Raw genomic sequence first — 57,671 nt, 5'->3', positions numbered from 1 at the left:
TCCCGAGCAGGAATACGGAAAACATATAACACAGTGTATTGCTGAGGAAAGAGACTTTATAAGACAATTAATTCGCACCGCATCAGCCGATGCTGGAACAGTATTAACAGAAAAACAGATTGAAGAAATGGTGCAGCAGAAAAGAGAAGAAATCAACCAGCTTACCGGATCTGTAATTGAGGATTATATAGAAAAGATTTCAGTTACCTATATTGATCCTGTTTCAAAATGTGATCAGAGATTTCTTTTCCAGAGATGGCTGTGCAGATTAAATAAGAATATAAAATCTTTATTTACCGAATAAAAAAGCAATCTGTTGCTGTAAAACTTTATGCTGATGCTAATCATCATCAACTTTATTTAGGCTTGGATCAATTTCAATTTGTGAATCTAACCGACATACTTGATTATACTAAAAAAGAAGAAATATAAAATAACATCATAATACAAACAAGAGAGTTTTATAATTATACATTAATATAAATTTTAACAAAATAAACTATGAATGATTCAGTAGATAATTACGCAATAAAACAAGCATTGGAAAATGAAGTTTGTCCAGTACATCAAAAGCAAGCTGCAATTGAGGTAACAACAACAGGATTTCAGTTCTCCTCTTGCTGTGCAGAGTTTAATAAGGAATTGACATCGAAAGCGACAAAGATGACAACAGACCAAATTACTGCGTCAATAAATAATATTTTTAAAAAAGGGTTTAAATTTTAAGAATGGATGACATTTCAATTGAACTAGCAAAAAATGTAGTCGTGAATTATAAAGATGTCACTTCTTGGATTTTGTTAGCAGTAATTATAATAATTGGTATAGTTCGATATTTTCAAAGCGTTAAACTGTCTGAGACAATTGAAACGTTTAAGGCAGAACTGTCTAAAAAAGAAATCAAGTTTACAAGACACACCGAACTACAAATTGAGTGCTTAAAAAAGATGTATGACATGATTGTGGCGTATCATTACAGTTTTACGCATTTCACTAAGCCCTCATACTTAAGCCATAACCTGCTGAAATCAAATCTAACCCGATTTCAGGAAACCTACGCTTTGACATTCCAATATTGCCACCGAAATAGAATTCTATTAACGGATGAAATTATTGCACACGCTAAAATACTGCAGGAAAAAAGTGAAAAAATAGAGAAAGTGTGTATAGTGGAATATAATCTATTAATCGAACGAGAAGACAAAAGCGGAAGTCCGAGTGATATGCAGCGTATATATGGTACAACTGAAAATGAGATTAAAGCAGTTAACCATGCTGTTATTCGGATTAATGCTAATAGTGATGTTAAAAATTTTGAAGCCGAAATAATAAAACTGAGAGAACTGATTGAAAATTACTTTAAACAACTAGTTGGTTAATTTTAAAAAAGACGTTTACGATTGTAAATGGTTCTGTCGCATACGTCAGAATCAAATATAAGAATTTAAGTAATTGAAAATAAGATCTGAAAAAAATTAGAAAACGATCATAAAAAAATAAAACAACCGAGAGTCATTTTATTTTTTTAGTTTAAATAAACAATTATAAAAGAATGAATGGCGCAAAATACTCACCTAATAAATCAGATTAAAATACCACTGTACAACACCACCAACTATTTGCGGCGCTTGTATTGTATTAGAGTTCTTTCGCGTAGTTCATTTTTCTCAATATTATTTAATAATGAGTTTATTTCCCATTTATTTGCAATATAGCAATCTACAACTGCGTTAATTAATTTTTTGCATTTATCCCAATTTTTAAAAATTCCCAACGATTTGGTATGAGATTCGATATGATGCCATGAAACAAAATTTAAATTATCTTGAGCTAATTTATCATACACTTCTTCAAATGAAACTTCAAATAGAATTTTGGATTGAATACCATTATTATTAAACGCTAATGCAAGTAGGAAAGATTTCACATCAATTGAAATTGATTTTTGCTTTTGCATCTGTGCACGTTCAATATATTTTAGCCAATGTACAAATCCAACATTTACTAACTCCCTTAAATTAGGATTAAACACGTAAATAAGTATTTCTATAACAGAATCATTTACATCTTTTTGTGCTTTAAACCATTTAATAGAGCCTTTTACTGTTAGGAGTTCTAACCAATTTCTTCCTAGTTTAACCTGCTTGCTACTATTTAATGCATTAAGAATTAGATCTTCTATTTCAAAATTACTACTAAAAATCCGTGGATCAACGGGTGAATTTATTTCAATTAAATTATTTATAATTATTTGCCAGTCAATATTTGTATCCACGTTTAATTTTTGAAGACTTGCTACAATTTCAGCATGAGTTTTATTTTGTCCAATCCAAAAGTCTATTCCATATGCAAAATTGGGATTCAAATTAAGGAAAAGATAGGAAAGATTATCATTTGCCCAGATTCCTGTCAAATTCTCATTGTGATCCAACTTGTGAGCCAAATCATTTATGGCAGATTCTCCATGCTGGTTTAAATCTTGTAATATTAATTTTTGTAATAGCTGTATTGCTTTTTCATTTAAACTTAAACAATAGCTACAAAATCGATTATTAAAATCTAACTTCATATAATCAAAAGTCTCGTAATAATCCGAAATCGAAAAGTAATACAAAAATGCCTCCTCAGTATAATGAGGTAAAAAATTACTGAACGATGACATATTTGCACCAAAAATGGCACTTTTCAAACTTCTACCTTCTTTAATCGATGGGAAGTTTTTTGAAAAATATTCTATACTATCTGTTATAGAAGGCTTAAGTTTTATAAAGAACAAATAAGTTTCTGTTAAAAGCTTAAATGTGCTACGACTTGCACTGAGATCAGATCCGAAAAAATTAAAGTAACTGATTAAGTTACTTGAGGTATTAAGCAAATTTTCAAAAGCAAAATCTACCCAATCTGGTCTTAATCTAATCTCCAGACTTCTGGAATCAATTACCACAATATTTTTACTTCCAGAATGAGTGATATCTATTTTTGATGAAACAGCCTGTAAATTAAGTAGCTCTCCTTGAAAATTTCTAGGAGAAATTGCCCCAGTACAGAAACTGAAATTTCTTCTCAATCTTGGCCACTGCTGTCTCCATATTAGCAAAAATATTACTTCATAATCAGAATGCATCTTATCACCTTTTATAAATATAGAATTTTTAGGATCACTATATAGCTCTAGTAAAACTGACTTTATAAGATTTTCAGATCTTAAAATAACACTTTTATCAATAAATACTTCATTAGGCAAATAATTTAATATCTTCTCATATTTAGAAAGTTGTACCTTTTCCAAACTTGGCCGTTTAAAAAATGACATTATTTGAAATATATCATTTATTTTAGGCAAGTCTGTAAAATCAATCAATAATGTATGTGTATAAACACATCCAGGTCTTTTCATTTCAGGTGCATACCAGGTTCTGGCAATGGCATACAAATTACTATCCTTTAACGGATAACCGGTAATGTAGCTTTCAAAACCAATAACCATGCTGCTTCCAGACATATCACTTATTGGAAGCATAATTCTTTTTAAATCTGAATCCAGTTCTACTGATGATGCCAGCAATGTATGCCCATTTTTGTAACCATGTAAGGTTTGTTGAATTTTTATCGCCCCCACTTTATCCATTAATAATCCATTTTAGTGGCATCGTAATATCATTTGATTGCGAATCTCCATTTTGCACAATTATCCTTTCAGATTGTTTATTTTTCAACAACAGTTGTTCTACTATTGTGTCTTTTCCCTCTGCTTTGTAACTTCCGCCTTGTGCACTAACACCAAATGTTTCATATAAGAAAGATGACTTATTTGCTTCTAAATATTGTTTTAAGAGGGGCATCCGATTACCTAACCATTTCACAGGCGTTTGAGCACCATCATCCCCTGGCAGTGTTTTAATTAAATCCCAAGCTGAAATAATTAAGCAGATTTTGATAGGCTTATTGATGTGACGCACTATCATCTGAAGCACGTCAACTATAACCACCTGCGTTTGAGTCATTTCAATTTCCCATGGTACATGCTCAGAGGTCATTGTTTCTTCTGTAACTGCTTTATCTTCACCGAGGAGAAATGAAATATCACTGATTAAGTTTGGACTTTTAATATAATCGGGATTAACAAATAACATTAGACCATTACATTCTTTGATTTGATCTACGTATTCCTTTGTCATTTTTCGATAAGAAAATTGACTAGAATAGGTTTCTCCTGAAAGATCTGGAAAAATAAAATCGCTTACCACACCGCTATTTTTTTCAACTATTGACAATTTAATATTCTTAACAAATCCAGTCTTAGTCCTTTCCGGTGCAATACAATCCAAAAAAGATTGTCTTAACATATTTAGATGTTCTCTGTCTTCAGGCTGGATTTTGACTGTGTAATTTGCTTCAATTTCACTAGTTTCCATTACATGCCAAAGAGCTCCAATAAACGAAGACTTACCAGAATTTGGCAAGCCTAAGAACATACATTTGTTTGATATCTCTGTCATACTAATTATTAAATTTAAATTTCATAAATTGACGCAACTCACTATCTTCTTCTATTTCAAACTCTCGAATAACATTGCTGTCTAACTGTGATTTGTTAACCCATTCTAAGAATATATTATCTAGTCCATGGCCAAAATTAAAATTGTTGCCTTTAGGTCTGCATGCACTTTCATGAAAAGTAATATTAAAAATTAGTCCATATTTATTTTTAATTTCTTGCTTAAGCAAATTTAAAAATTCTTCATGTATCTCCGGTGAAGAACCGTCATCGAATAGATCCCACCTAGAAAACACAATTTGTATATTAGTATGTGGCAAGAGACTTTCTGCCTCAATTAAACTACGAAGAATTCCAAGACCAGCACTTTTGGAACTAGCTCGCTCTTTATACGATGTAAGTTTTTTAGTATCAAAAAATAACACAAAATGGTCAGCTCTACGACAAAGGTCAAATTTTCTGCACTCTTCGGTGGAATCTTTCAAAGCTTTAAATGTTTCACCAGATATGTCTGTAAATATAAGGTCAACTTTATTCCCTTCTTGCATTTGATCGGTAACCTTAAGATGCATAAAAGTAGGTTCACCAAAGGGGGTCCTACCTGTTAATGGAATTTCAATTTCTGAATCAATTTTTGAAAGATGGCTTTTTTCTTCAAAATCTAAAAGCGTATCTGAACCTGCAAATATATAACCTTCATACGAGGGCTTAGTGGAAAACATATGTATCAAACTAAGAAGTAAAGTAGTTTTTCCAGCTTCTGGCATACCAGCTAAAACTACCAGTCTTGTTAAAGACAATTTAGCAAGTTTATCTACATCTTCAATCGTCATTGCTTTACCGGAGTGAACATCAATTAAATCTTCACTATTTGCCCAAGTATTATTATCGTCGTCTTCAATATTTTCATCTTCATTTTCGTCATCTTCAATCAAATCATCTTGATCATCACTTTCATTACTTTCACTAGAATAATGAGGACAAATATCTATTTCTAAACCATTAACACATTTTCCAGTTGTCAGTACCGAACATCCTTCTTCTTTACATATTGCCATAAGACTCTAATTATTGATTTAATAAAGTCTGCTCGATTAAAAACTGCTCTGCCAAATCAATCGAACTAAAGTGTGCATCTGTCTTTAAACTAGTCTTTTTTTCAAAAATCGAACTCCAAGAAACTTCATTATCTATTGCTTCAGAAAATGCCAAAAATAAAGGACATATATTATCATAGATATTAAAGTCATATTCAAATATATGCTTTTGAAAGTCAGCAGCCAGAACTTCTATACAGTCCTTTATTGAATATTCTTTTGTCAGTCCATCTTGCGTAATGGCAATAGTTATTTTTAAAAATTCTTTAAAATTAGATGGTGGCGGCATTATATTTATTAGTTCGAATAATTCCTGCGCGATTGCAAAAGGACCAACTGCGCCCACTAATTCTTTGAAAGGTTTTCCTAAAAGACTACTATAAGATCTAAAAATCCACCAATGAATTTGTGATTCTTCCTTTAATATATCTAAATTGTATTCTAATATTTTTTTTTGATTTTCAGCATTTTTTTCAACAATCTTGAAATTCGCGGTTAAATTTTTCACATGTGAAATTAGCGTTTCAACTGTCGCTCCTTCTTCTTTTAAAGGCGTGTTTTTTGTAGGCGTCAATTCGACTGTCTTTGTTTCTCTTGCCGTAATTGAACTATTACTCACGTAATCTATAGCAAATTGGACTACATCAATATTTATGATGGAAGAATCCAACATTCCAAATTTTGCTGATATCAATGATAATGCAGTTTTGATACTATCCTTTGTATTACTTTCAATTTTTTGTGCAATTATCGCACCTGCTAAAACCCTTTTTTCAAGTCCAAATTCTACTTCAATAAGCATTGCATCGTCGTTAAAAAAAGCTGCAAAAAATTCACTTTCAAAATTTCTGTTAAGTAATGGTTTTCCTAAATATAATCTAATACATTCTAAAATCCACTCATAATTCTTTTCCTTAAGTACTGCTGCAATTGTTAGACTTCTTTTCTCTAAAGTTTCTTCTTTGAATGAGCCAACTGTTACTACTCTATACCAATTTGGTAAATTTTTAATCATAGTTATTTTTTAAACGGGTTAGGTAATGGTGAATTTAAAACTTGAACTACCTCATCCCATAGTTTACCTAATAGATCACGCTCAGTAGCTCTTTCAAAATACTTTTGTGCTTTTCTTATCTCCTCAAGATTTCTATCGCTATCGTCTATCAAAGATAATTTAACTGCTATATTTAATTTAACATGATAGGGCAGCCCAAGAAACATAAAGGCTAATTTTCTTTTTGGATCAGGTGATCGTGGATCAATTACTTCTTGCGTCATAATAAAATCTTTTGATTCGCTTTCATTTACTTCTTCTTCATTAACTTCTTCTTCATTAACTTTTTCTTCATTAACTTTTTCCTTAATTTTATCCTCTACAACATTATTTTTTAACAACTCATGATCTGATAAAGGCAAATTATGTTCCTCATAAATTATTCCACCTTTTGAAAATTCAGCAATAAAACATTGGTCAGTTTTATCCCATTTTCTCTTGTATAGTTTAATACATAATTGCTTAGGTGCATTTTCCTCATCAATGGAAACATCAATTAAGTTATACCTAGGTTCCCATTCCGTTTCATTTCTGGCAGGCTGCATGGCTCCCGCAGATAATACGAGAGTATCATTGACACGATCAGAGCCGAATGAATGTTTATGACCAAAAAGATGAACTTTAGCTCTAGCATTAAAATCCCTTCTTACTTCATCACCATCATATAACCACTGTGGAGGATGATGACAAACTACAAAAGTAATTACTCCTGCATTCCGAACGATTTTACTTTGATGAGATCCTAATACCAATTTGGAGGTATGTTCATCATCATGTTTGTTAGAAATTAATGCTGAATTAACCCCTCGTATCCGCAAAATTCTACGATCCAAAATGAAATCTTTTTCCCAATATAGATTATTGGACGTTTCTGGAACTGATCCATATTTCTGCGCAAAAGTTCTGTAATTCTGCAAAGGACTTAATAAAATTGAGGCAGATTCAGCATCTGCCATGTAATCTGCAATATTGCGATCAATATCTCCTCTCCCTCTTAAACCTTTAAATAGAGATTGAATTGATTTAACTGCTGCATTAATTTTAGATCGATCAACATCATGATTACCTGGCACTGTTAATACATTTTCTAGTTTACATCCAGTAATTGTACAAATAAGATTAATCCATGCATCTGCAATATCAAATTCCTCTTCAGTTCCTGAAAAAGCAATATCACCTCCAATTAATATTATGTCAATTTGACCGTAGGTTGGCCTCAAAAAGCCCAAATCAATCTCAATCTCTCTTTGAATATCCTTATCAAGATCAAGATACTGTAAATCTTTATAATTCTTAAAATGTATATCAGATAAATGTAAAATTTTCAATCCCATTTACTTCTTTTTGCAGATTACTGTTAATTAACTTTCTAAAATTTCTTTAGCGTATTGCTTGATAACATTGACAATTTGAGTCTTAAATATAAGAAAAGCAAATGGAATACTACTAACGATAACTATTGAATCATTCTTTAAAGCTAAAGTACCATTAATTTTAACATTTCCAATTCGGAAACTAAAATTATTAACATTTTCACGCCAAGTAAATTTTAATTCGTCTACTTCTCCTGCAAATCTTTTTGGTGCAGAAGTACAAAATAATTTTAATCTTTTCTCAGCCTCCAGCAAGCTTAATTTATGACCTATTGTAATATTTAATTTTGACAAATTTTATTAGTTAAGTGTTATATATTATAAAGTTAAAATTATATTTAGATAAGTAGATATAAAATCACACTATTTAAAATAGAATTCTTCCTATTCTTTAGGTTATTAATTTTACACATTACATTATTAAGATTAATACGAAATAGAAACTTAGCATAAACGAAAATTAAACCTGTAAAGTTCAAATAACACTAACATCTTACCAATACAAATTCCCTCTTTCAAATTTATAATACTATGAAGAATTTGATTTCAAAGTTTAATTTAACAGAGACTTAAAGATCAAGCCTTAAAATTAGTTAAATACATTCGTGTAACCGTTAGATTAATACATTCTTTTAAATAAGTAAAAAAGATCAAACAAATAAGAACCCTTATTTCGATAATTTTTGTTTGCTGTTGCCTTGTCATCTTAGCTAAATAAGTGTACGTTACGGTCTATATCCTATTGTAAATAAAGGAATTACGGTCTATATCCTATTGTAAATAAAGGAATGTTACTTTCGACATCGGGGATTAAAATTCTAATAAAAATTAATTTTTCACTTGTTTTTCCCAAATAGAACTTATAAGAATTACACCTAAGTTTAATGTTTTTGTTTTTGTGGCAGAATCGTGGCACACTGTGTTTCTAAAAACAAGCAATTCAGATTCGAATCTTTTATACATATTTATGATATATATATAAGCGAATCAATAATAATGTAAAATTGGGTGCAGAATCGGTGCATCTATTTTCAAGAAACAGTTTAAACTATTTTAAAACAACTACTTGAAAATTTAAGTTCAAAACATTACTACATCCTGAAAAGTTATAATAATTAACAATCAAAGATTTAGGACTAAATCCAGATACTTGATATATTTAAAAATCAGATGCCTAATGAAATCATACCTTCTAAAGTTAAGGTTCTAAACTTTTAGATACGTTGTTTTTTTAGTTTTTTTTTATAAAGGGTTCAAGTCCCGTTCTCACTGCCATAGATGACCAGAACCACTGTTCAGTTGAGCTTAAAAATTTATTAATGACCGTAATAAAACTGCCAATTTTATACCCACGTTTCTATAAATAGCATTCGACAAATCAAAAGTCTTTCTGATGATTTGTAAGTTTAATATCATATATTTGACAATAGATAAACCTTAACCTTTGTCAGATACCTACCCTGCTTGGCTGTGATAAGTGTGATGTTGTCAATAGTATATACTAGTTAACAAATATTTTTAAGAAGACTTCCTGTAAATGATTATTCAATCCAACTTCACATTTTTATTGCATATTTCCAAAAGTTTATCTGATAAAACCGTTTAAGATGCTGGTAGCTATAAACAAATACATACAGAAAAATGAAAATACAATTTCAGTGGTTTTGACCATTGTATCATTAATCTTGATAGCAATTTTTGGCAAATTGTACTTTATTGGATTTTTCATGTTTATATTTTTAGGTTTCAAAATTATCTTACCAATTTTTCAAATATTGCTTTTAAGCGTGATAAACCAAGAGCAAGAAAAAGCATATGAAGAGAAATCAAAACAACGTTCAAAAGAAAAAGATTATAGAGAAGCAAGAGTTGGATTAAATATTTCTAAAAGAGATTGGAATAATTATTCAACTGAAAGAAAAAATAAGCTAAACACATTATATACGGGGCAAAAGAGAGTGATTTGGTATAATTTTCGTAATAAAAATCCGCACGAAAATATTGCATATAAATCTAGCAAGTATTTTAGAGTCATTTCTGAAGCTAGCAAAAGTTTAGAATGGCAAAATCTATCTGAAGAAGAAAGAGTGTTTTTAATAGAAAAATATGACCGACTTGAACATAAAAGACGAAAAGTAGCACAAGAGACAGAAGCAATACTCAAGGAGGAGAAAAAAAGAGAACAAATTTTAAGAGAACAAAAAACTAGATTAAAAAATTTAGAAAGCAACGAAAATGATTTTTCTTTTAAGTTTTTTAAATATACAGGTCTCTTATTGATATTTCTTATATTTTTCACCTGTGGCTCGAGGAAAAGAGTTGGAGCAACATGTAACGATGGGACTCCATCTTACTCTATAGGCAGTGGAACTTGCTCACATCACAATGGAGTAAGACATTGGAGATATGAATATTGGTGGGATTAAAAAACATTTGCGAGCACCTGTATTAAGAAATGCTGAAGCACGGGTGAACTTGATGTCCTGTATGAAAAAAAAGCTAAGGCGCATTCCGCATATATTTCACCTTAAATGTTTTGCGGAAGACTAGCTGCAAATGCGAGTATTGAATAATACAAATCCAGCAAAATAAAGCTATAACAAAGATAGGTTCTAAATTACTTGTATTTACACAGTTTTAATACTGTTTTACGTAGCTCAAAAATTGATTTATTTCTAATTTAAATCAATATAATATTGTCTCAAATTTTTACGTATTGCGTCTCCAGTATATGATAGTTCAAATTCAAGCTCATTTTTATTGAGTTTATATTCATTCCCTCCTTCGTAACTATAATTTGTAATCTCCTCCAAATCGAAAAAAAATTCTTTAAATCGTAATAATCCCCAGCTTAGTAAATCCGAATTATGTTCAATTGAATACACCTGATTGTCTTCTAGTACAAATTCTCTCAATTCAACTAAAATACATTTTTCTATAACACTGCAGCAACTTATGAAATAACCGTAACTAATTTTTTCCAGAAGAAAAGCTCTAAATAAAACACCGACGATTTCTGCTTTTTCGTGGTCATCGCATTTATCAACAATGTAAAGTAGCTTTTCGCCAACTTTTACTCTGTAATCATTAGAATCGTCTATTTTAGAAATAATTTTCTCTCTTTCTTCAGCCTCCACATCACCAAGTTGTGTTAAAAAGTATAGAATCTTTTTTGCAAACATCATATCTTTGACAGTTCCACTTGTTTTAAAAACTGCCAAAAGTGTATTAAGAACAGGAATGCTTTTTGCCACTCCTTCATCTAAAAACGAATCTAGAAATATTTCCCCATACTCCGCTGTTAAACCTTTTAAATCTGATGTTTTTAAAGTATCAGTTATTGACTTGGTAATATTCTTAATGCTTGACATAAAATAATTAGTTAAATTGAGAGATACTAATTTAGCATAATTATATTAAAGAGATAATGGAGTTTTCTTCAAAACTATCAAAAAAGTTAAGAGAAATACAGGTTCGATTCCTGTTCCCGCTACAAAACAGTAATTGAAATATGTTGAAAACGTTCATTTTAAGTTTTGTGGCAAAATCGTGGCACATTGATATTTGAAAAATTAAAAATCCAGTAAAATCAATTGCTGACAAACTTAGGTTCGAAACTGTTATTCAAAATAATCTATAGCATTCAGTAAATAATGAAAAGTCGACTAAGATTTAGACTTAGTATTTCATAATATATTTCAAGCAATATCATTCAAGAACTTGTTTTTTCTTAAACAATTAAAAACTTTCAACGAAACATCCTTTAAATATAAAATTCGTCATTCAGAGTTCCAATTTCAAGTCACATTTTTTTTAAAGACTTTTCAGGTAAAATTATCTTTTGCAGTAATTCAAAAAGCTTTAGAAAGTTACCATGCTTTTTCAAAAACTGCACTTTTTTGAATTTGGCAATTGCCTCGAGCATCATGACTTCTGGATGTCGGGAATAAAGCACTACCGGGATTTTTTTTAGACCTTTAATATCTCGAAGTAATTTAAGAAATTCAGTGCCATCAAGATATGGCATATGATAATCCAGAAAAATTATATCTGGCGTTAATTTTGAATCCTGAAGTTTTTTTAAAGCTTCAAGTGCACTGCTTTCTACAGAAGATCTAATTTTTTGATTGATTGCCTTCAAAAGTGATACAAAAATCTCTGCATCATCAGTATCATCATGGACTAGTAATATATTTTTGTATTTCATAATTCAACTGCATTTTTTAAGTAAAAAAATCTTGAATAATCAGTGGTTATCTTTTTATCCAATACAATTTTAAAACAAAATCAAACTGTATCAAATAGTGCCTATGCTAATTTGTAATAAGCCCGAAAAACTTTGTAATAACTTAAAATTTACTTTTTAAATAGATAAAAACAGGCACAATTGCGGAAATTGAAATGTGCGCAAACAAATTCTCCCAAGGAAATAGTACATGGCCCTTTAATATTTAAAATCAAATCCTACAAATACAATGTTCCCTTCATCAGAATTGAAATAAGCTGCCTGAAGACTTAATGAACTAAGCCCGCCAAGCCATATTCCTCCGCCCTGCGAGGTATGCCATTTTCGGGAAGGATCATTCTCTATCCACACACGTCCGCAGTCAAATCCTCCATAAAGCCCAAAATCTACTGGCAGTAAACCTGTTTTAAAACTCGCAACCTTAAGCTTGAGATTTGAACTGTCATACAAACTGTTTTTTCCGCTGAAGCGTTCATTTCGATACCCTCTGAGCCCGTGGTTTCCTCCAAGGGAAGAAGCGTGATAGAAATAATAGTTATCCCCAAAAATGACGCGTCCTTCAACTACAGTCTGAAATACCAGCCTGCCCGATTTGACCAGTTTGTCTTCCAGTCCGATTTTGCCCATGGCATAACCAAAATTATTATCTCCATTATTGGCGTTGAACTTCCAGCCTGCCCTGGTTTCGGCATATAATCCCTGAGTCGGGAAATCTTCGGCGTCCCTGTTTTTGTATAGAAGAGATGCCTCTGCTCCCAGATAATTCTGATGCTGGAAAACAGCCGGATCAAGATTGGTGCTGTTGAAATAACGATCATCCATCTCTTCTATCTCATAATTTTCATAAAGGGCCTTAATTTTAAGCTTATGATATTCCAGCCCTAAATTTAAATTGGTCTGACGCGTTCTGCCGCGATTGTAGTCCTTTCCAAGTGTCTTGTCATCATTTACCGTTTCATTGCCGTAGCCAAAGAAATTGTTTGAGAATTTAGCTCCTGAAAAATAGGCCTCAGCCAGCAGATTCACATGGGGAAAAATATTAAAAAAAGTACCGCTGTATCCCGCCTCGGCAGATTGATACGTGAAGTAATAATTGGCAAAAACCTGATGGATCTGTTTATGAGGGTTTCCATTAAAATCATTGTAAATATATTTATCTTTTATTCCCAGAAAAAAGCCATCATCAGTGGCAAATCCTAAAGCAGGAAGAAGCACATTATTGCTGGGAAGAAAATATCTGAAATGCAGGTTATTGGTTTCATATAATGAAGACAGCTGCTTTTTGGACGGTTTCTCTGCATCGACAATACTTTTTTCATAATCGTAATCATAAATTCTGGTCTTCTGGCTGTTCTGGATTGTATAACGGTCTGTTCCATAACCGCCGATCATCCGAATAAGCGAATGATGGTCTGCATCTCCTTGCACAATAAAATCATCGTCGCCATTGAGCCCGTAAATCCATATTTCGCAGGACTGTCCGGAATTGATTTTAGCGCTGTAATAAGGTGCGGCGCTGTTTTGCTCCGTAAATATTTCTACAGCAGTATTGCCATCAGCTCCTCTTGTAATATGAAAGATATCTTTTTTGTCGCTGCCGTAAATGATTACTTTTTTATTTATAATACCGGCATATTCTTCGGCTATCTTATCAATATTTTTAAGCCTGTCTTTAAATTTATTTTTGATATTCTCTAACGACTGATCCTGCATTTCCAAAGGCAGTTTTAAAAATGCCTTATCGATAACAGCATCACTGATGCTTTTTTGGATCGACTGCGCCTCTTCTCTCCAGATTGATTCATCGAACTGCGATACAAAAATTTTATCAAGATTATAGGCTTCTGAATTGAACCATTTTACATTCTCAAGATCCGCATCATAGGTCTGCCAGAATCGGGTTTCGGGAACGATTTGTTTTACAACAGCCAGGCCTGCCCCGTCAAATTTGGAAAAGGCGGCATCCCGGTCACGGGGGATCGGAACATACATCCCGCTTTTGTTTCCTGTTTCTCTTAAAGCCCATCTCCATTGGTCTTCATGACGGTCCCAATCCCCTAAAAGCATATCGAAAATCCGCGAGCGAATATACTGGCGCTTGTCAATACTGTATTTTTCATTGCTGCGCAGTTTTTCCAGAACTTCTGTCGTTCCCACAAAATCAATTATAGGCCCTTTATTATCCGTGGATGAATACTGAAACCCTTTAAAGTCTTTCTGCCCCTTCGAAGGTCTTTCCTCAATAAAATAAAGACCATCGCCGTATTTGTCATTTAAATCCCCAAACTGCGCCTGCTTGGGAAAATAATATAATTTTGTATCCGAATGATTGATCAGCGCCGCATCCGCGATATCACTGACCGCCAGCTGGGCATAAGGATGGGCAGTGGTAAAAAAATCAGCTACCATTCCCTCCGCATACGTATCATCGTAAGCATTCTGGTCAAAGGCAATCCCTTTGAGCTTGAAGCGCAGAAATTTAAGAGCATCTTTCCTAAGGGAACGCATAACATACTGCCGGCCTTGTTTATTCTCCAATCTTAAGGACTGCGACTGGTGACCGCCGCCTTCTTTCATAATAGTAAGCCCTCCATTCAGTGTATCGAGTAAAGCCGTATTTGCATTTATCGGAGTGGAATAATATTCTCTGTAGTGATCACCCCAAAGCACTCTGTACAATCCTGATTTCGAGGTCTCTTCATTAGTCAGGATCTGCGCTTTTGTTGTAGCAGCAGAAGAAGCTGCAGCAAAGTCCTGCGGTTTCTTTTTTTCAATCACCGGCAGCGGCCCGCTAAGGGCGTGGCGATATAATAATTGATCATTTTCAAAAGAATGGAATTCAACATCGCAGGAGCCGTCCTGGTAATAATTAATTTTGGCATATCCATGCTCACTTGAACTGTAAATGCCTTTATAGCTTAATTTTCCTCCCGGAGCAGTAATGATTCCTTTTGAGAGTTTAGTGGCTTCGCTTTTTGAAAGCGTACCGCTTATAATTTGATGGATTCCTCCGCCCTCAAGATACTGCAGGCTGGCTTCGTGCCCTGATACAATAGTAACATTGCCGGATAATTTGGCAAGAGTCGCGACAAAACTTGTCAGTTCCCTGTACCTGCTGTAAGCAATATCCTGCGGACTGCTGCCCCCCAGCTTCCTCACAGCCTTGTCTGCAAAACCAATTACAGGAAGCGGTTGAAGGTAATCATTGAAACTGTATTTTCCTCCATGTTTTCCATTGCTGAAAACAGGATGGTGCATGGCTATAATCACATTTTTAAATGCGGCATCACGGATCATGCTTTCCAGTTCCTCCAAAAAGCGTCTTCTGGTTTTTATATCCGGTGAATCTTCATTTATGTATATCACATCATCCCAATTGGAAATATACCATTGCGAGTCAATGAAAATAATTTCAAGGTCTTCATTGGCCGATACCCTGGCTAAGGGACCTGCATCTTGGGGCAGAAAACGGACTGATTTATCTGCTTTGTTTTTTATTAAATCCTGAAGCTTTTTTTCCTTTCTGCTGTCTTTATATTTCCATTCGAAATCACCCGGAATAAAATAAGTGCCTCCTTTAAAATTCCCGACGGCCCCTAATTGTTCTTCCAGCATTTTTGGATCCGATAGGCTGTCTCCTGTCTTTGATGAAACAGCATCTCCCAAAAATAAAACCGTAGCGTTCCGATCGGATTTTTCTATTATTTTTTGGAATTGTTTCAGGTAATGATCGCCCTGGCCTTTCTGCCCATAACCTGATGTAAGATAAACAGAGTGGGTTATTTTTTTCTCTGGCTCCCCGGCAGTTTCATCAAGGGACTGCTGCTTGAAAACAGCGCACGCTCCAAATAATGATAAAATAAATACAGATAAAATAAATACAGATAAAATCACAGCCTTTTTCATAGTGTATCTAATTTGGTCTTCTTAAAATAAAAATATAGTCTTCCCGCGGAAATCCCAATATAACTTTAGTACTTTAAAATTTAGGATTTCAGGATTTAATAAAAGCAAGTATATCCGAATTGATTTCATCCGCGTTGGTTGTCGGCATCCCATGGCAGAATCCCGGATAGGTAATCAATTTTCCATTTTTTACCAGTTCGATCGCTCTGAGCGCAGTAACGTTGTACGGCACTATCTGGTCGTCCTCGCCATGTAAGATCAACACTGGAAAATCAACGCTTTTAAGATCCTGGGTAAAATCAGTCTCAGAAAATGCCTTGATACAGTCAAAATGCGCCTTTATGCCGCCGGACATTCCCTGACGCCACCAATTATCCTGGATCCCTTTTTTGACATCCGCTCCCGCTCTGTTGTATCCGTAAAAGGGAAAAGTCAGATCATGATAAAACTGCTGCCTGTTATTGGCCGTATTATACCGGATATCATCAAAGACATCTATCGGCACCCCATGTGGATTGTTCACATCTTCAATCATGTAGGGCGTCACCGCGCTGATCAGGATTACTTTTGAAACCCTGTCCCTGCCATAGTGTGCCGCATATCGGATTGCCTCGCCGCCTCCTGTGGAATGCCCAATATGAACAGCATCTTTCAAGTCCAGAAATGAAGTCAGTTCAGCTACATCTGCCGCGTAAGTATCCATTTCGTTGCCCGTATAGGTTTGCGAGGATCTTCCATGCCCTCTTCTGTCGTGCGCAATTACCCTGAATCCCTGATCCAGGAAGAAAAGCATCTGCGCATCCCAGTCATCAGCTGACAGCGGCCACCCATGATGAAAAAAAATTGGTTTTCCCGTTCCCCAGTCTTTGTAATAAATCTCTGTTCCGTCTTTTAGTGTAATATTTGCCATTTTATTTTCTTTTAGTGTTTAACAATGACTTTAAAATTGAAGCTGTCTTATCAGATATTCAAAATGAATACCAATACATATCATGATCTGCTCTGTCAATGCAAGGTCAGTTCCAGAGGCAACAACTATGCTAAAGCAGAAAATCACTGAATATCAGCCCTGTAAAAGCTCAAAACTTTTTTCTTGTTAACTGTATTTCGCTAATTCTTGCGGGGTGTTGTGAAATATAAAAACTGCATCCCAGCATAGAAACTTCCGCCCTGATCGTGGTTTAAAATAATGCCTGCCAAAAAAAATCTCCTTTTCTTCCTTTTAAATCAGGATTCTAAAGCTTAAGGATTTGAACCAATTGACTTCCAGATAATTCCCAACTGCTCGCTGTTGTGTTTTCTTATCGCATTGGCCAGAGCAGGGTCATCGGAAAGCTTCAGCCCGTAAGAAGGGATCATCTGCTTGATTTTTAACTGCCATGCCGGCGTTTGAAGTTCCTTTTTATAGCACTTCTCAATTACTTTGAGCATAATGGACACCGAGGTGGAAGCTCCGGGTGATGCCCCCAGTAGAGCAGCAACACTGCCGTCTGATGCCGTTACGACCTCTGTTCCAAACTGCAGGATTCCCCCTTTTGTTTTTTCATCAATTTTTATGACCTGCACCCTCTGTCCTGCAACCCTTAAGTCCCAGTCCTGCATCCTGGCCTTGGGAAAATATTCGCGAAGTGCCGCCAATCGCTCTTCCGGGGTCAGCACCACCTGCTCCACCAGATATTTGGTCAGCGGAACATTGTCAAGACCGGCTTCCAGCATCGGCCTGATATTATAAAAATTAAAGGACTCGGGAAGATCCCCCCACGTGCCGTTTTTAAGGAATTTAGAAGAGAAGCCGGCAAAAGGGCCGAACAAAAGCTCTTTTTTTCCATTGATGATCCTCGTATCAAGATGAGGGACGGACATCGGAGGCGAGCCTACAGAAGCCTTGCCGTAAACTTTTGCCTGATGCTGGGCTATGATCTGAGCATTATTGCATACCAGCCACTCGCCGCTTACCGGAAATCCCCCATATCCCTTTGCCTCTGGAATATGCGTTTTTTCAAGCAGGGGAAGTGTGGCCCCGCCCGCACCTATGAAAACGAATTTTGCACGAATGGTTTTCGTTTTATTATTTTTTAAATCTTTAACAAAAACGCTCCATGTCCCATCATCATTTCTTTTAAAATCATTAACCTCATGACTGAGTTCAAGTTTCATTTTTCCTGACCCGACCAGATTTGAAGCCAGTTTTTGGGTAAGGATTCCATAGTTCACATCGGTTCCTATGTCAATTTTAGTGGCTGCCACCTTATGCGAAGCGTCGCGCCCATCCATGACAAGAGGAATCCATGAACGGATCTGCTTTTGGTCCTCAGAGTATTCCATCCCGGTGAACAACGGCTCTTTCTGCAGTGCCAGGTATCTTTTTTTAAGGTATTTTACGTTGGCCTCACCTGTGACAAAACTCATATGGGGTGTCGGATTTATAAAAGAGGAAGCCGGACCTATTTTTTTGGCAGCTACCAGGTAAGACCAAAATTCCTTTGAGACCTCAAAAGATTCATTGATCTCAACTGCCTTGTGGGTATCTATTGTCCCGTCAGCAAGTTCAGGGGTATAATTTAGCTCACACAGCGCAGAATGCCCCGTACCGGCATTATTCCATGCAGCGGAACTTTCTTTTCCTACTGCATCGAGCCTTTCATAGGCAGCTATCGACAATTCCGGATCAAGCTCATGAAGCATGTTTCCCAGAGTAACACTCATAATTCCGCCGCCTACCAAAACGACATCCACCGTTTCACTCTGGTCACTTTTCTGATCCCTGCACGAATAAAGCACCATTGATGCCATCAGACAAAGGGTTATCTTTTTCATCTGCTGCTGATTTCAATTAATATGGATAAGATCTTCGAAAAGGAGAATAAAAACAAAAACAGTACAAGCCCTGACGAAAATGTAAAAAATGGCAGGATCCATCCTCCGATTCCATGAGGGGTCAAGAGCAGGTACAATGTACCGGCTATAGTACCAAGGGCGATGATAAGGGCTAAAAGCAAAAAAACTGCCGCCAGGAATTTTAGCGTTTTCTGCTGCTTGGAAATCTCTGAAGAAGTAAATGTCATCATAGTGTTGATTTTAAATTGTTAATACTGATAGTTTAAAAAATATAATCTGTACTCAAAAAATTAGAATCGTGGTCCCTTACAATACTGTTGAATAAATTTTTGTTGGCATCGGTGGCCTTTGTGGCAACCAAAGAGCGGATCGAAAACGATCGCAGTGCATCTGATATGGACAAAGTCCCCTCCGCGCTGTCTTTTCTTCCTGTAAATGGAAATACATCGGGTCCCCTTTGTGACTGGCAGTTTATGTTTACCCTGCTAACCAGATTAACAAACGGATCTATAAGACTTGCCACTTCTTTGGCATCTTCGCTGAAAATACTTACCTGCATACCGTGCGAAGCATTGATCTGATACTGGATCGGTTCATCAATGGAATCAAAAACAACAACCGGAATAATAGGACCGAACTGCTCCTCATGATATAATTTCATTTTATCGTTTACAGGGTATACTACCGATGGAAAAACAAATGAATTGTTGGTATATCCTCCATTTTCGTTGATGATTTTAGCGCCATTGGCCTGGGCATCCTCCAGACAGGCCTTAAGGTACTCGGGTTTATCCAGTTCAGGCAGCGGTGTTATTTTCACATCCTTATCCCATGGAAGACCGGGCTTTAACTGCGATACGGCGCGGCTGAGCTTCTCGACAAATTCATCGGCCGCTTCTCTCTGGACAAAAATCAGTTTGAGCGCCGTGCATCGCTGCCCATTGAAAGAAAGCGAACCCAGCAGACATTCATTGACAGCAACATCCAGATCGGCATGTTTGGTCACAATGGCTGCATTTTTAGCATCAAGGCTTAAAATAGAGCGAAGCCTGTTTGCTTTGGGGTGCAGTTTCTTAAGTCCATTGGCAACCTTGCTCGAGCCTATAAAAGCCAATACGTTGACTTTGCCGCTTTCCATGAGCGGGGAAATAATCTCTGCCCCTCTGCCGTAAAGTGTATTGACAGTTCCAGGCGGAAAAGCCTCCCTGAAGGCATTAAGCAGCGGATAATGAGCCAGCACACCATGTTTTGGCAGCTTGAATAAAATAGTATTGCCCATAATAAGGGCAGGTATGAGAGTTGTAAAAATTTCATTCAAAGGATAGTTGAATGGTCCCATACTCAGCACCACACCCAGGGAAGACCTTCTGACCTGCGCCAGAATCCCCTCTGCCTCCTCAAATCTTGAAGACTGCCTGTCCAGATCTTTTAACGCATCAATTGTAGCATTGATATAATCTACCGTACGGTCAAATTCCTTAGTGGAATCAGGCAGGCTCTTGCCAATCTCCCACATCAGCAGTTTTATAACCGCCTCACGCTGCTGGATCATCAGGTACACGAATTTCTGCATGCATCCAATGCGGTCCTCCACACTCATTGTGGGCCATTCGCCCTGTCCGTCATTGTAGGCGGCAACCGCGGCATCCAGGGATTCCATTGCTTCCCTTGAAGAAGTATGCGGTATGCTTCCCAATAATTTTCGCTCCAGACCACCGGGTCCCGGAATAAAAACAGGAGAGAAAATTTCTGTTACATCACCCTCCCATTTAACCAGCTGACCGTTGAGCAGATACTCACGCTGGTGGATAGGCGTAATCTTATATTGATCCGGGATCTGGCTTTCTTCCACAAACAGATTATCAATAGCTTTTGTAGATTCATTTGAATTTTCCATAGGAGAGATTTTAAAAGGTTTCTGATTCCAATTCTGACATCGAAAAGTGAATTGCTCTCTCAAATATAAATCCAAAAATTCATTACACGGCAATACGGAACCCAGAAATTAACACCCTTTAAAAGATTAAATATCAATATTTTAAAGATTTTAAAATGATATTATTTAGAAAAAAACCATATATCACAACTCAGATAGTATAAATGTGATATATCAATTCTTTTTAAAATGCGGCAAAGAAATAATTTATTGATTTTCAAATATTTATGATTTTCAATACCGTATTGCCCTTCAAAAATAAGCCCTTCTTTATTTTTTTTTCAATTTCAGCTGTTGCTCTCAATTTTATAATAAGTAAAATACTACTTTTAAATAAAAGGGCTGCATATTCAGATTATCAACACAAGAATTTTTATGCTCAGAAAGCGGCTTTTGCATGCTTGCTTGGCTTTATTAACAAATGAGAATGTTTTTCAAAAACAGATCAAGGAAATTTGTACCATCAAATAGCAGTACAGTACAAGCCAAATATCGCATCAAAAACGGGTAAAAAGCGATATTACAAATATTCTGAAAATCAAAAAAACACATAAAACACACATTGTCAGTGTTTTAAATTATTGGTATCACTATTGCCTTGTTTGCACGAAGATCAGAATATGCTTCGGACAGCGGCTAGTCTTTGAAAATTAAAAAACAAAAAAGTAATAAAATATGCTGACCATAAAACAACTGTATGAAGAAGACAGCCAGGCTGTACGGGCCTTTGTCCTAAACATAGAAAACGATGAATTCAAACTGGACTTCGAGCCCCACGAGCAGCCGGACCTATATAACCTTGACACCTTCTACGAGGAAGGAGGATTCTGGATTGCCAGATACGATGATGTCATCAGCGGAACTATAGGGCTGCAGCCACTAAGCAGTGAAACTGCAGTGATCAGGCATCTCTTTGTCGAGAAAGAACACCGTGGAAAAGAAACACGCATCGCACAGCAGCTTTTTCGCCAGCTTTTAATGTATGCCAAGGTTTCGGGATATCGCAATATTTACCTGCATACCCCCGAGATAGCCGTAGCATCACAGCATTTCTTTTTAAGAAACGGATTTCAGCAGATTAACGATCCTCTAGAATTCCCCACTGAATATAAATTTGCCGACAGGAATTCGAAACTTTATCACTTGCGAATCCTGTTCTAATCAATGTAAAATAAATACAATCTAAAAGTTAACTTATGGAAACTAATTTTGACATTATCGTAATAGGATCAGGCCCCGGCGGGTACGTGGCTGCAATCAGATCAGCGCAATTGGGCTATAAAACTGCTATCGTAGAGAAATACAGCGTTCTTGGGGGAACATGTACAAACGTAGGATGCATCCCTACTAAAGCGCTTCTGGACAGTACCGAGCATTTTCACACCGCAGCCACCAAATTTAAGACCCATGGCATAGGTACCGGGGAACTGACCCTGGACTTCCAGCAGATGATCAACCGCAAAAAAGAAGTTGTGGGACAAAATACGGACGGTTTGAACTACCTGATGGCCAAGAACAAAATCCAGGTCATTCAGGGAACTGCCTGTTTTAAAAACAATAAGGAAATAAGAGTCACAAAAGACGATAACTCTTATGTAGATTACACGGCCGCACATTTTGTGGTTGCAACGGGGTCAAAACCTTCTACAATTCCGGGGGTCGTAATTGACAAAACGCGCATCATCACCTCAACGGAAGCGCTCTCACTGTCAGAGAAGCCAAAAACCATGGTCATTATCGGCGGCGGGGTCATAGGGGTTGAAATGGCTTCCATATTTGCAAGGATCGGAGTGAAAGTCACCATCCTTGAATATGCCCCAAGCCTGATCCCTACTATGGACAAGGACCTGGGCAAGGAACTTAAAAAAATATTGCAGCGATCCGATGTGGAAATCTTTCTGAGCCAGAAAGTGCAGTCAGCTGTAAATAATGGAGACTCGGTAAGTGTAAAATACAGCAACGAGAAAGAAGAGGTTTTGGAAATCACTGCTGATTACTGCTTGGTAGCAGTGGGCAGAAAACCCTATACCGAAGGGCTTGGCCTTGAGAATACCAAAATTGAACTTGACAAGCAGGGCCGCATCATAACCGATGAAAGACTTAGGACAGCAGAAGATAATATCTATGCCATTGGAGATGTCATCGCCGGAGCCATGCTTGCCCATAAGGCAGAAGATGAAGGGGTATTTGTTGCCGAGACCATCAACGGACAAAAGCCCCACATCAACTACAGGCTTATCCCCTCTGTTGTCTATACATGGCCGGAGGTTGCCTCGGTCGGTTATACAGAAGACGAGCTTAAAGCAAAAAACATGGCCTACCAGAGCGGTAAATTTCCTTTCTCAGCCAGTGCCAGAGCGCGCGCCGCTATGGAAAAAGAAGGATTTGCAAAAGTGCTTTCTGACCCAAAATACGGTGAAATACTTGGAATGCATATCATCGGTCCACGTGCTGCTGATCTCATTGCACAAGGTGTCATCGGAATGGAATATGAGGTAACCAATGAAGATATGTACCGTATCTCCTATGCGCACCCTACTTACTCCGAGGCCCTTAAAGAAGCATACCTTATCTCATCGGGACAGGGCTCAATCAATATTTAAGTCACAATTCCCTTAATCTGCATTACTTACCGCTAAAAAAATGAAAATGAAAATATCCCATGAACTGGACACGCTCAGTAAAATACTGCTGCCTTTTATATTATTTGTACACATTATGTTTTTTATCCTTGAGGCAGTTTTATGGAACTGGCCCGAAGTGCATACTCCGCTGATTGCGCTTTTGAACAATCCGGTAAGCTCCGAGACCTGGGTACAAGCCCTTACACTCAAGAATCTTTTTATCAACCAGGGATTTTATAACTTCTTTCTGGTAGTTACAGGGGTCTGGGGTTATTTTCTGATTTTGAGACGCCAGTATGTCGCAGGGTATGCACTGCTGATCGTTCTTTGTTTCTCGGCTGCAGGGGCAGGCATTACCTTGGCGCTTTCAACAAAAGCCTATCTGCTTGCCTTCTTTCAGGCCGTACCCGCGGCAGTGCTCTTCTTTCGTTTGTTCCCCAAGTTTATTCTAATCCAGGGCAAACGTTAAGAAAAAGCCAATATATTTGTAAAATTATACCAATCGGTATATATTTGCAGAATATTTTCCATCATGTCAAAAGCTGAAAAAACAAAAGCGTTCATCGTAGAAAAGGCCGCGCCTGTCTTTAATAAAAAAGGATATGCGGGCACTTCTATTGCTGATATCGTGGATGCTACCGGACTGACTAAAGGTTCTATTTATGGAAATTTTGAAAATAAAGATGAACTTGCAGTAGCCTCATTTCACTTCAATGTACATAAACTGCAGCGCTATTTCTTAAATGAAATCAGGTTACAGAGCACTGCCAAGGGCAAACTGATGGTATATCCCAGGCTCTATACCGGCCAGTTCAATGAAATTTTCACCTCAGGGGGCTGTCCGATTTTAAATACGGCGACAGAAGCTGATGATACCCATCCCGTACTGAGGATGTATGTACAGATGGCGCTGAATTTCTGGCAGGAAAAGCTGGCCCGGATAATAGAAAACGGGATCAGTACCGGTGAGTTCAAAGCCAAGGATATCGATCCGAAAAAAACCGCTCTGGGCATTATTGCCAGCATTGAAGGAGCCGTAATGATTTCGAAAATATCCGGGGACCGTCAGAATTTCTCCGATATTATGGCATCAGTGAAAATAGTGATCGATGCACTTGATTAAACCCTGAGTCGAAAATATTTTAATTTAAAATATATCTTATGAAAAGAGTAGCAATAACAGGACTGGGGGCTGTAACCCCGCTTGGCAATTCTGTAGAAGAATTTTGGAAAAACATAGTGGACGGAAAAAGCGGAGCCGCTCCCCTTACTAAATTTGATCCCTCAAAATTCAAGACCACATTTGGCTGTGAGGTAAAAGATTTCAGGGCCGAAGATTATTTTGAGAAAAAAGAGGTCCGCAAATATGATCTCTTTACCCAATATGCCATTGCAGCCAGCGATCAGGCAATAAAAGATGCCAATCTTGATTTCTCCTCTATGAGCCAGCAGCAAAGGGAAGAGATTGGTGTTATCTGGGCCTCAGGATATGGGGGAATTACGACATTCGAGGAGCAGGCCAAAGAATTCAACATGGGCGACGGTACACCGCGTTTCAATCCATTTTTCATTCCTAAAATCATCATCGATATCGCCGCAGGACTCATCTCGATCAGACATAAACTCTACGGTCCAAACTACGCTACAGTCTCAGCATGCGCGTCTTCCAATACAGCCATTATAAGCGCCTATGACGCCATTCGACTTGGAAGGGCCAAGGTAATGATCACCGGAGGCTCGGAAGCCGCCATCACCCCTTCTTCAATCGGCGGATTTAATGCCTCGCAGGCACTTTCTAAAAGAAATGAGCAGCCACAGAGAGCATCAAGGCCTTTTGACAAAGACCGTGACGGATTTGTAGCCGGGGAAGGTGCCGGAGCCCTAATCTTGGAAGACTGGGATTATGCCATAGCTCGCGGAGCCAGGATATACGCTGAAATGACCGCAGGCGGGATGGCAGCCGATGCCTATCACCTGACCGGGACACCGCCTGATGGACATGGTGCAGCACTGGGGATAAAAAGTGCGCTTCGTGAAGCCGGAATTCAGCCGGCAGAGATCAATTATATCAATGCCCATGCAACTTCAACACCACAAGGGGATCTCAGCGAACTGCGAGCCATCCATAGTATTTTTGGAGACCTGCCCGTATCCATAAGTGCGACAAAATCCATGACGGGCCACCTTTTGGGAGCCGCCGGAGCGATTGAAAGCATCATTTGCGTGCTGGCAGTGCAAAACGACATTATTCCTGCAACAATTAATCTGGAAAATCTCGATGAGCAGATCCCCTCTGATCTTTCCATTATCTCCGGAAAATCCATACATGCCAAAGTAGACTACGCCCTGAATAATACCTTTGGATTCGGAGGGCATACAGCGACCACAATTTTTAAAAAATTCACAAAATAAACTCTAACTCATACTTAAAAATATACCGATTGGTATAATGAAACATGGAACCATTACAAAGAAAAATACTCTTGTTTACCGTGATAGCCGCTGCCATTATGGAACTTATCGACATCTCAATTGTAAATGTCGCCCTTTCGCATATGAGCGGAAACCTTGGGGCAACACTAGAGGACACTTCATGGGTGATCACCGCTTATGCGATAGCCAATGTGATTATCATCCCCATGACCAGTTTTCTTACCACCAATCTGGGACGCCGAAATTATTATATTGGATCTGTAGTATTGTTTGTATTCTGTTCCTTCATGTGCGGCAACTCAACCAATATCTGGGAACTGGTTGCCTTTCGTTTCTTTCAGGGTATTGGAGGAGGCGCGCTTCTTTCTGTATCTGCAGCGGTGGTATATGAACTTTTTCCAAAAGAAAAACAGGCAACTGCGAGTGCCATTTTTGGTGTTGGGATTTTTATAGGACCAACGATCGGGCCGACCCTTGGAGGCTATATTACCGAATTCGCTTCATGGCCATGGATTTTCTACATCAATGTGCCTATTGGGATTATTGTTGCTTTCTCCTGCTTCTTTTTACTGACAGAACCAGCGTTAAAAGGTAAAAAAACAGCAGTAGACTGGCTTGGTATAGCACTTTTGACTATCGGAATCGGGGCATTGCAGACGGTCCTGGAAAGAGGACAGACAGATGACTGGTTTGAGGCGAAATATATCGTGGTGCTTTCTGTTATCGCATTTGTTTCACTTCTGGCTTTCATCTTATGGGAACTGCATATCGATAACCCGGTTGTCGATCTTCGTGTACTTAAAAGCAAGGAACTCCTTATCGCAGCAGTTTTGACCTTCATTACCGGCATTGGTATGTTTACCTCCATTTATCTTACTCCGGTACTTGCCCAGCGTCTGCTTGCTTTCTCGCCTTCCCAGACCGGAATACTTCTTCTGCCGGGATCAGTGGTGGCACTCATTGTGCTTATCGTATCGGGAAAAATGCTTCAGAAAGGTGTCTCCCCGGCTTTTATCGTCCTTCTGGGCTTCCTTTGTTTTATCTACTTTAACTGGTCGATGTCACAAATCACTTTGGAAACCTCCGCATTTTATATCGCCATGACATTAATATTCAGAGCCGTGGGGATGGCATTCCTTACCGTGCCCCTTGCAACACTGGCCATTTCTTCGCTCGAACCCAAAGACATGCCTCAGGGTGCGGCATTAAACAATATGATGCGCCAGCTTGGAGGCTCCTTCGGAATCTCAATTCTAAATACCTACATCGCGCGCAGGGTTGCAGCACACCGCATCGATCTGATCAGCAATGTAACAGAAACAAATCCTATAGCGATGACCAAACTCAATAATCTTATCCGCCTTTTCCAACAGCATGGATTCGGCGCTCACGACGCGCGCGTAAGGGCATTGGCACTTATGGACAAGGGCGTTCAGAGACAATCTATCCTGATGAGCTACATTGACGGATATCTCTTTATTGGTCTTTTCTTTACCCTGGCAATACCGCTGCTGATCATTGTAGCCAAAAAAAGAAAAGGCCCTGTAGTAATTGCATCAGTGGACCATTAATAAATACATATCTTCATTTCTATTCGATATTTTAAATCCTCATTTTTTTTTCAGCCAGAATTATAGTTTTACCCAGCTATAGTTCTGGCTTCTTTTTTAATGCCTTTTTTTTTCAAACCTTCCTGCTTTTTAAAGAATATGATAATAAGAAGACTGACTGCAGATTAAAAATAAAACAGTCTTTATATCCTCAATGCAAATACCAAAGAACAGTCCTGGATATTTTCAAAATTATATTTCAGCAGCTCTAATTCTGTTTTTTTAAAACATTGTCATACAATATTATAACTCCTTGATGATCAATAGCATTGAAGGAACATTTATACAAAGTCCATATGTCGCATATTGTTTCGCCGTAAATCGATATGTGATTCATTCTAAATCAAAAAATAAATTTCACTTAATTGATTATCAGGCATTTACAAGCTAGGCACGATATATGAACAATGCGACGGAGCACTGTCTATTCTTTATTAAATGGAAATGTGGATTTTAACATTTGTGAATGTTTTTAGTTTGAGATTGACGGTACTTTGCCATGTAAATTATTACTAACATTAAAAAATTAACATTATGAAAAATAAAGTTTTAATCACAGGAGCTACAGGCGCAACAGGCAGAAATGCAATCAAAACATTACTGGCTTTAAATATTCCTGTTAGGGCACTGGTACATAAAATTGATGAAAGATCAGATGAATTGGAAAAACAGGGAGTAGAGATTTTTCAGGGTGACCTTTTAGATTTCGAAGCAGTCAGCAAAGCCCTTGAAGGGATCGATACAGCTTATTTTGTATATCCGATCCAGGTGCCGGGAATACTAGAAGCAACCGCTTTTTTTGCTCAGGCAGCAATCGAGAATGGAGTAAACCATATTTTGAATATGTCCCAGATCTCAGCCAGAAGAATTGCCAAGAGCCATGCGGCTCAGAACCACTGGCTGGCCGAAAGGTTACTAGACCGCTCAGGGGTTCCGGTAACCCATATCCGCCCTACATTTTTCGCTGAATGGCTGATGTATTTTGCGGATGAGATACGTTTAAACAACCGTATTGTCCTGCCTTTCGGAGATGGTGTCTACGCTCCCATTGCAGCAGAGGACCAAGGCCGCGTAATTGCAGCAATCCTTTCCAACCCTAAAGAACATATCGGAAAAACATATCCACTATACGGACCGGTGGAAATGTCACAATATGAAATTGCAGCCGCCCTTTCAAAAGAATTAGGCCGCAATATCGAATACATCCCCATCCCTATTGAAAATTTTAAAGAAGTACTGTCCGACAGGAATTTCTCACCATGGTTCATTCAGCATATCAGCAATGTAGCGCAGGACTGCAGGGACGGAATCTTTGCCGGTACCAATAAGATAGTTGAAGAATTGACCGGACAGGCTCCATTGGCCATTGAAGACTATATCAGTAAAAACAAAAAAGCATTTCAAAACTAAAATAACGCATTTAAAAACATATTAAAATGGAAAATAAAGTATTAGTTACTGGAGCCACAGGGGCAACCGGCAGCAGCGCAATCAAAAATCTGCTTGAATTGGGTGTGCCCATACGAGCAATGGTTCACAAAATTGACAACCGTTCCGAAGAATTAAAAAATAAAGGAGTTGAAATTGTTCAGGGAGACCTGAATGACTTTGAAGCTGTAAATCGTGCCATGCAGGGAATATCTGCCGCGTATTTTGTATTTCCTATCGAAATCCCGGGAATCATAGAAGCAACGGCATTTTTTATTGAAGCGGCATTGGAAAACAATGTCAAACATATCGTTAATCTTACACAGCGAACAGCCAAGAGAAATGCAAAAAGCCATGCAGCCCAGAACCACTGGATTGCAGAAAGGATTTTAGACCGCTCAACAGTGCCTGTAACACATTTAAGACCTACTTTGTTTGCAGAATGGCTTTCTTATATAGCATCGGACATTCGAGAAAACGACCGTATTGTACTGCCTTTCGGAAATGGAAGATTTGCACCGATCACGGCCGAGGACCAGGGAAGAGTAATTGCAAAAGTACTTTCAGATCCAGAATCGCACACCGGCAAAAACTATGACCTCTTAGGACCTGTCGAACTAGATGTCTTTGAGATCGCAGATTCATTATCGGAAGTAGTAGGAAGAAAAATTACATATATTCCAATCGACATCGAGCCCTTTCAGGAGATTCTGGGAGGCAGCATGGGGTTCAGCCCATGGGCAGTTCAGCATGTCGGGGCCATTGCACAGGATGCCCGCGACGGTGTAGTATCGGGAACCAACAATACAGTGGAAGAATTGACAGGGACAAAACCTCTTACCATTACCCAATATATTACCAAAAACAAACATTTGTTCATCAAATAAACAGACAGCTCACAGATGAGGCGGGCGGTATTTCAACAAACCGCCGCCGCAGAGCTGATTCTAAACAAAAATACAATCAAAATGAAAGATAAAGTATTAATTACAGGCGCCACCGGCGCTACGGGACAAAGTGCCATAAAGCATCTTTTGGAACGTAATATCCCGGTTCGTGCCATGGTTCACAAAATTGACGAACGCTCGGCAGTACTTGAAAAGCTTGGAGTTGAAATTGTTGTGGGTGATCTAAACGACTTTGACTCGGTAAGCACAGCGCTGGAAGGAATTTCAGCTGCCTATTTCCTATACCCTATTCAGGTTCCGGGCATACTTGAAGCCACTGCTTTTTTTATCCAGGCAGCACTTGAGAACGGAGTAAACCACATCGTAAATATTTCACAAAGAACTGCAAGGCGCGATGCCAAAAGCCATGCCGCCCAGAATCATTGGATAGCAGAGCGCTTACTGGACCGCTCAGGTCTTCATATTACGCATCTACGTCCTACCCTGTTTGCTGAATGGCTCTCTTATGTGGCAAAGGACATCCGTGAGAACAATAGAATTGTGCTTCCCTTCGGAGAGGGAAAATATGCTCCAATAACCGCAGAGGATCAGGGACATGTGATTGCCGCAATTTTATCAGAACCCGGAAGACATATAGGAAAAACCTATGACCTGCTTGGCCTTGAAGAACTGAGTCTTTTCAATATAGCCGCCATACTCTCAGAGATTATCCAAAGAGAAATTACCTATGTGCCTATTGAAATAGAACCCTTTAAGCAGATCATGGTGCAGAATCCGGATTTTACCCCATGGTTTATCCAGCACCTAAGCGCCATAGCTTCTGATGTCCGCAACGGAGTTACAGCCGGGACCAATGATACGGTCGAGGAACTGATCGGTTCAAAGCCGCTTTCCATCGCTCACTATATTACTGAAAATAAAAATTTATTTCTCTAAATATTTAAAAACCAGAGCTGTTGATTCTGAAATAACCATGCAGTTTCTTAACATTTGTGAATGTTTTAAAAGTTTATGTTACGCAACTTTGTATAAGAATATTAGAAGCACCATTAGTTACACTTTCAAAAAATGCTTCGCCGGAATATCGAGGATTCACCTAGGCTCTGGTTTAATTTAAATGTTTTAAAAGATAAAATAACCAACTAATAATTAAAATTATGATACCACAAATCCCTATCGCACTTTCAGTAATATTTGGACTTATTACACTTGCCTCATTACTGCTTTTTAATAAAGCAGTAAGAAATTCACCATTAGAATCAACAAGAAAAAAAGCAGGCCCTATTTTGGCGGGATCCCTTCTTTGGATCATCCTTCAGGGTGTCCTTGCAAAAAATGATGTTTTTACATCTTCTCTGGACAGCATGCCTCCAAAATTGTTTCTCTTTGGTTTTATTCCGGCCTTTTCTTTATTTATCATCTTATTTGCAACCAAGGCCGGCAGGACTTTTATAGACAGTCTGCCTTTAAAAGAACTCGTTTATGTAAATATGGTCAGAGTACCCGTAGAGCTTGTACTTTTTGCACTGTATCTCTATCATGCCGTGCCAAGGCTTATGACTTTTGAAGGCGGTAATCTCGATATCCTCTCAGGGCTTTCAGCTCCGTTGATTGTCTACTTTGCATTTCGAAAAGACAAAATGAATTCAAAACTGCTGCTGATCTGGAATATCCTGTGTCTGGGACTGCTGCTTAACATCGTTTCAAGAGCCCTGCTTTCACTGCCGGTTCCTTTTCAAAAATTAGCATTTGACCAGCCAAACATAGCCATTCTTATCTTCCCTTTTATCTGGCTTCCGACCTTCGTTGTAATGACAGTACTCTTTGGACATCTGGTATCACTGAGAAAACTGATTCTTAAAATCGAATAAGCAGCTGAGCTGAAACAACATTATACAAACGTTATCGATTATGGACAATCTTCTTCAAGACGCCCTTCACGCAGCGGGAGGAATGGAAATTTGGAAAAAATACAGTACCCTAACCGCGCAAATCAGGTTAAAAGGCGTAAAGTCATGGCTTGAATCAGATCCCGGCCTGCTGGAAAACCTGACCTTTCAGGCAGACCTGGCAGGAGGTAGCGCACAGCTCAGAAATTTCCCGGAAAGAGGATTGTACACCATTTTCACTAATGACAAGACAAGTGTTTTTGATGAAAAAGACAATCCGGTAAGTGCTTTCGATCCTGCATGGGGGAAACTCTTTGATGCTTCACTGCAGGCACCATGGCACGCCATCCAAATGATGTATTTTATTCGATACACATTCTGGAAAAGCCTAACATTCCCCTTCGGCCTTACAACAGAAGGATATGAGTATGAGCAGGGCCAGATCCTGGAAGATAACGGGCACCTTTACAGAAGCCTGCTTGTCCAGGCGCCCGATGACTCACCCTATGGACAGTTGATGAGCCTGTTTTTTGCACAAGACAATTTAATCAATAGGACAGATTATGAAACACAAAATGAGGAGCCTGTATTTTTCACTAAAATAACTTCCGAGTATGCCGTTCTTAATGGGCTTATAATCCCCACATTAATACAGGTCTATCACAGGGAACAGGACGGAACTTATGATGCTGAAAATCCGCTTATAGCTGTAGAGGTAAGATCGATGAAATTCATATGATCCCCTAAAAGTGCCTCACAAAAAAAATTATTGGTTTTAAACAGCAAAAGGAGCATGTTATGTTATCCTTTCGGGGACCTGCATGCCTAAATTATAGCGATTCTAATCGAAAAAACATCGCTCACAGAGAATATTGATTCTCCAACATTAACCGCTCCTGAGGAGCAAAATATTAAAATAATTTAAAAATAATTTAAAATGAAAACAACAATTTCTGTAATCGCCATTGCTTTAATGACAGTGTTTGGCGCAGCTGCACAAAAAACAGCAGCTAAAAAAAGTACAATCGTAATTATCCCTGGGGCATGGTCTTCTGCTCAGGACTGGGGTGCAGTAGTTCCACATCTTGAAGCCCAAGGGCATAAAGTAATTGTGGTGAACCTTGAAGGCCATGGAGCCGACAAAACACCAATCACTTCTATTTCTCTTAACGGATATGTAGAAACTGTAAAAAAAGCCATTGGCAAAGAAAATAATATCATCCTTGTAGGCCACAGTTTTGGGGGTGTAGTTATGAACCAGGTAGCAGAAGAAATCCCTTCACAGATTAAAAAATTAATTTATGTAGCTGCCTATGTGCCTAAAAATGGTGAAAGCTTATTATCACTTGCCACAACAGATGCTGACAGCCACCTTGGAAAATATCTGCAGATCAAAGAAACTGAAGGCATTGCAGTTGTTCCAAAAGAAGGCATCGTGGATTCTTTTTTTGAAGATGCTCCTAAACAGGTTCAGGATTATGTAGTGGACCACTTTCCTGCTGAACCTTTGGCTCCACTTGCCTCACCTGTAAAATTGACTGACGCTGGTTATGGCAAATTAAAAAAAGTATATGTCTTTACAGAAAATGACCATACCAACAGCCCTAAGCTTCAGCACAAAATGGTAGCTGACAACAACATCAAAACTACCTACAGCTTAACATCAAGCCATACTCCTTTTGTTTCTGTACCTGAAAAATTGGCTGATATCATCAATAAAGAGTCAAAATAATTAAAGTACAAGTAAAATGGAAAATAAATTTTTAATCCAGCATACAACCATTGAACTGGTGTCATCTTTTGAAAATTTTATCCAAAACTTTGAAAAAGCTGCCGGAAGATTTGAGTACTCCATTTTGGATCAGATTGCAGAGGGCAGAGAGCGCGCACAAGAGGAAATACGAAAAATGGAAGGTGACCAGGGACTTATGATCTTTACCATCAATGACCATGGAAAAGTACTCTCGATGTTTGATGTCCCGGCTAAAGTAATTCAGTACCAGATCGGGAATCCGCTCATTGCCGCTTCAATGTCAAGTGTTGATCTTCTTGCGGCTATGTACGCACCACTTAGAATGCTGGTGTATGAAAAAGACGATAGAGTCTATGCTGATTATGAACTGCCTTCAGTGATATTTGGACAGTTTGCCAGCGACACAATCAAAAAAACAGGTATTGCACTGGATGAAAAATTAAAAACTTTAATCCTGAATGCCGATACTGCCGCTGAGCAATAGTCTTCAACAAAGAAGTGCAGCAGAAAAATTTATACTGCACAAAAGCCAGGATACAGTGTTTGTACCCTGGCTTTTTTAATCATGGTTCTTAACAAATGTGAATGTTTTAGTTTTCCTATTTGAGGAACTTTGTTTAACGATAAAGGTCATATTTATAAAACTATATAATTAAGAATATGAAAACACATTTTAAAATACTAGCCACCCTGCTGCTCTTCACTACAGCACAAAGAATATCTTCTCAGGAAATCAATCCACAGGATAAAGTCCTTTCAATGGAACAGGTATTTGATCTGGCGGCAAAAAACAGTGAACAGCTGAAAATTGCATCGAAAGGCACTGAGCTTGCACATCAAAAGATAGAGATTGTAAAACTGGGCCAGCTTCCCGCATTAAATACCGGGATCAATTACGGATATGTGAGCAATTCTGAAATTTGGGACCCCTCTTTCAAAAATCATCAGACAGCCCCGATCCCTCATAATCTTACCCAGGTTTCCCTTCAGGCCTCTGAGGTTCTTTTCAAAGGAGGCGAAATAAAAAACAACATTCAAAGAGCACGCCTTGAAGAACAGACCTCAGCGCTGACCCTCGAGAAAAGCATCGTTGATGTCAAATTCGCAGCAGCCGCAAAATACCTTGAAATCTACCGCGCAATAAATCAGAAACAGGTCTATTTAAACAATCTCGCCCTGGCGCAGGAACGTCTAAAAAACATCATAGCCATGCAGAAGCAGGGCATGATTACCAACAACGATGTACTGCGAAACAAACTCATTGTTTCCGATCTTGAACTTGCCATCCGCAAGACAGACAATTCAATTGAAATCCTCAACCGCCAGCTTAATATCCTCACCGGTATGGATGAGCATTTTATGCTCCAGCCTGATACCAGTCTGCTGCAGAAATCCTACAGCGATGATTCGATTGATATTTTACTCCGAGAAACCTACTCCTCCAATCAGGAACTCAAAATTGCACATACCGAAAATGATATTGCGCAAACCAACATTAAACTTTCCGCTACCGACAAATATCCTGAATTAAGCATTTTTGCAGCCAGTAATTTTCAAAGGCCCTATGTAAATGCAATACCTGCACTAGATATTTATTACAATGTATGGCAGGCCGGGGTAAGCCTGAAATACAATATAGGTTCAATTTATCAGGCACCCAGAAAAACCAAGGCCGCAGAAATCATATACGAACAGGCAAAACAGAAAGAAACCCTGACCAGACAACAAGTAGATGTTTCAGTCCACACGGCATACATCAGATATCATGAAGCCAAAGATGATTTAAAAACCTATACAGCGGATTTGGAATCTGCAGTGGAAAACTACAGGATAGTAGAAAAAAAATACTTCAATCAGCTCTCACTGCTTACTGATATGATCGATGCTACAAATATCAAAATTGAAGCAGAACTAAAAGTTACCAATGCTCAGATTGAAATTATATATGCATGGTATCAAATCTTAAAAGTAACAGGTAAAATTTAATAATTTTTAAATCAAAAAATCATGAGCACAACAAATATTGAAAAAAGTACCGCAAAAAAAAGAAGCATTTTTCTTTTGAATGCCGTGACAACAGTGATTCTGGGCCTTATCGTATTGTGGGGCATCAAAGTGTATTTTAATCTTGGAGACAGTCTCTATACAAACGATGCGCAGATCGAAGAATATATAAATCCCGTGAATACCAGAATACCGGGATACGTCAAAAAAGTGCTGTTCTCCGAGCATCAGATTATAAAAAAAGGAGATACGCTTGTAATTATAGACGACAGTGAGTATAAAATTCAGCTGGCGCAGGCGCAGGCGGCCTATCTCGCTGCTCTTGCCAACAGAAATGTAAGCGAGTCCTCTGTGAGCACCATAGAAAACAACCTGAACGTTTCTGATGCCAATATAAAAGCAGCACAGGCTCGTTTGTGGAATGCAGAACAGAATTTTCACAGATACGAAAACCTGCTCAAAGAAGGTGCGGTGAGCCAGCAGCAGTTTGACCAGGCCTCCACCGAATATCAAGCCCTTCAGCAGGCAGCAAGAGCCCTTATACAGCAAAAAAACACGACATATCTTTCCTCAGGAGAGGCAGCAAAAAGAATAAGCGTCAATGACGCCGAAATTAAAAGGACCGCTGCCCTTGTTGATATGGCGGAATTAAATCTTTCCTACACAGTCATCACTGCTCCTTATGACGGGGTTACCGGAAGACGAAATATCCAGGAGGGACAGCTGCTGCAGGCGGGTCAGAATCTCTTATCCTTTGTACGCAATAACAGTAAATGGGTAGTAGCAAATTATAAAGAAACCCAAGTTGCAAAACTTAAAATAGGACAGCGCGTTTCATTGAAAATAGATGGCTTAAACAATCAGGCTGTCTTTGGTAAAATTACGGCAATATCAGAAGCCACCGGGTCGCGTTATTCTGCCGTGCCTACCGACAACTCAACGGGCAACTTTGTAAAGGTTCAGCAGAGAATTCCCGTAAAAATTGAATTTACAGGCAAGACAGCCGGAATACTGGACAGTCTTCGCGCGGGGATGAATGTTGAGGTGCGCGCCATTAACTAAAAATTAATAACAATGGAAGTCTATAATTTGTTTTACGACAATGTTCCCAAATATCTGAAATATGCTATTCTGGCACTGCTTCTCTTTGTATCGCTGTGTGCAAACGGCATCTTTTTAGGCAGCGTTACAGATATGTACAGCAGCTCGGGATATTACGCCGAAGTATACACCATGGCATACAATGCAGTGTATATCGGTATGGGAATTGCCATGGTATTTTTTGTGAAACTTGCTACCCGATTTACAAGCAAAGACATCATCCTTTCCGGATTTACATTCATGCTTCCGCTGCATTTTATTATTGCCAATACCGATACGCCAATTATTGTCATCCTTTCTAGCTTTCTTCTTGGAATTGCAAAAGTGATGGGCCTGGGAGGAGTTTATCTGGAATGGCTGAAAATCTGGAGCAAACAGTATGACAGTTCAAGGCTTTATCCTTTTTTATATTTCATTGCCCTGGGCGGACAGTATTTCATCACCTGGGTGATGAGCTACACAGCCTATCTTTTTGACTGGCGCCAGGGCTACATTGTAATCTATATCTTAATTGTCCTCTCAGTGATAAGCATAATATATTCCTTTGAAAAACATCCCTTGAAAAATAAGATTCCATTATACCAGCTTGATCTTCCGGGCATAGCTTTTTTGGCCATAGCCATGATGAGCTTTAATTTTGTAATTGTTTACGGAAAAGTTGAAAATTGGTTTGCATCAGGGAGGATTACCTTAAGTTTTCTTTCATTTCTGCTTTTCCTGCTGCTTTTTCTAAGAAGGGAAATTATTGCCAAAAGACCGCTTCTGCCCCTAAAACTTTTAACTACAAATAATTTTGGCAGGGGGCTTATATACTTTCTGCTGTTAGGGCTCTTTATTCCCATGACACTGCAGTCTTCGTTCTCGGGAGGTATCCTGCAGCTTGAATCTATCCGCGTTTCAGAAATTAATCTGTATCTGCTCCCTGGAATAATTGCAGGCTGTCTGTTCTGTTACATCTGGTACTTGAAAAAATGGGACGGTTATCTTTTAATGGTAATTGGATTCGCCGCTATTACTTTTTACCATTTCTTAATGTACCGCATTTTCGGCAATGATTTTACCCTTGCCGATTTTTGGCCTCCCTCACTGGTAAAAGGTTTTTCTCTCGCCCTGCTCTACATCTCAATCGGACTTTTTACCACTGCTAAATTTGGAATTCCCGATGTAATAAAAGTTGCCGGAGTAATGGTTATTGTAAGGTCGTTCATCGGCAGCGGAATGTTCTCCGGCCTGTACAGTTACTTTTTATACAGCAGCAGAATCAGGCATCTTGATTATCTTGCTGCCCTTATAGACCAGGATAACTTTCTGGCAAAAACCGTAAATCAGTCCGATTACATCAAAAACATACAAAATCAGGCAACCCTTACCGCAGCGAAAGAGATTACAGGGGTCATCATCGAACTTGGTCTTATTTTGATTCTGCTCCTTGTAACGGCCTACTTTTACAAAAAACTAAAAAACACTATTCTAAGCTCTTAACCATTAAAAAGTATTGCATTTTACAAGTCTTTTTTTAGTATATTTACATAACCAATAACCAATTAAAAATGATTAATACTGACTTTTGTGAACCGTTTCTTGATTACATGAGAGGTTTTGTTGAACTTGATGCTCATGCCATAGAAATGATTGCAGCCAATGCAAAAGAAGTTATACTGCCTAAAAAACACACTATCCTATATGAAGGCAATCCTTCCGACAAAGTTCATTTCATGGTATCGGGAGAAGCAAGGTCTTTTTATACTGATTTTACCGGAAAAACCATAACCTGGTCCTTCCATTTCAATACTCCGCAAAGCATCAGCAAAAACTTGTTTGCGGTAGACTACAGAAGTTTTCTGAGCAATGAAAATTCATCAATATCAATCGAAACACTTACCGAGGTTAAAGCCCTTGTTTTTACAAAAGAGCAGGTAACCTACCTCATTGAGAATCTTCCGGTCTATGAGAGATGGATGCGTAAATTAAATGAAAAAGCGTTCGTACATACTTATGACCGCGTTTTTACACTGCTGACCATGACTGCCAGCGAACGATATGAAAAACTGCTGAAAGACGAGGCTTTTCTTCTACAAATGTTCTCGAGCTACTACATCGCTTCATACCTTGGAATAGCACCGCAGTCCCTGAGCCGAATAAGAGGGCAGGGATAAATAAGCTGTTTATTTCTTTATTAACAAATGTGAATGTTTCCAAAATCCATTAGCACGAACTTTGTAGGTAATTAATTATCATACAAAATGAAAAATACAATAAACATAGAACATGTCGCAGTAAAAGTTAATGGAACTTTTGAAGACTTTACCGGTAATCTTGAAGATCTGCTGGGAATATTAAAACCTGCTGATCTTGATTTTCTACATGGCAACAAGGCCTCTTTGGCAGGACTGCTGCAAAATTTAGGAGGCGAGGAAGAACTTATCCTCTTTAATATCATTGAGCACGGAGAACTTTTGAGGCTAAAAGGATTTGATGGCAGAAAAGCCAAACAGTATCAAATCGGAAATCCAGTGATGGCCATGAAAATGACTGCACAGAACATCAGCTGCGGGCTGTATGCCCCGCTGAGAATGCTGGTACATGAAAATGCTGACAGCACTGTTTTGGTAGAATATGACCTTCCCTCTTCGGTATTTGCGCAATTTGATAATCCTCAAATTGACTCGGTATCACAGCTGATGGATAAAAAGATTGAAAAACTGATTACCGCAGCTCAACTAAAATAATCCTTATTTAAACAGGCTTTAGAGTATCTTTTAAAGAGCAGTTGAAAATAAACAGGGAGATTGATTACTGCCTTTAGCAGCTAAATTGGTCTGCTGTGATTTTCAACTGCTTTTTTTTCCGGTAAATTACTGCCCGGATTAAGGACCGATATACATTAAAAAAACAGCTCAGTCAAAAAGAACTTCTGACTGCGGTGTCTGAGATTCTTATTTTTCCCACAGCTGCATTTCATTGCTCTTAATCCTTCAGGTAATGCTTTTTGATGCCCAGTTTCTTGATTCTTGAGTTCAACGTTGATATAGGAAGATCCAAAATTTGAGCGGCCCCGCCAATACCGCCTATTTTTCCTTTACATGATTTAAGCACTTTAACAATATGGTCACGCTCGTTTTCTTCAATGGTTTTAATACGCAGCGGTCCTTCTTCACCTCCTTCAGGCTGATCGGAAATCCCCGGAAGGTTCACATGGGTGATACAGTTTCCATTACTGAGCAGGATACTTCTTTCGATCATATGTTCGAGTTCCCTGACATTTCCCGGCCATTGATACGCCATGAGCTGTTTCAGGGCCATACTGGAGATCTTCATAATCTCTTTTTTGGTATTTTTCGAATGCTTCTGCAGAAAATGAGGTACTAAAAAAGGAATATCATCAATGCGTTCACGCAAAGGGGGCAGTACAATTGGAAAGACATCAAGGCGGAAATAAAGATCGCTTCGGAAATTTCCCGCTGCAACCTCCTTTTTTAAATCCCTGTTTGTGGCCGCAATAATACGGACATCCGTTTTTATGACTGTTCGGCCTCCTACCCTTTCTATTTCTTTTTCCTGGATCGCACGCAGTAATTTCACCTGAAGGTCCAGAGGCAGCTCCCCGACCTCGTCCAAAAATAAGGTACTGTTATTGGCTAGCTCGAATTTGCCGATCCTGCGGTCGGTAGCTCCTGTAAAGCTTCCTTTTTCATGGCCGAAAAGTTCACTTTCGATCAAATTTGACGGCAGGGTGGCGCAGTTCACTTTCACCATTACCTTGTCCTTTCTCTTGGAAGTATTATGAAGTGCCCGGGCGATAAGCTCTTTTCCTGTTCCCGTTTCTCCAAGGATCAGCACTGTGCTCTCCGACTCTGATACCTGGGAAACCAGGCGAAACACCTCATGCATAGCATGGCTGTCTCCAATAATCTCACTGTAATTGTGGGTGGTAAGTATTTCCTCCTGCAGATAAAGGTTTTCTTCTTCCAGCTGCTGTTTGTAGCGTGTAATTTCCTCTATCTGTCTTTCTATTTTTTCATTGGCAATAATATTGGCAATTGCAATTGAAAGCTGGGCTGCGATTCCTGATATCAGATTAATAAAATTCTGAGTAAGGCTCTTGCGGCTGTTAAGGATCAGGATCAATATACCGGTTTTAACAGCCCCTGTTCCCAGTGCAACATAAACCGCTTCGCGCATGCCGAGTTTGTAATATTTCTTTAAATAAGATGCTTCTGCTTTTTGATCAGAGAGTTCTTCCAGATCATATACCAGCGGCACGCTGGAGCGCAGCACCTGTCTCTCAAATTCTTTGTCGATATAACATCCCAGGGCTATATCTGTATAATTCATCTCTTGGCTGCATACTGAATCCGGATCACGCAGATAAGGGCTGTACTCCCCTGTCTGGTCATCTTTGACACAGGCCACAAGATCCCCGACAGGCAGCAGTTTTTTCAGCTTTTCGTTGATGACCTTCTGAAGATCATTTTTATTTCTGATGGAAGCCATAGCACTGTTGAGCTCAAGGAGTATCGATTTTTCCTTCTCCCTGTTCTGCATCTGCTCGGCGGCATGAAGATTAGCCGCAGCAGCCGAAAGCTGATAGGCCATACTTGCGATAAGATCAAAATAATGTTCAAAATAGAAATCGGTTTCCTTTGAAAATAAAAACAGGATTCCGGCAGGCTCCGTAACATGAAATATTTTGGCGGCTGCCACTTTTTTTATACCGTTTTCCGCCCATCTGAAAACACACTCAGGAATGTCTTTCTTGAGCAGCGCATTCTTGATGGAGAATTCTATAGGAGAACCGGCCGGGAAAAGCTGGTTTAAAAAAGCATAGTTTTTCTCCGAAGCATCCTGCCCGGATACCGAAGATAAAAACACCCCAGTACTTTTATCGTGAGTTGCTGGGATGAACATCTGTTCTTCTTTATCGGTCCATAAGATCAGGGCTTCCGAGAAAAAAGGCAGATTATGGAAATGCTCATCCAGTGTCTCTGCAAGATCATTCTTGGTCCTTACCCCTGAGAGGCTGTTGCCAAGTTTAAGGAGAAATTCTTTTTCGAAATCTCTTTTCTGTATTTCTTCCCTGGCAAGAATATTAAGCATCACAGCTGATAACTGCTGGCCGATGGAGAATAGAAGCTCATGCCTGTTCTGGGGAAATGCCTCGCTGTCCTTGGAATAAAAATAAATAACACCGCTTACCTGATCATCAACCGCTATGGGGATCGTAAGGAGCTTTTTCATTTTGTTCTCACTGAATACCGTTACATAAGGCGGTATATTCTCAGCTTCCCATTGCAGAACCTCATCCATAGTAAAAACTAAAGGATGCCCTGCCTTTAAGGTAGCATCGGCTATTCCGTCATCCGAGGAACAGGTCCCTCCTTTCAGCAGGTATAGATATTCAGGGCGGATCACACGTTCCTGTTCGAAATATTTTATGACAGCCATAAGCCTGGCTTTCTGCTTGAAGACCAGCATAAAAACCATATCACTAAATCCGAAGAGATCTTTGAGATTCTGGCCCACAAATTCCTCGAGAGACTCGCGGCTGCGGACGTAAACTAATTTTTTTGCTATTGAAAGCAGCACCTCGCGGTCACTGCCAAAAGATAATTCATCTTTTGTATTACCCTTGTCTTTTGCAAGTAATTCCACACCAGACTGCGTGTTTGTTTTGGGGTCCGGCTTTTTTTTTGAATCCATTATCTCTCCTAAGTTTGGTTAATACCTTTATCCTGAAAATGTCCCAATGACTTCTTAAAGGTACAAATAATTATATTTTAATCAGTGAAATTTTAATTAGACTGATTTATTTTCAAATATCTGTTTATTTAACCAAAATTCCCATACAATCCGCAATTAATTTTAAACAATTTATATTGCAAAACGCAATACTTTTACAAACTCTCAGCAGCTTTCGTATTTAACATTTAACCCGTAAGTATTGTATTGCATTACTCAGTTATAAATGGTAATTTTGAATTTCTAATAAAAAAGGGCTGAAGTTATTCAGCCCTTTAAATTATGGTTATGAAAGAGATTATCCCCAGATCAGAATGTCCTCTTGCTTTTTCTTTAGATCTATTTGGCGACAAATGGACACTGCTGCTGCTTAGGGACATGATTTTTTTTGGAAAATGTTCCTATAGTGAGTTTTTGTATTCTTATGAAAAAATAGCCAGCAATATTTTAACTGACCGTCTTTCTCTTTTGCTCGATAATGGCTTTATTACCAAACATACCGCCCCTTCAAAAAAATCAAAATTCCTCTATACCCTCACCGATAAAGGAATAGCCCTTATCCCTGCGATCACCGAAATCATATTATGGGGAGATCAGTTTGGTCCTTTTAAAATGCCGCAGCTCCTAGGGGAAATGCTAAAAAAGAACAAGGACAAAACATTAAAAACACTCGCAGTGAAACTCAAAAGAGAAAGGGATCTTTTACTTGAACAGCAGCAGTGATGCATCAGTTTAAAAAAATCAGCCTACTCCGCATAATGTAATGCTGCTTTACTTGCTTTAGGAAGCATATAAAGCAAAATACCCAATACAAGCAGCACCAATAATTCAGCACCTGCCCCGTATCGGAACGCTTTCTGATATACAATCAGATCGGCAGCCCCAGCAAGAATGGAGAAGAAAAGTCCCCCAATAAGAGAAACTCCCAGCGCTGAAGAAGTCTGCTGAAAAGTAGAATACAGTCCTGAGGCCGCTCCGGCAAATTCCTTAGGGACACTCTGAAGGGTGATGTTCAAAATCGAAGTGATCAGAATTCCTGTCCCTATACCATGGAGTATCAGAACCCCGCCGATAAACCAAAGTGAGATTCCCGGACTTGAAAATAAAAACAGCTGCAGGGCAAGTGACACCATCAAGGATGCCACACCATAAAAAGCTACTTTTTTGCCATACTTGCTGAAAAGCTTTCCTGCATACAAATTAGTAAAAGTGCTTCCCAGTCCAAACAGGATAAAAAGTTTTCCCACCAAAAATGCATCCAGGTGATAACCGTTTTGAAAAAGAAGCGTACTGATCAAAAGGTAAGAGTTATGAACCATAAAAAGGCAGAATACACTCAGAAGCCCGATATTGAAATCCCTGAAAGCAAACAGCCCGGTATCAATTAATTCTCCGTTGTCCAGTTTTTTTCTTTTCTTCTGGTTTTTCGCAAAAAGAAAAAAAAGAAAAAAGGAAAAAACAAGCATTAACCAGCTCCACCAAGGCCATCCATTCTCTCTGCCGGTAACCAGGGGCAGAATCAGAAAACCCAAAGCAAAAGTAAGCAGTACAACTCCTGTAAAATCAAATTTCTTTGATCTGTCAAGCTTGGTTTCTTCCAAAAAAACCGCTGCCGCCGCAACAGCGAGTATACCGATGGGTAAATTTATAAAAAAGATCAAGCGCCATCCGGGAATAAAGAAATGAAAATAAGCAAAATAGCCTCCCAGAAATTGTCCAAGGATGCTGGCAAGCCCTAAAGTTACCCCGAAATAGCCAACTGCTTTAGCCCTGTCCTGGGCGAGAGGAAATAATACCTGAATATAAGAAATGGTCTGCGGCACCATAAAAGCGGCGCTCACCCCCTGGAAAAATCTGGCTGTATTAAGCTCAAAAGCACTGTGGGTAAGGCCGCACCAGCAGGATGTCAGGGTGAAAAAAGCCATCCCGTAGATGAAAACCTTTTTTTTACCGAAATAATCCCCAAACCTTCCTCCGGTTATTAAAAATGCGGCATATCCAAGAAGATAACCGGCAATGACAAGCTGGACCTGCGCCTCACTGGCCTGCACCCCTTTCTTTATAGCAGGAATAGCTACATTGATTATAAAAACATCAATAACTGACAATAATGGGGCGGTTAAAACGATAAGCAAGGCAAGCCATCGGTTTGTATTTTGTTTCATGAAATTCATAGAGTATAATTTAATGCAATCCTGCAATTTTTTTCCTTAAAGACAAAACATACAGAAAATACAAAGGCTATGGTAATTAAATCACCACAGCCTTTTAAATTCTTTTTTTTCAGCTTAGAAAGCTAAGGGGTCCTGCATTAAAAAACGCAGCGGGCTAATTGGTCCCAGCGGGATAAATTCAAATGACATCATCTCTACCACTCCTAAAGGCAGTTTTTCAAGCAGCTCGTTTGCTGCTTCTGCCGTTGTAACATTCATGATAAATACCACACCGCTGATATCCGGTTTCAAATACCACTGCTCAATTACACCAGTTAAGTATAAGTTAACTGTAGCGGGTACTTCTTTGATCATAATAGGAAGTCTCGCTTTTCTGTCCAGTCCTTTTTCAGTCCAGCTTCCTATTGCTAAAATTTTGGTTACCGGAGTAGTTAAATCTATAGCACCTGCCATATGGATCGGTGCTGGGTTGTTCTCGTTGTTCATAATTTCTATTTTTTTTATAATTATTAATTTATTTGTAGTTTGTTATTTAAAATTCATCACAGGGCCTGTGAAACTCATTTCCTTAATCCAATTTATGTACCAACCCTGTAAAACTTTATAAACATTGGGATTAAGAAAAAATTCCATTTGAAAAAGAATTGTTTTATGGTTTTAAAACTGGTTAAAAAACCATATATCGATTCTTTTAGTTCCAGCCTCCTCCGGCAGAACGATACAAATCAACCGCGGCATCAAGTCGCGCTTTTTTTAATGCTGCCAATTCAAGCTCGCTCTGCAATACATTCCCCTGGGCTGTTATCACCTCCAGATAGGTGGCAAGGCCGTTTTTAAAAAGGAGGTTTGAATTGATGGTAGCCTTTTTAAGTGTTGCAGCCCTTTGGGATGCAATAGTCTCCTGCTCTTCAAGCTTGTCGATCTTTAGAAGGGCATCAGATACTTCACCTACTGCCTTCAAAACAGATTGTCTGAAATTGATAACGGCTTTTTCTCGTCCCAGCTTGGCCAGTTCATATTGTGTTCTAAGCTCCTTTTTTCTAAATAGTGGCTGTGTCAGCCCCCCTGCAACAGTTCCGAAAAGTGAAGCGGGGATATTGAACCAGTTGCTGGCCTGAAAAGAATTCAGTCCCGCCTGGGCAGTAATAACCAGTGATGGATACATATTGGCCCTAGCATAACCTATCTCCGCATTTGCTTTTGACAGGGCATATTCCTGAAATTTCACATCAGGTCTCCTGCTTAGCAGGGAAGATGGAAGGCCCGCAGATAAATCTTTGCTCACATTTAGCGTCCCAAGGGAAGTTAGTCGCTTGATTGCCTGTGGATTCTCACCTATCAAAATACTTAATGCATTTTCCTGGATCGCTGTTTCCTGCTCGAAAAAAGGAACCAGTCTCTGGGCATTCAGTTTTAAGGCTTCTGCCTGCTGTACGGCAAGAGAGGTAACCTGGCCTGATTCAAACTGAAGCTTGATCATGGTAAGGGTACTGTCATTAAGCTGTACATTTCTTTTGGCAATATCAAGCTGGGTATCCAGAAGAAGCAGGTTGTAATACCCTTTTGCAACACTGCTTACAATCTGGGTCTGTACCGCTTTTCGGGCTTCATCACTTTGAAGGTAACCAGCCAGGGCCGCAGCTTTCTGGCTTTTTATTTTTCCCCATATATCGGCCTCCCAAGACAGTCTTGCTGTCAGATTATAATCCTCGATATGATGTGAACCAAAAGCATTGGCTGTATTCATTCCGTTTATGCTGTTGTCTGAAAGACGCGCTGAAGCTGCTGTTGCGCTTAAATCAAGTGTTGGGATATTTCCCATTTTAGCCTGGCTTAAGGTTAATTGCGCCATTTCAAGATTGGTCAATGCAATTTTTAAATCATTGTTGTTGACAAGGGCACGATCAATCAAAACATTCAACTCAGTATCAGGAAAAAAAGATTTCCATGGAACCGAAGCGGCAGATATACTGTCACTTTGTATATCCCTGTAATTTTCAGGTGGCTGCACTACCGATTGTACCGAATCTTTTGGTACACTGCAGGCAAGCAAAAGCCCTAGGGCCAAAAAGCCCGTAATATTTTTATATTTGAACATGATAATTAGATTTAAATTAGTGATGGAGTTTCCTGCAAGGCAGGTCTTGATTTTTTGCTTACTTTCTCATGAAAATTCTGGAAGATTATAAACAGCACAGGTACTATAAAAAGTCCCAATACTACCCCGGCAATCATACCTCCTGCCGCCGCAATACTAATGGAATGGTTTCCGTTTGCAGATGGTCCGGTTGCTCTCATCATCGGGATCATTCCCACAATGAAGGCTAGTGAAGTCATGATGATAGGTCTGATCCTTAGGGCAGCCGCTTCAAGTGCCGAGTTTACAAGACTCAGTCCTGCCCTTCTTCGCTGAACTGCGAATTCAACAATTAAAATGGCATTTTTCGAGAGCAGTCCGATAAGCATAATAAGGGCAACCTGTACATAAATATTGTTTTCAATTCCCGCAAGGCCGATCGCTGCAAATACCCCAAATATACCCGTAGGAACAGAAAGGATTACTGCAAAAGGCAGAATGTAACTTTCATATTGCCCTGCCAGTAAAAAGAATACAAACACAAGACAAAGGGAGAAAATCAAAGTAGATTGTCCTGCAGAGGTAATCTGCTCTTTAGTAAGTCCCGAGAATTCTATGGTATAGCCTTTTGGAAGGTTATGGTTTTTAACTTCTTCAACAGCCTTGATCGCATCCCCTGAACTGAAACCCTCTTTCGGCATTACACTCACTGATATAGAATTAAAAAGATTATATCTTGTAGCGGTTTCCGGCCCAAAAACTCTTTTTAATGTAATCAGCGTTGCAATAGGCACCATTTCTCCTTTGCTGTTTTTTACAAAAACGCTGTTCAGTTTAGAAACATCGGTACGCTCGGCTACCTCTGCCTGGGCTACAACTCTGTAGTATTTCCCAAAGCGGTTGAAATCCGATACCTGGACACTTCCAAAATAAGCCTGCATCGTCTGCGTTATTTCATGAATGCTTACTCCAAGCTGTTTCGCTTTTAGTTTATCAATTTTCATGTCATACTGGGGGAAGTTGGCATTGAAGGTAGAGAAAGCCACTGCGATCTCTTTACGCTTCATAAGTTCAGCCATAAAATTATTTGCAACAACATTAAATTTGTCCAGTTTTACATCTCCTGTGCGGTCCTGCAGTACTACATCCAAACCATTTACATTGCTGTATCCTGCAATAGAAGGAAGTTCAAAGGCAAAGGCATTGAGTCCTTTTATTCCGTGCAGTTTTTGGCTGGCAATTGCCATAATTTCACCTACGGTTTTAGTTTCACCTCGCTCTGCAACAGGTTTAAGGATAATAAAAATCTGAGCCGATGAAGGACTGTTGGAATATGTAAGGAAATTAAATCCTGTAAGTACATTTACTCCTTTGACCTGAGGCATTTTGCTCAATTCATTTCTTGCCTCAGTGGTAAGTTCCTGCATACGCTCTAAAGAAGCTCCTGGCTGCATTGTCATTGCAACTCCAAAAAATCCGATATCCTCAGTAGGCACAAAACCAGTTTTTGTTTTACTGATCATAAGGGCCGTTGTTAGAGAAATTACTATAATCCCTGCAATGGTGATCCATTTGTGGCGGATAAGAAAACCAAGTCCTCCCAAATATTTAGTGGTCATCGAATTAAATGAACTATTGAAACCTACGAAAAATCGTTCTTTGAAATTTTTAGGCGCTTCTCCTTCTTTTTTATCATTGTGGATATCTTTAAGTAAAAGTGCCGCCAAAGCCGGGCTTAAGGTCAAAGCATTAACCGCTGATATTACAATCGCAATAGCCAATGTAAAGGCAAACTGGCGATAGAACATCCCTGTTGATCCCTGTATTAATCCAATAGGTAAAAATACAGCTGACATAATCAGGGTAATCGATATAATAGCACCGGTGATTTCATGCATCGCTTTGAGTGTTGCAGCTCCCGGGGCCAGTTTTTCACGCTCCATTTTCGAGTGTACCGCCTCGACTACCACAATGGCATCGTCAACCACAATCCCTATGGCCAAAACCAGGGCAAAAAGCGTCAACAGGTTAATGGTAAAACCAAAGACATTCATAAAGAAAAATGTTCCAATAATAGCGACAGGTACGGCTATAGCAGGAATAAGTGTTGATCTGAAATCCTGAAGAAACAAGAACACCACTATAAAAACCAGACCAAAAGCCTCTAAAAGGGTATGCTGTACCTGTTCAATACTGGCATCAAGTGCTACTTTGGTATTGTAAAGCATTAAGTTTTTCACCCCTTTTGGATAATTTTTTCCTGCTTTTTCAAGAAAATCTCCTACAGCAATCTGGATATCATTGGCATTGGCACCTGGCAATTGCTGGATCACAATGGTTACAGCAGGTTTGCCTTCATATTTGTTTTCACTGTTATAAGTGTAAGAACCGAATTCTACCCTTGCTATATCTTTAAGCTGTAAAACAGATCCATCCGGATTGGCACGAATTACAAAATTTTCATAATCTGGTTTCTTATTTAACTTTCCATCATATTTAATCACATATTCGTAAGCTTCTTTACTTCCCTCACCAAATTTACCCGGTGCGGCCTCAAGGTTCTGGTCCTGAATAGCATCCATTACTTCTTTTGTAGACAAATCATATGAAGCCATTTTTGCAGGGTTTAACCAAATACGCATTGAGTATTCCTTATTTCCTCCCAAAAGAAACACATTACCGATACCCTGTATCCTTTTAATGTCTGGGATAAGGTTTATATTGGCATAATTCACTAAAAACTGCTGATCATATTCTGCTGGTTTATCACTATACAATGTGGGAACCATAATAAGGCTGTTTACCTGTTTTGCAGTGACAATCCCTCTCTGTACAACCTCAGGGGGCAGCTGGCTGGTTGCCTGTGAAACCCTGTTCTGTACATTAACTGCCGCCTGATTTGGATCAGTTCCTGCCTTAAAGAATACTGAGATGACAAGTGAACCGTCGTTACTGGCCACAGAACTCATATAAGTCATATTATCCACACCATTTATTGCTTCTTCCAGTGAAGGTGCAACAGAACGCAGAATGGTTTCTGCATTGGCTCCTGGATAAATTGCCGTTACTTTCACTGCCGGCGGAGCTATATCGGGAAAGCGTTCCAAAGGAAGACTAAACATTCCCATTATTCCCAGTATTACCAGGATGGCCGATATTACGGTGGCAAGTACCGGCCTTTCGATGAATCTTTTTAACATGACCTTGATTATTTAATGGTTGCTACTTGAATTGGCGACTTTGGAGCTGCTAGTTTTGGCTGGATCTTTTGTCCTTCCTGTATATGGTCAAAACCGTTTGAAACAATTCTGTCCCCTTTTTGAAGACCTGCCTTTATGATGTAATTGCTTCCTGTGTTTCCAGATATTTCAATAGATTTTTTACTTATTGTATTATCTTTATCTACCAGATATACAAAAAGTTTATCCTGCATTTCCTGAGTTGCGGCCTGCGGAATATTAATTACATTTTTAAATTCCAGACCTAATCTGATTTTACCTGTATTACCAGATCTTAATAATCCTTCAGTGTTAGGGAACGAAGCTCTTAATGTAATAGCAGCGGTATTTTTGTCAAACTGTCCGTTTACAAGTTCTATTTTGCCTTTTTTACCATAAATAGTACCGTCAGCTGTGACAAGTTCTACCTCGGGAAGATGTGCAATTTTCTGTTCAAGGTTTTTTCCCGGATACATTGTTTTAAAAGCTACAAAATCACTTTCACTAAGTGAGAAGTATACGTGCACCTCATGAACATCTGAAAGTTCCGCCAAAGCCTCAGGATCAGCTATCCCTACAAGACTTCCTTGTTTTTTAGGCAGTCTTCCGATATATCCGTTGACCGGAGCTGTGATTAAAGTATACCCAAGATCTATTCTCGCAGATTCAAGATCTGCTTTTGCCTGCCCTAGATTTGCCTCAGCAATTCTTTGAGTGGCAATAGCAGTTTTTAATTGATAGTCAGACACAACCTTATTGGCAACAAGAGGAGTAAGTTTCTCCACTTCAAGTCTTGCATTTGTAAGGGCGCTCTGTGCAGCAAGTAATCTTCCTTTGGAGTTATTGACTCTTTCCTGATAAGGTCTTGCATTGATTTTAAAAAGAGGTGTTCCTTTGGTAACGTAAGCACCTTCATCTACAAACACCTTGTCAAGTGTTCCATTTACCTGTGGACGGATTTCCACATTTACACGGCCCTCAACCGAGGCCGGATATTCTGAATATACAGTTGCATTTCCAGAGTTAACGCTAAGTACCGGCAGTACTTCTAATGCAGGAGCCTGAGCTTCCTGTTTTCCTGTACAGCTATATATAAATGCAAGGATAAATAAAGAAAAGATTTTCATGATTTTAATTTTTAAAGTGTTCATTATTTTATTATTGATTTTTTGGTATTATGATTTTTATTATTTTTTTGTTGTTCTAATCTGATACAAAGTAACAGCGCACAAAAACCAAAAACATTCACATTTGTTAAATAGAAACACTTAATAATCAACACGTTAAACTAAAAACTCAAAAACACATTAATCATACCTTAATACAACTAATTAAAAATCAGGCAGTTGTATTTATTTGCAAAAATTTAATCTGCCAAATACCAAATAAGAGCGTTTAATTATGCGATATGTCAATTTAATTTCAAGTTTTAAAGTGGATTTCTTTAACTGTTTTTTAGTGTTGTGATGTTTTTTTATGCTGCTATAATTTCTAACCGTGTTAACTTTTGGCTAAAAAAAAAACTTACTTGTAATTGGTGAAACCTGCAATTAGATTTTCCAATACCTTCATGTTAAATGCTTCGCTGTTTTGCGGATTGACCATATTTATAGCAATCAGGCCATGCACTGCCGACCACATCGCAAAGTATTGGGAAGAAACCTGCTGGTCTGACGCGTCAACGCCCTGTATTTCTGCAAGTACGCTGAGGAACATTTTGGACGGATTTTCATCATCATCCAATATCACTTTCTCCTGGCAGCAATGCGTGTCGATTCCAAACATCAGCTGGTAAAACTCGCTTTGAGCAAATGCAAAGTCCCAATAGGCCGTCCACATCTTTTTTAATTTCTGACCTGGCTGATCTTCCAGGATTCGAGCTTTTTGGAGAACTGCCGCAAGTCTTTTAAAACCTGTTTTTGTCAGCTCATTAAGCAGTGCATCCTTGCTGGCAAAATATTCATAAATTACCGGCACGGTATACTCTATGATCTGAGCAATTTTTCGCATACTCAGTGAATGCCATCCTTCTTTTTTTACTATTTCAAGAGCAGCAGTCAAAATCGTATTTCGAATGTTTTCCCTGTTTCTAAGTTTTCTTTCTATAATTCCCATGGCATGTCTTTATAACATTAAACTAATTTATACCGATCGGTATATTAAATGATAAAAAAATATTAATCCCTTACAACCCGCTATACAGACCGGTTTAAATTAAATCAATAAATTAGTTTTTAGCATCGCGTCCCGTATACTGGTACCGATTATTTTACAGCTTCAAATACCCAGGCCTGAAAAGAAGTTCGCAAAGGTTTATCGCCAAGGTCCATCGATAATTTCTCTTCTAACTTTTCAATTACATCAGGCAGCAAATGCGGGATTCTGTCATTGATAAGGTTAAGTGTCGGAAGACCGATTATAAAACCTTTAGCTGCAACTGATGCATTTTCAATCTCGCTGTATTTTCGAACAGAAACTGCTTTTTTATTTTTAAACCCAGCTACTTCTAATTGATGTAATACTGTCTTTTCATCATTCATACAGAATGGGCCCTCGTTGAAAATTGCAGTCGGCTCTTTACCTAAAAAAGAGTTTACCACTAAATTGCTGATCTGCCATGCCTTATTGTTTGAAATTGGCCCCCAGGTATTAAAGATTACTCTTCCCCCAGGCTGCAGGACCCTGTAAATTTCTTCAAGCGCTTTCACTTTGTCAGGAACAAACATTATCCCGAATTGACATACTATAAGATCAAATGTGTTGTCATCATAAGGCAGCTTTGAAATATCAGCAGTCTCCCACTTTACTTCAGCAGATGGTACTCTGCTTTTTGCTACTGCGATCATACCCGGATTAATATCCGTAGCGGTAAGAGAAGCTTTTGACGGAAGCAGATCCGAAAGATGTTTGGTTACGCGGCCTGTTCCACAGGCAAGTTCCAAAACATTCTCCACGCTGGCAATGCGGCTTCTTTCTAAAAGGTCAAGTGCAAATGGTTCAAACATAAATGCACCTAAAAGATCGTCGTAATTTTGAGCGACTGAACTATCGAAAACAATTGGTTTATCTTTCATGATTATAATTTTTAAATATTAGTATTATTTTACATGACAAAGTAATGGCAAGAAAAAACAATAAGAATTCACATATGTGAAGAAATAAAAAAAACTCGCTTACAGCTGCTTATATTAAAGAAGACTCTCCTTAACCCCTTTTATCCTTGTTATTATAATGCCGAGATCCAAAGCAAATCCATGTTTTTGAACCGAACCGAACTTCTTATATAAAGAAGACCTATATATAAGACTCTTGTTCCATAAAGTATTTATTGAATGGTGATGAAGGTCAGATGATATCCCGGAGAAGAACTGATAGCAATTCCATTAACATCTTAAAATTTCCCATTTTCAAAAATGAAGACGACAGATTTAAGGATTTATAAAAACAATGCTTTGCCTCTTTTTCGGGAGCATTCGTATTTATTCACATATGTGAATGTTTAGCCTTGACGAATGTCGCAACTTTGTCAATGAATCACAACATATAAAACACTAATTAACAGTGAATTGACATAATAAATTTATTGATTATAACTGTCCAAATATCGCATCACAAATGAACGAAAAGCGATATTAAGCATCTATTAAACAGGTACAAAACAAATAACAGACTGTAAATCAATAAATTACACTGTGGCATTAAAAATGCATCATACTTTAGGTATTAAATAATATTGGCATACTAGCTTTTAGCTGCAAAACTGAATTTTATGTATTAAACAAAATCAAATAGTAAACTAAATTAGTTGAAGGATTAAGAAATACAGCAGGCTGTCCTAAAAAAGTGTTATAGACTAGTGCTCAAATTGGTGGGATTTTCCATGAAATTCTTAAGCAGAAAAAAGGCTCTTTAGAAGAACTGAAAAGTGTTTGTCAGCTGCAGAATTGAAAATTTTAGTCAATAGATTTTTTTTTCGAACAGTGTTCGATTATCTTTGCAGTAAAATTAAAGGGTATGTCAATAGCAGTAAGAAAATTAAAAGAGAAAGAAAATATGCGAAAACTCATCCTTGATGGGGCCCGCAAGGTTTTTTTGGAAAAAGGATACGAGCTTACCAGTATGAGAAATATTGCAGAAGCTATTGATTACAGTCCAAGCAGCATCTATTTCTATTTCAAGGAAAAGGGTGAAATATTTCATGAACTGCATGAGGAAGGATTCCGGGTTCTACTCAGCAGCATGCAGGTACTTGAGCATGTAAGCGATCCCTTTGAAAGACTGAAAGCTATGGGACACGTTTTTCTTGATTTTGCTATACATAACAAGGATTTCTACAACTTAATGTTTATAGTCGACGAACCATTAAAGAAGAAATCGGAGGATGATCCCTGGAGAATGGGAGTCAGAACCCTTGACTACCTGATAAGTGTAGTTAGGCAGTGTATGGAGACCGGAAGATTTAAAGGCATGGATGCAGAGAACCTGTCCTTTACAATTCTTTCTTCCCTGCACGGAATGAGTGCGCTCTTCTGTAAAGACAGAACCAGTACCTTTAAAGATAAGACTTCAGAAGAGCTTATTGAGGATGGTTATAAAAATTTAATTTTTATGCTAGAAAAGCTTTAGGCTTTTTTTGCAATTATTTCGAACACTGTTCATAATTAATACAGCAATCAAAAATGAAAACTTTAAAAGTAAAATTTACCAAACATGCGCTCCTATTCTGTCTTATGGCAGTCTCGCAGTTCTCTTTCGCACAGGCCACTTTAGACGACTATATCAGGGAGGGGATTGCCAGCAATCAAAGCATAAAAGAACAGGACTTTCTCTTAGAGAAAAGTGTGTACGCATTAAAGGAAGCCAAAAGCCTTTTTCTTCCGAGTGTAACTTTCAGTACAACCTATACTAAGGCTGATGGCGGAAGGGCTATTGAATTTCCAAGCGGGGATTTATTAAATAAAGCCTATGCGACCTTGAATACACTCACGGGGACCAACAATTTTCCCCAGCTGCAGAATCAAAGCATACAGCTTAATCCCGATAATTTTTATGATGCAAAATTCAGAACCAGTCTTCCGCTTTTAAATGCTGAACTGATCTACAATAAACGCATAAAAAATCAGCAGATAGATTTACAAAAAACCGAAGTGCTCCTTTACAAGCGAGAGCTGGTAAAGGAAATAAAAAAAGCATACTATCAGTTTGCAAAAGCTGATAATGCAATTAAGATCTATGAGTCTTCAATGAAACTCGTTAAGGAAAACAATAGGATCAATACCGCCCTGTTCAATAATCAAAAAATAAACAGGACTGCTGTGATCCGCAGTGAGAATGAAATTTCAAAAATAAATGCACATCTGGTAACAGCACAGCAGAATAAGAAATCAGCCCAATCCTACTTCAACTTTCTGCTCAATAAACCATTAACCGATTCCATAAATGTAGATACTGATACCGCCCTGCCGGTAATAGAACTTACAGAAGCGGATGTGAGCCGACGAGAAGAACTTGCTAAAATCAAAACAGCCATGCAGATAAACGAAAATGTTGAAGGGCTTACAAAATCCTACATCATTCCTAAAGTAGGCACCTTTCTGGACCTTGGATCGCAGGCCTTTGATTTTAAATTTAACCAGGACAGCAGATACTACCTTTTTGGTGTAAATATGGAATGGAACCTTTTTGCATCAGGTAAAAATATCTACAAAAGAAAACAAGTGGAATCACAGCAAAAAAGCCTTTCAGCAGAAAGCTCTTATGTAGAAACACAACTCAAAACGCAGCTCAATATTGCCAAAAATGATTTTCAAAGTGCAGTTGCCCAGCATGATGCGGCAGAGAAACAGCTAAAGACAACCGATCAGTATTATAAAGATGAGCTGAGGCTTTATAAAGAAGGACAGGCACTTTATATCGAATTGCTTGATGCCCAAAATCAGCTTATAAATGCACAGCTGGAAGCCAATATCGCACTTTTTGACGCCTGGATAAGGTACGCTGATATCGAACGTGCTACGGCAAGCTTCAACATAAATTAACTAAAATAAATAACATATCATGAAATCACATATCATCCCTGTTTTACTCCTTAGTGCCCTATTCTCACTTACCGCCTGCAAGCATAAGCCGGACGAGTCTGAGAAAATAGCAAATACAGATCTTATTCCTGTTAAGGTGATCCAGATCGGTTCAACTCAAAACGCAGCTGAGATTGCTGCAACAGGACTTGTAACCACAGAAAATGAAGCTGACTATTCCTTTAAAATTTCTGGCATAATTCAAAATATCTATGTTGAAGAAGGACAGTTCTTTAAAAAAGGAAAACTTCTGGCCACCCTTAACAGCACAGAAATTGGAGCCGGAGTGGATCAGGCAAACCTTAATGTAGAAAAAGCAAAAAGAGATTATACCCGAACGCTGAACCTTTACAGGGATAGTGTAAATACACTGGAACAGATGCAGGATGCAAAAACGAAGCTGGATCTGGCACAGAAGTCCAGACAGGTTGTGGCATTTAATGCACAGTATTCTAAAATCTATGCCGTAACAGATGGTTTTGTGAACAAAAAAATAGCCAATATCGGCGAGGTGATCAGCGCTGGTTCGCCAGTTCTTTCAATCAATGAAAGCAGAGGCAATGGCGATTATATTCTCAAAGTAGGTGTAACAGACAAGGAATGGGTAATGATAGAACTCGGCCAGTCGGCCAAAGTGACTCTGGACGGCTATCCTGAAGAAACCATCCAGGCTGCTGTTTTCAGGAAATCACAAGTTTCCAATGACATGGACGGGTCCTATCAAATTGAACTGAAACTGAAACTTAATAAATCAAAACCTGCAATCGGCATGTTCGGTAAGGCCGTAATCCTGACCCAGCACAATACTTCAAGCAAAATGATTCCCTATGATGCGCTTATAGAAGCCGATGGCAACAAAGCCTTTGTCTTTACAATAACTTCAGAAGGAAAAGTAAAAAAAGTGCCGATTATCATTGATGATTTCGATAATCAGCAGGTAGCTGTTAAAAGCGGTCTTGAAAATACAAAACAAATTATTGTTTCCAACAGCGCTTTTTTAAATGAGCAGTCTCAAATTAAAGTAATCAAATAATTTACGCTATGAAAATCACAAACTATGCGGTAAAAAATTACCAGTTCACCCTGATCATGTTTGCCATGGTGGCAGCAGTAGGACTGGCAACGCTCTTCACAATGCCGCGAGCAGAGGATCCTGCCCTGCACCCGCCATCTTATGTTGTTACCGTGATCTATCCCGGAACAAGCCCTAAGGAAATGGAGGAGACTGTAGTGAAGCCTCTTGAGAAAAAAATATATCAGCTTGAGAATATAGCCAAGATAATGACCACCATTAAAAATGGTCTGGCAGTACTTGTAATCGATTTTAAATATGGCGTAGATGTCGAGAACAAATACCAGGAATTGTCAACTGAAATAAATGCCTTGAAAGGCAATGAAATCCCGAAAGATATTTACTCGCTGAAGGTTGAAAAAATTAATTCAAGTGATGTTAATGTTCTTCAGATCGCGCTGGTATCACAAAATGCTTCAGCAAAGGCCGTGCGAGATTATGCTGACGAGCTCAAAACGAGACTCGAGAAAATAACAGAGCTGAAAAATGTTGAATACTCCGGGGTTCCTGAACAGGAAATCCACGTCGATCTGCAATTTGATAAGTTAGCACGTCTAAAAATTCCTATCAGTGCGGTTATTGGAAGCATGCAGAGTGAAGGCACCGACATTTCAGG

47 protein-coding genes (2 of these 47 cut by a window edge) are annotated in these 57,671 nt (G+C 38.6%); 27 read left to right on the top strand and 20 right to left on the bottom strand.

All coding sequences use genetic code 11. The features are described from left to right. The 3 genes from GKZ88_RS09875 to GKZ88_RS09865 form a co-directional block, all read left to right on the top strand. On the top strand, positions 1–304 hold the 3' portion of the coding sequence (locus GKZ88_RS09875) for a hypothetical protein (RefSeq protein ID WP_155102214.1). The gene continues 122 nt to the left of window position 1, outside the view; 304 of the gene's 426 nt are visible here — the last part of the coding sequence; the start codon falls outside the window, past its left edge; it ends in the stop codon at positions 302–304. Positions 305–501: 197 nt separating this feature from the next. Beyond that, the gene (locus GKZ88_RS09870; protein ID WP_155102213.1) at positions 502–726 is read left to right on the top strand and encodes a hypothetical protein; all 225 of its coding nucleotides are present in this window, start codon (positions 502–504) and stop codon (positions 724–726) included. A gap of 2 nt (positions 727–728) precedes the next feature. After that, complete coding sequence (locus tag GKZ88_RS09865; protein WP_155102212.1) at positions 729–1,379, top strand: hypothetical protein; 651 nt, start codon at positions 729–731, stop codon at positions 1,377–1,379. Between the two features lie 236 nt (positions 1,380–1,615). On the opposite strand, the gene GKZ88_RS09860 is transcribed toward GKZ88_RS09865, so the two are convergent. The 6 genes from GKZ88_RS09860 to GKZ88_RS09835 are packed head-to-tail and all read right to left on the bottom strand — an operon-like array spanning position 1,616 to position 8,316. Next, entirely contained in the window at positions 1,616–3,628 is a 2,013-nt protein-coding gene (locus GKZ88_RS09860; RefSeq protein WP_155102211.1) for a hypothetical protein, read from the bottom strand. Then, the gene (locus GKZ88_RS09855; RefSeq protein ID WP_155102210.1) at positions 3,621–4,499 is read right to left on the bottom strand and encodes a hypothetical protein; all 879 of its coding nucleotides are present in this window, start codon (positions 4,497–4,499) and stop codon (positions 3,621–3,623) included. Before GKZ88_RS09855 ends, GKZ88_RS09860 begins: the two co-directional genes overlap by 8 nt. Before the next feature lies 1 nt (position 4,500). Further along, a complete protein-coding gene (locus tag GKZ88_RS09850; protein ID WP_155102209.1) occupies positions 4,501–5,556 on the bottom strand; it encodes a hypothetical protein in 1,056 nt (351 codons plus the stop codon). Between the two features lie 10 nt (positions 5,557–5,566). Further along, complete coding sequence (locus GKZ88_RS09845) at positions 5,567–6,610, bottom strand: GTPase-associated system all-helical protein GASH (protein ID WP_155102208.1); 1,044 nt, start codon at positions 6,608–6,610, stop codon at positions 5,567–5,569. A 2-nt stretch (positions 6,611–6,612) separates the two neighbouring features. Continuing rightward, a complete protein-coding gene (locus GKZ88_RS09840) occupies positions 6,613–7,983 on the bottom strand; it encodes a metallophosphoesterase (RefSeq protein ID WP_155102207.1) in 1,371 nt (456 codons plus the stop codon). Positions 7,984–8,010: 27 nt separating this feature from the next. After that, positions 8,011–8,316, bottom strand: a complete 306-nt coding sequence (locus GKZ88_RS09835; RefSeq protein ID WP_155102206.1) for a polyhydroxyalkanoic acid system family protein — start codon at positions 8,314–8,316, stop codon at positions 8,011–8,013. A 1,313-nt stretch (positions 8,317–9,629) separates the two neighbouring features. On the opposite strand from GKZ88_RS09835, the gene GKZ88_RS22320 reads away from it, so the two are divergent. Beyond that, on the top strand, positions 9,630–10,448 hold the full coding sequence (locus GKZ88_RS22320; RefSeq protein ID WP_196216468.1) for a hypothetical protein: 819 nt from the start codon (positions 9,630–9,632) through the stop codon (positions 10,446–10,448). 249 nt (positions 10,449–10,697) lie between these two features. Here the strand turns inward: GKZ88_RS22320 and GKZ88_RS09825 are convergent, their stop codons facing one another. From GKZ88_RS09825 to GKZ88_RS09795, 6 genes are all read right to left on the bottom strand, one after another. After that, complete coding sequence (locus GKZ88_RS09825) at positions 10,698–11,393, bottom strand: hypothetical protein (RefSeq protein WP_155102205.1); 696 nt, start codon at positions 11,391–11,393, stop codon at positions 10,698–10,700. A 431-nt stretch (positions 11,394–11,824) separates the two neighbouring features. Then, positions 11,825–12,229, bottom strand: a complete 405-nt coding sequence (locus GKZ88_RS09820; RefSeq protein WP_155102204.1) for a response regulator — start codon at positions 12,227–12,229, stop codon at positions 11,825–11,827. Between the two features lie 237 nt (positions 12,230–12,466). After that, entirely contained in the window at positions 12,467–16,174 is a 3,708-nt protein-coding gene (locus GKZ88_RS09815) for a metallophosphoesterase (RefSeq protein ID WP_155102203.1), read from the bottom strand. 88 nt (positions 16,175–16,262) lie between these two features. Then, on the bottom strand, positions 16,263–17,084 hold the full coding sequence (locus GKZ88_RS09810; RefSeq protein WP_155102202.1) for an alpha/beta hydrolase: 822 nt from the start codon (positions 17,082–17,084) through the stop codon (positions 16,263–16,265). Between the two features lie 332 nt (positions 17,085–17,416). Continuing rightward, positions 17,417–18,991, bottom strand: a complete 1,575-nt coding sequence (gene mqo, locus GKZ88_RS09805) for a malate dehydrogenase (quinone) (protein WP_155102201.1) — start codon at positions 18,989–18,991, stop codon at positions 17,417–17,419. A 283-nt stretch (positions 18,992–19,274) separates the two neighbouring features. Then, on the bottom strand, positions 19,275–20,909 hold the full coding sequence (locus GKZ88_RS09795) for an NADP-dependent glyceraldehyde-3-phosphate dehydrogenase (RefSeq protein WP_155102199.1): 1,635 nt from the start codon (positions 20,907–20,909) through the stop codon (positions 19,275–19,277). Between the two features lie 714 nt (positions 20,910–21,623). Here GKZ88_RS09795 and GKZ88_RS09790 point away from each other — a divergent pair. From GKZ88_RS09790 to GKZ88_RS09705, 18 genes are all read left to right on the top strand, one after another. Next, positions 21,624–22,109 carry a GNAT family N-acetyltransferase gene (locus tag GKZ88_RS09790; RefSeq protein ID WP_155102198.1) on the top strand — a complete coding sequence of 162 codons (486 nt, stop codon included), beginning with the start codon at positions 21,624–21,626 and terminating at the stop codon, positions 22,107–22,109. A gap of 35 nt (positions 22,110–22,144) precedes the next feature. Continuing rightward, positions 22,145–23,551, top strand: a complete 1,407-nt coding sequence (lpdA, locus tag GKZ88_RS09785) for a dihydrolipoyl dehydrogenase (RefSeq protein ID WP_155102197.1) — start codon at positions 22,145–22,147, stop codon at positions 23,549–23,551. 40 nt (positions 23,552–23,591) lie between these two features. Continuing rightward, positions 23,592–24,041 (top strand): DUF1304 family protein, encoded by a 450-nt coding sequence (locus GKZ88_RS09780; RefSeq protein ID WP_155102196.1) that lies wholly within the window; start codon positions 23,592–23,594, stop codon positions 24,039–24,041. Between the two features lie 63 nt (positions 24,042–24,104). Continuing rightward, entirely contained in the window at positions 24,105–24,695 is a 591-nt protein-coding gene (locus GKZ88_RS09775) for a TetR/AcrR family transcriptional regulator (RefSeq protein ID WP_155102195.1), read from the top strand. 38 nt (positions 24,696–24,733) lie between these two features. Beyond that, positions 24,734–25,984, top strand: a complete 1,251-nt coding sequence (gene fabF, locus GKZ88_RS09770) for a beta-ketoacyl-ACP synthase II (protein WP_155102194.1) — start codon at positions 24,734–24,736, stop codon at positions 25,982–25,984. A 44-nt stretch (positions 25,985–26,028) separates the two neighbouring features. Further along, entirely contained in the window at positions 26,029–27,576 is a 1,548-nt protein-coding gene (locus GKZ88_RS09765; protein ID WP_155102193.1) for a DHA2 family efflux MFS transporter permease subunit, read from the top strand. A gap of 573 nt (positions 27,577–28,149) precedes the next feature. Continuing rightward, the gene (locus GKZ88_RS09760; RefSeq protein WP_155102192.1) at positions 28,150–29,025 is read left to right on the top strand and encodes an NmrA family NAD(P)-binding protein; all 876 of its coding nucleotides are present in this window, start codon (positions 28,150–28,152) and stop codon (positions 29,023–29,025) included. A 26-nt stretch (positions 29,026–29,051) separates the two neighbouring features. Next, positions 29,052–29,930 carry an NmrA family NAD(P)-binding protein gene (locus tag GKZ88_RS09755; RefSeq protein ID WP_155102191.1) on the top strand — a complete coding sequence of 293 codons (879 nt, stop codon included), beginning with the start codon at positions 29,052–29,054 and terminating at the stop codon, positions 29,928–29,930. Between the two features lie 81 nt (positions 29,931–30,011). Beyond that, positions 30,012–30,887, top strand: coding sequence for an NmrA family NAD(P)-binding protein (locus tag GKZ88_RS09750; protein ID WP_155102190.1), 876 nt, complete (start codon positions 30,012–30,014; stop codon positions 30,885–30,887). A gap of 221 nt (positions 30,888–31,108) precedes the next feature. Continuing rightward, entirely contained in the window at positions 31,109–31,822 is a 714-nt protein-coding gene (locus tag GKZ88_RS09745) for a hypothetical protein (protein WP_155102189.1), read from the top strand. A gap of 40 nt (positions 31,823–31,862) precedes the next feature. Next, complete coding sequence (locus tag GKZ88_RS09740) at positions 31,863–32,579, top strand: hypothetical protein (RefSeq protein WP_155102188.1); 717 nt, start codon at positions 31,863–31,865, stop codon at positions 32,577–32,579. Positions 32,580–32,777: 198 nt separating this feature from the next. Next, a complete protein-coding gene (locus GKZ88_RS09735; RefSeq protein ID WP_155102187.1) occupies positions 32,778–33,572 on the top strand; it encodes an alpha/beta hydrolase in 795 nt (264 codons plus the stop codon). Positions 33,573–33,588: 16 nt separating this feature from the next. Beyond that, complete coding sequence (locus tag GKZ88_RS09730) at positions 33,589–34,077, top strand: DUF302 domain-containing protein (protein ID WP_155102186.1); 489 nt, start codon at positions 33,589–33,591, stop codon at positions 34,075–34,077. Between the two features lie 176 nt (positions 34,078–34,253). Continuing rightward, a complete protein-coding gene (locus GKZ88_RS09725; RefSeq protein WP_155102185.1) occupies positions 34,254–35,579 on the top strand; it encodes a TolC family protein in 1,326 nt (441 codons plus the stop codon). Between the two features lie 21 nt (positions 35,580–35,600). Beyond that, positions 35,601–36,659, top strand: a complete 1,059-nt coding sequence (locus tag GKZ88_RS09720) for an HlyD family secretion protein (protein WP_155102184.1) — start codon at positions 35,601–35,603, stop codon at positions 36,657–36,659. 12 nt (positions 36,660–36,671) lie between these two features. Then, positions 36,672–38,180 (top strand): hypothetical protein, encoded by a 1,509-nt coding sequence (locus GKZ88_RS09715; protein ID WP_155102183.1) that lies wholly within the window; start codon positions 36,672–36,674, stop codon positions 38,178–38,180. Between the two features lie 68 nt (positions 38,181–38,248). After that, entirely contained in the window at positions 38,249–38,854 is a 606-nt protein-coding gene (locus GKZ88_RS09710; protein WP_155102182.1) for a Crp/Fnr family transcriptional regulator, read from the top strand. Between the two features lie 87 nt (positions 38,855–38,941). Beyond that, on the top strand, positions 38,942–39,427 hold the full coding sequence (locus GKZ88_RS09705; protein WP_155102181.1) for a DUF302 domain-containing protein: 486 nt from the start codon (positions 38,942–38,944) through the stop codon (positions 39,425–39,427). 238 nt (positions 39,428–39,665) lie between these two features. Here GKZ88_RS09705 and GKZ88_RS22470 read toward each other — a convergent pair whose 3' ends face one another. Further along, entirely contained in the window at positions 39,666–42,398 is a 2,733-nt protein-coding gene (locus GKZ88_RS22470; RefSeq protein ID WP_155102180.1) for a sigma 54-interacting transcriptional regulator, read from the bottom strand. Between the two features lie 327 nt (positions 42,399–42,725). Between GKZ88_RS22470 and GKZ88_RS09695 the strand changes: the two genes are divergently transcribed. After that, on the top strand, positions 42,726–43,160 hold the full coding sequence (locus GKZ88_RS09695; protein WP_155102179.1) for a helix-turn-helix domain-containing protein: 435 nt from the start codon (positions 42,726–42,728) through the stop codon (positions 43,158–43,160). A 23-nt stretch (positions 43,161–43,183) separates the two neighbouring features. Here GKZ88_RS09695 and GKZ88_RS09690 read toward each other — a convergent pair whose 3' ends face one another. From GKZ88_RS09690 to GKZ88_RS09660, 7 genes are all read right to left on the bottom strand, one after another. Continuing rightward, on the bottom strand, positions 43,184–44,611 hold the full coding sequence (locus GKZ88_RS09690; protein WP_155102178.1) for an MFS transporter: 1,428 nt from the start codon (positions 44,609–44,611) through the stop codon (positions 43,184–43,186). Between the two features lie 114 nt (positions 44,612–44,725). Then, positions 44,726–45,097, bottom strand: a complete 372-nt coding sequence (locus GKZ88_RS09685; RefSeq protein WP_155102177.1) for a hypothetical protein — start codon at positions 45,095–45,097, stop codon at positions 44,726–44,728. A 205-nt stretch (positions 45,098–45,302) separates the two neighbouring features. After that, positions 45,303–46,709: a TolC family protein gene (locus GKZ88_RS09680; protein WP_155102176.1), complete on the bottom strand. Its 1,407-nt coding sequence runs from the start codon at positions 46,707–46,709 to the stop codon at positions 45,303–45,305. Positions 46,710–46,720: 11 nt separating this feature from the next. Further along, a complete protein-coding gene (locus tag GKZ88_RS09675; RefSeq protein WP_155102175.1) occupies positions 46,721–49,888 on the bottom strand; it encodes an efflux RND transporter permease subunit in 3,168 nt (1,055 codons plus the stop codon). 8 nt (positions 49,889–49,896) lie between these two features. After that, positions 49,897–51,033 (bottom strand): efflux RND transporter periplasmic adaptor subunit, encoded by a 1,137-nt coding sequence (locus GKZ88_RS09670; RefSeq protein WP_155102174.1) that lies wholly within the window; start codon positions 51,031–51,033, stop codon positions 49,897–49,899. 397 nt (positions 51,034–51,430) lie between these two features. Then, the gene (locus tag GKZ88_RS09665; RefSeq protein WP_155102173.1) at positions 51,431–52,021 is read right to left on the bottom strand and encodes a TetR/AcrR family transcriptional regulator; all 591 of its coding nucleotides are present in this window, start codon (positions 52,019–52,021) and stop codon (positions 51,431–51,433) included. A 149-nt stretch (positions 52,022–52,170) separates the two neighbouring features. After that, positions 52,171–52,980 carry a methyltransferase domain-containing protein gene (locus GKZ88_RS09660; RefSeq protein WP_155102172.1) on the bottom strand — a complete coding sequence of 270 codons (810 nt, stop codon included), beginning with the start codon at positions 52,978–52,980 and terminating at the stop codon, positions 52,171–52,173. Positions 52,981–53,920: 940 nt separating this feature from the next. Between GKZ88_RS09660 and GKZ88_RS09655 the strand changes: the two genes are divergently transcribed. From GKZ88_RS09655 to GKZ88_RS09640, 4 genes are all read left to right on the top strand, one after another. Further along, a complete protein-coding gene (locus GKZ88_RS09655) occupies positions 53,921–54,532 on the top strand; it encodes a TetR/AcrR family transcriptional regulator (protein WP_155102171.1) in 612 nt (203 codons plus the stop codon). A gap of 53 nt (positions 54,533–54,585) precedes the next feature. Continuing rightward, a complete protein-coding gene (locus tag GKZ88_RS09650; RefSeq protein WP_155102170.1) occupies positions 54,586–55,944 on the top strand; it encodes a TolC family protein in 1,359 nt (452 codons plus the stop codon). A gap of 136 nt (positions 55,945–56,080) precedes the next feature. Then, positions 56,081–57,016 (top strand): efflux RND transporter periplasmic adaptor subunit, encoded by a 936-nt coding sequence (locus tag GKZ88_RS09645; protein ID WP_347343866.1) that lies wholly within the window; start codon positions 56,081–56,083, stop codon positions 57,014–57,016. 8 nt (positions 57,017–57,024) lie between these two features. Then, positions 57,025–57,671 carry the beginning of an efflux RND transporter permease subunit gene (locus GKZ88_RS09640; protein WP_155102168.1) on the top strand. Its footprint extends 2,422 nt past the window's final position, so 647 of the gene's 3,069 nt are visible here — the first part of the coding sequence; the start codon lies at positions 57,025–57,027; the stop codon falls past the right edge of the window.

This window comes from Flavobacterium sp. LC2016-01 (assembly GCF_009711135.1).
Classification (GTDB): domain Bacteria; phylum Bacteroidota; class Bacteroidia; order Flavobacteriales; family Flavobacteriaceae; genus Flavobacterium.
The sequence above is the reverse complement of the archived record's forward strand: the minus strand, read 5'-3'. Positions and strand labels throughout refer to the sequence as shown.

Bases quoted from the DNA above. Each gene is read 5' to 3' on its own strand.
- GKZ88_RS09675 (WP_155102175.1), bottom strand. From the start codon at position 49,888: ATGTTAAAAAGATTCATCGAAAGGCCGGTACTTGCCACCGTAATATCG.
- mqo (WP_155102201.1), bottom strand. From the start codon at position 18,991: ATGAAAAAGATAACCCTTTGTCTGATGGCATCAATGGTGCTTTATTCG.
- GKZ88_RS22470 (WP_155102180.1), bottom strand. From the start codon at position 42,398: ATGGATTCAAAAAAAAAGCCGGACCCCAAAACAAACACGCAGTCTGGT.
- GKZ88_RS09705 (WP_155102181.1), top strand. From the start codon at position 38,942: ATGAAAAATACAATAAACATAGAACATGTCGCAGTAAAAGTTAATGGA.
- GKZ88_RS09810 (WP_155102202.1), bottom strand. From the start codon at position 17,084: ATGGCAAATATTACACTAAAAGACGGAACAGAGATTTATTACAAAGAC.
- GKZ88_RS09710 (WP_155102182.1), top strand. From the start codon at position 38,249: ATGATTAATACTGACTTTTGTGAACCGTTTCTTGATTACATGAGAGGT.
- GKZ88_RS09775 (WP_155102195.1), top strand. From the start codon at position 24,105: ATGTCAAAAGCTGAAAAAACAAAAGCGTTCATCGTAGAAAAGGCCGCG.
- GKZ88_RS09840 (WP_155102207.1), bottom strand. From the start codon at position 7,983: ATGGGATTGAAAATTTTACATTTATCTGATATACATTTTAAGAATTAT.
- GKZ88_RS09670 (WP_155102174.1), bottom strand. From the start codon at position 51,033: ATGAAAATCTTTTCTTTATTTATCCTTGCATTTATATATAGCTGTACA.
- GKZ88_RS09820 (WP_155102204.1), bottom strand. From the start codon at position 12,229: ATGAAATACAAAAATATATTACTAGTCCATGATGATACTGATGATGCA.
- GKZ88_RS09745 (WP_155102189.1), top strand. From the start codon at position 31,109: ATGATACCACAAATCCCTATCGCACTTTCAGTAATATTTGGACTTATT.
- GKZ88_RS09790 (WP_155102198.1), top strand. From the start codon at position 21,624: ATGCTGACCATAAAACAACTGTATGAAGAAGACAGCCAGGCTGTACGG.
- GKZ88_RS09735 (WP_155102187.1), top strand. From the start codon at position 32,778: ATGAAAACAACAATTTCTGTAATCGCCATTGCTTTAATGACAGTGTTT.
- GKZ88_RS09765 (WP_155102193.1), top strand. From the start codon at position 26,029: ATGGAACCATTACAAAGAAAAATACTCTTGTTTACCGTGATAGCCGCT.
- lpdA (WP_155102197.1), top strand. From the start codon at position 22,145: ATGGAAACTAATTTTGACATTATCGTAATAGGATCAGGCCCCGGCGGG.
- GKZ88_RS09725 (WP_155102185.1), top strand. From the start codon at position 34,254: ATGAAAACACATTTTAAAATACTAGCCACCCTGCTGCTCTTCACTACA.
- GKZ88_RS09690 (WP_155102178.1), bottom strand. From the start codon at position 44,611: ATGAATTTCATGAAACAAAATACAAACCGATGGCTTGCCTTGCTTATC.
- GKZ88_RS09780 (WP_155102196.1), top strand. From the start codon at position 23,592: ATGAAAATGAAAATATCCCATGAACTGGACACGCTCAGTAAAATACTG.
- GKZ88_RS09795 (WP_155102199.1), bottom strand. From the start codon at position 20,909: ATGGAAAATTCAAATGAATCTACAAAAGCTATTGATAATCTGTTTGTG.
- GKZ88_RS09685 (WP_155102177.1), bottom strand. From the start codon at position 45,097: ATGAACAACGAGAACAACCCAGCACCGATCCATATGGCAGGTGCTATA.
- GKZ88_RS09825 (WP_155102205.1), bottom strand. From the start codon at position 11,393: ATGTCAAGCATTAAGAATATTACCAAGTCAATAACTGATACTTTAAAA.
- GKZ88_RS09655 (WP_155102171.1), top strand. From the start codon at position 53,921: ATGTCAATAGCAGTAAGAAAATTAAAAGAGAAAGAAAATATGCGAAAA.
- GKZ88_RS09680 (WP_155102176.1), bottom strand. From the start codon at position 46,709: ATGTTCAAATATAAAAATATTACGGGCTTTTTGGCCCTAGGGCTTTTG.
- GKZ88_RS09850 (WP_155102209.1), bottom strand. From the start codon at position 5,556: ATGGCAATATGTAAAGAAGAAGGATGTTCGGTACTGACAACTGGAAAA.
- GKZ88_RS09760 (WP_155102192.1), top strand. From the start codon at position 28,150: ATGAAAAATAAAGTTTTAATCACAGGAGCTACAGGCGCAACAGGCAGA.
- GKZ88_RS09860 (WP_155102211.1), bottom strand. From the start codon at position 3,628: ATGGATAAAGTGGGGGCGATAAAAATTCAACAAACCTTACATGGTTAC.
- GKZ88_RS09815 (WP_155102203.1), bottom strand. From the start codon at position 16,174: ATGAAAAAGGCTGTGATTTTATCTGTATTTATTTTATCTGTATTTATT.
- fabF (WP_155102194.1), top strand. From the start codon at position 24,734: ATGAAAAGAGTAGCAATAACAGGACTGGGGGCTGTAACCCCGCTTGGC.
- GKZ88_RS09730 (WP_155102186.1), top strand. From the start codon at position 33,589: ATGGAAAATAAATTTTTAATCCAGCATACAACCATTGAACTGGTGTCA.
- GKZ88_RS09870 (WP_155102213.1), top strand. From the start codon at position 502: ATGAATGATTCAGTAGATAATTACGCAATAAAACAAGCATTGGAAAAT.
- GKZ88_RS09845 (WP_155102208.1), bottom strand. From the start codon at position 6,610: ATGATTAAAAATTTACCAAATTGGTATAGAGTAGTAACAGTTGGCTCA.
- GKZ88_RS22320 (WP_196216468.1), top strand. From the start codon at position 9,630: ATGCTGGTAGCTATAAACAAATACATACAGAAAAATGAAAATACAATT.
- GKZ88_RS09755 (WP_155102191.1), top strand. From the start codon at position 29,052: ATGGAAAATAAAGTATTAGTTACTGGAGCCACAGGGGCAACCGGCAGC.
- GKZ88_RS09660 (WP_155102172.1), bottom strand. From the start codon at position 52,980: ATGAAAGATAAACCAATTGTTTTCGATAGTTCAGTCGCTCAAAATTAC.
- GKZ88_RS09720 (WP_155102184.1), top strand. From the start codon at position 35,601: ATGAGCACAACAAATATTGAAAAAAGTACCGCAAAAAAAAGAAGCATT.
- GKZ88_RS09855 (WP_155102210.1), bottom strand. From the start codon at position 4,499: ATGACAGAGATATCAAACAAATGTATGTTCTTAGGCTTGCCAAATTCT.
- GKZ88_RS09750 (WP_155102190.1), top strand. From the start codon at position 30,012: ATGAAAGATAAAGTATTAATTACAGGCGCCACCGGCGCTACGGGACAA.
- GKZ88_RS09740 (WP_155102188.1), top strand. From the start codon at position 31,863: ATGGACAATCTTCTTCAAGACGCCCTTCACGCAGCGGGAGGAATGGAA.
- GKZ88_RS09650 (WP_155102170.1), top strand. From the start codon at position 54,586: ATGAAAACTTTAAAAGTAAAATTTACCAAACATGCGCTCCTATTCTGT.
- GKZ88_RS09695 (WP_155102179.1), top strand. From the start codon at position 42,726: ATGAAAGAGATTATCCCCAGATCAGAATGTCCTCTTGCTTTTTCTTTA.
- GKZ88_RS09865 (WP_155102212.1), top strand. From the start codon at position 729: ATGGATGACATTTCAATTGAACTAGCAAAAAATGTAGTCGTGAATTAT.
- GKZ88_RS09665 (WP_155102173.1), bottom strand. From the start codon at position 52,021: ATGGGAATTATAGAAAGAAAACTTAGAAACAGGGAAAACATTCGAAAT.
- GKZ88_RS09715 (WP_155102183.1), top strand. From the start codon at position 36,672: ATGGAAGTCTATAATTTGTTTTACGACAATGTTCCCAAATATCTGAAA.